The sequence below is a fragment of the Bradyrhizobium sp. in8p8 genome, assembly GCF_000426845.1.
GTDB lineage: Bacteria > Pseudomonadota > Alphaproteobacteria > Rhizobiales > Xanthobacteraceae > Bradyrhizobium > Bradyrhizobium japonicum_C.
Genome location: NZ_AUGD01000022.1, coordinates 1 through 54,435, shown reverse-complemented (window position 1 = coordinate 54,435; position 54,435 = coordinate 1). Strand labels below are relative to the sequence as shown.

Genomic DNA, 54,435 nt, shown 5'->3' with positions numbered 1-54,435 from the left:
AATTTCGTCTGAAAGCCGACGATGTTGTAGAGCGTGCCGAGCTTGTTGTCCTGGCGTAGCTGAACGACCGCGTAAGGCTTGGTGGTCGGATCATTGGGATTGGTGAGGCCGACGGGCTTCATCGGACCGTGGCGCAGCGTCTCGGGGCCGCGCTCCGCCATCACTTCGATCGGCAGGCAGCCGTCGAAATAGGGCGTGTTGGTCTCCCATTCTTTGAACTCGGTCTTCTCACCCGCGATCAGCGCCGCAATGAAGCCGTCATACTGCTCCTTGGTCATGGGGCAGTTGATGTAGTCGGCGCCGGTGCCGCCGGGGCCGACCTTGTCGTAGCGCGACTGGAACCATGCCACCGACATATCAATCGACTCGCGGTAAACGATCGGTGCAATCGCGTCGAAGAAGGCGAGCGCGCTCTCGTCCGTCAGTTCACGGATCGCGTCGGCAAGCGGTGCAGAGGTGAGGGGCCCGGTCGCCACGATGACGTTGCTCCAGTCTGCCGGCGGCAGGCCCGCGATCTCGCCCCGGGCAATCTCGATCAGGGGATGATCGTTCAGAGCCTTGGTCACGGCCGCCGAGAAGCCGTCGCGGTCAACGGCCAACGCGCCGCCAGCAGGCACCTGGTTCGCGTCGGCCGCTCGCATGATCAGCGAATCGAGCCGGCGCATCTCCGCGTGCAGGAGGCCGACGGCGTTGTTGGCAGCGTCGTCCGAACGGAATGAATTGGAGCAGACGAGCTCGGCAAGCCCATCGGTGCGGTGCGCCTCGGTCATGCGAGTCGGCCGCATCTCGTGCAGCACGACGGGCACGCCAGATTTGGCCACCTGCCAAGCAGCTTCGGAACCGGCGAGGCCGGCACCGATGACGTGTACGATGTTGGATTGGGGTCCTGTCATGGGGCGGACAGGTAGCGCTTTTCGACGGGGAGTGGAATCGCCGAGATCGAGTTTTCTGCCACCAGATGCGACAACGCCCGCACGAGGCGGGCGCTATCGGTTCGTCCAGTGAAGGTGGCTGAATGGCATCAGCCCTGATACTGACCGGCGGCAACGCGCGGGATGTCCGAGCGATCAAGGCCGATATCGGCCAGCTCGCGATCGCTGAGCTGTGACAGCTCGGCAACATTGCGCTGATAGTCCCGGAAAGCCTGGATCATGCGGATGAGCGAGAGCAGCATTGGTAGTCTCCTGTAGTTCGATTCAGCTCTTGCCGGAGCCTCATCGTTGAAGTGAATATAGATGGGAGTGGTGCACTGCGAAAGTTCCGATGTTGCGATGCAGCTAGGCGAAGAACGCATAGCGCGAGTAACGGACGATTAACCGGAGGGCACTCCCACCCAAAGCTTGCCTCAAAGAGCGTCAGCTTAGTGATAAATATCCGTAACATCACGGATTTACGTCGGACAATTGATCTTGATCATCGCAGAAATGATCTGCTTGTAGACGGCCTGTCGGGGCGGCTGATCAGCTCCTAGACTCAATTCTTGCCTGCGTGATTCGCATGAGAAAAATGAATTTCAATTCATTAATTGAGGGCGGCCAGTATTGAAGCTCCGATTCACACCCATGGCGCGGGCGCTGCCGAGCGAATGGTTTGCGGCGGGACGCTTGGAGGTAATACGGTGCGTCTCGCTCCTGTGGAGTTAGGGGGCGCGTGCAAGCTGGGCTGCGAAATAGGCGATGGTCCTGGAGTAGACCTCGCTCTTGTTCCACTGCTGCAGGACAGCAAAGTTCGGACTGCCCGGCTGCCAATCCTTTCCTCGCTGCCAACCATAGCCGGCGAGATAATTGGCGGTGGAGGCGAGCACGTCGGGCGCGTTGTGCAAGAGGTCGCGCTTGCCGTTGCCGTCGAAATCGACGGCGTATTTCATCCAGGATGACGGCATGAACTGGGTCTGGCCGAGTTCGCCGGCCCAGGCGCCCTTCATGTCGGCAGGCGCAAGATCGCCGCGCTGGACGATGCGCAGCGCATCCATCAACTCGGCGCGAAACATCTCGGAGCGCCGGCAGTCATAGGCAAGTGTTGCCAGCGAGCGGATCGTTGCGAACTTGCCGGTGTTGACGCCGAAATCGGTCTCGAGACCCCAGATCGCAACGAGGATCTCGCCGGGTACACCATAGGTCTGCTCAATGCGCGACAAAACGGAGCCGTACTGCTTCATCCTGTTCGAGCCGCGCTGCAGGCGTGGCGGCACCATGCGGCCTGAAAACTCGTCGAAGCTCTGGGCGAAGACCTTTTGTGATCGGTCACGGTTAAGCACGCTCTCATCGAGCGTCACGCCGGCCAGCCCGGCGTTGATCGCCTGTTGCGAAATGCCTTTCGCCGCGGCGTCGGTTCTGAAATCCGCAAGCCAAGCGTCGAAATTGCCCGAACCGCAGGCGACGGCGGCCAGAGCTGGCTGGGCGGACAGGATTGAGGCGGAGAGGGCGAGGGCAGCAAGAGCGAGACGAGAAATCGTCGAGGTCATTCGAGCAAATGGATTCCGTGAAGCGATCTGACCGGCGGGCGCAATCTCGGTCGGAACCGCGGCCAAAGCAAGGCGCGCGACAGGGGAAGATCCTGCCCAGGCCGGGGCCAGGGCAGGGTCGCATGTCACGATATCGTCAGACGTCGATCCGGTTGCGCCAAGGGAAGAGGTTGGCCGGGAAGTCGGCGGCCGGTTTGCGCGGACGATGCGGCGGGGGCGGCACCGGATTTGCGCCCGGCTCTGAGACGATCACCTTGCGGTAGAGATGCCAAGTGGCATGCCCGAGCAGAGGGACCACGACGGCGAGTCCCAGAAATGCCGGAATGGTGCCGAGCGCGAGCAGCACCGCCACGATCAAGCCCCACGCCGCCATCGGCACCGGGTTTCTTGCAACGACGCGCAGCGACGTGCTTATCGCCTCGAACGCGCCGGCATGACGATCGAGCATCAAGGGGAACGATACGACGCTTACGCACAGCGCAGCGAGCGCGAACAGGAAGCCGGTGCCGCAGCCGACCACGATCAGCCACCAGCCCTGCTCGGTCGTCAGGACGCGCGTCAGGAAATCCGAGATCCCGGCCGCGCCCTCGTAGCCGAACGCCGCGATGTAGATCGCCTGCGCGGTCGCGACCCAGGTCACGAACAGAGCGAGCAGCAACGTGCCGACGCCGAGCATCGCACCGAATGAAGGCGAGCGCAGCACATCCATGGCATCCCAGGCGCTGGCAGATTCGTAGCGCTCGCGCCGGCTGGATAGCTCGTAGAGTCCGAGCGCCGCGAACGGCCCAATCAGCGCGAATCCGGCCGCCAGAGGAAACAACAGCGGCAGCACCGAATAGCCCATCACAACGCGGGCAAGCACGAGGCCGAGCACTGGATAGATCACGCAGAGGATGATGGCGTGGCTCGGAACAGCCTTGAAGTCTTCCCAGCCTCGCCTGAGCGCGTCGTGGAGATCGGACAGCTGGATGGTTCGGATCACCGGTCCAGCCGCATCGGAGGGCTGGGCCATCGTGGGGACATTGCCCTGATAGAGTGTGGCCATGGTCGCTAGCTCCCTTCGCGGCCCGGTCCTGCGCCGGTAAACAACGCAAGCGACCGCTCTCTTGAATGATCGCGATCCCGACCAGGCGCGAATTCCGGATGGCATCGCGAGCTGAACCGCAAGCATACTCCCAACTCCGAGTCCTGTCCCTCACGCTTGGGTGAATTCGATGCCGCGGCGCAACTACGACGGCGTCATTCTGTCGTCATTTCGCCGCAGATAAGCTGATGCTGCTGATGTTCGCCGAACTTCGCGGGCGCAACGCAGTCACTTCGTGTATGAGTGCCACTCAAGGCCCTTCCAACGGATCCTTTTCGGGGAGCAGACATGAGCATTTTCGGGAAAATCATGGGCGCGATCTTCGGCGGCCCATCGGCCTCCGCCGCGCCCGCCGGTGGCGCCGCTTCGCCCAGCGCGCCCGCAGGGACGCCGGGCGCTTCGGCGCCCGCCGCCGCGCCCATGCCCGCGGTCGACGTGGCTGCAATCGTCGACAAGGCGGCAGCTGCACACAAGGGCGAGAAGCTGGAATGGCGCACCTCGATTGTCGACCTCATGAAGGCACTCGACATTGATTCCAGCCTCGCTGCGCGCAAGGATCTTGCCAAAGAGCTGGGCTACAGCGGCGACATGAACGACTCGGCCAGCATGAACGTCTGGCTGCACAAGCAGGTGATGTCCAAGCTCGCCGCCAACGGCGGCAAGCTGCCGCCCGAGATCAAGCACTGACCCATCGTCGCCGGAAGGGCCCGCGATCTCGCGGGCCCTTTTGCTTTCAGGCGACCAGATCCGCATCCTCCGGATGCCGATCGATATAGTCGACGACGAAGCTGCAGCCGGCGATCACTTTCCTGCCGTCGCGCCGGATCAGGTCCAGCGCCCCCTTGACCAATTCGGACCCGATACCGCGGCCGCGCAGCGCGCGCGGCGTTTCGGTGTGGGTGATGATCACGGCCGAGGGCGTCAGACGATAATTGGCGAAGGCCACGTCACCCCCGACATCCAGCTCGAAGCGGCTTCTGTCCTTGTTGTCCCGTACCGATGCGGTCATGCAAGATCCTTCCGAAATCCAGATTGACACCTGATCTAGGGGGCAAATTCCGCTCTTGCCAAGGTGAGACCAAGGAGATTGGCGCTGACGAGACATCCGCAAGTGCGCGCCGTTGCAACGCAGCGCAATATGCACTTCTCGCTCCGCGGCCCGATGAATTGACCGTAAATATTCCTCCATGTCGCTCTTGCAAGGCGAACTACGGTTCCCACGTCGTGGATTAGACATACGCCCGAATACGGCTGGCAGGGTCGTTACACATTCGGAGTGATCGCCGGCCGCAGACGTATGCCTCTTTTGCAGGAGGGTACGATGTCGGACTTTGGTTTCCTGAAGACTCATCGGACATGGGAAGACTGGTGCGGGATGCTGGTCGGCGCGCTGATCGTGGTTTCGCCGTGGTTTCCCGTGCAGGATCAGGCGGCGATCGCCGGAAATCAGACGGCGGTTCTGAATACGATCGCGGTCGGTCTGGTCGTGTTTGGCGTCAGCCAGCTCGAGTACGTCGCCTTGCAGCGATGGCAAGAGGTGGCGACAATTCTCGTCGGACTTTGGCTCATCGCCTCGCCCTACGTGATCGGCTATTCCGGTGACGGCTTTCTCCGCGTCTATCACACGGGCCTCGGTGCGGTGGTGGTGCTGCTCGGATTGCTCCAGCTGTGGCAGGACTGGGACCTGACTGACCAGGACATGCTCAAGCATGGACAATAGGCCGGCGCTCTCGCAGGCTCGCCGCCCACGGGCGGCAGGCCCGCTCGCTCGCGTTTAATCGGCCGCTTTGGCGAGCCTGGAATCCTCGGGCCGTGGCTGTGGGCGGAGGCAGCCCTGGCAGATGACCAAGGAGCGGTTGACCCTGGCGTCCTGCTCGGCCTCGATGCCGTCCTGCGCCTGCCACCATTCCTTCGAATAGGGCTGAACGCCGGCTTGCATCCTGTTGTGCGCGGAGCGCGCAGCGGTCCGCGTCGCTTGCGCGGCAGGGCGCGGCCGATTGGGATCTTGCCCGGCGCCATCCCAAGCATAGCGCGCAGGCTTGAAAGCGGGGTTCTTGACCAGAGGCGCCTGCGGAGTCGCGGCACATCCGGCGAGCGCCAGCGTGAACAGGAGAATGACGGGCGCTTTGATCATGAGATGCACTCTGTACGCGGGGGACCGATGAAGGGTGCGTCGATCATGCTTAAGATTTCCTGAACGATTGCGGTCGTAGTTGCGACCAACGCCAATGCGATATCTGATCCTCTTGCTCACCTTGGTCGTGACTTGCGCGCGCGGACGACGCAACGCCGTTCAATCCGGCCGACTATCCGCCTGGCGTGCAGAAGGCGGTCCGCTACGCCAACGAGGAATGCGACAGCCAGGAGGGCGGCGAAGTGACTTTCGCAGCGAACACCGTGCGCAAGATCGATCTGACCGGCGACGGCCGCGTGGACTACATCGTCGATTTCCAGGACACCAAGTGCGGCGATCGCGAGACGACCTATTGCGGAACTGGCGGCTGTGTCGTGAAGATCCTGGTGACACTGCCCGACGGCGGCGTACGCGAGGTGTTCGAAGGCCATGTGCTCCGCTACAAGATCATGGGCCCGCCGATGAAGCGCGGCGCTGGGCGCATCGTCCGGTTCGATCTGCACGGGAGCTTTTGCGGGGGCTACGGCGCGCAGGCCTGCCAGAAGACGAAGGCCATCACGGCGACGCCGTTTGCCTTCGAGCAGCCGTAGGAAGCCGGAGGGAGCCGGCCTTGCAGGGACGCCGGCGTTGGCGATAAATGGGCTGCAATGAGCGGGTGGCTCGCGTGTCGCCCCATCGTCGAAGAGGAAGCCCGATGCAGCCCTTGCGTATGTCCCGACGCGTCATGAATCTCGCCTACATGCTGACGCAGAACGCGCGGCGGCACGCATCGCGCCCCGGCTTCGTCTGGGGCGACAAGTCCTGGACCTGGCGCGAGATCGATGCACAGGTCTCGGCACTGGCAGCCGCGCTTGCGGCGCGCGGCATCGCCAAAGGCGATCGCATTCTCGTTCATTCCAAGAACGGCGAAGAGATGTTCGTTTCGATGTTCGCCGCGTTCCGGCTCGGCGCAGTCTGGGTGCCCACCAATTTCCGCCTGATGCCCGACGAGGTCAGTTATCTCGCGCAGGCCTCCGGCGCCAAAGCGTTCCTGTGCCATGTCGATTTTCCCGAGCACGCTGCGGTCGTGAAGGGCGGCGCATTGGAGTTCACCTGGAGCATCGACGGCAAGGCCGCGTTCGGCGAGCGATCGGTGGCTGACGCGATCGCCTCGCAGCAGGATGCTGCCGTGGAGAACGTCGCCGTCGAGCACGACGATCCCTGCTGGTTCTTCTTCACCTCGGGCACCACCGGCCGCTCAAAGGCGGCGGTGCTGACCCACGGCCAGATGGGATTCGTCGTCACCAATCATCTCGCCGATCTCACGCCGGGGGTGACGGAGCAGGATGCCTCCCTGGTGGTGGCGCCATTGTCGCACGGCGCCGGCGTCCATCAGCTGATGCAGACCGCGCGTGGCGCACGCACCGTGCTGCTGCCGACCGAGAAGTTCGACATCAACGAGGCGTTCCGCCTCATCGAGGAGCATCGCGTCAGCAATCTCTTCACCGTGCCGACCATCCTGAAGATGATGGTCGAGCATCCCGCCGCCGACAAACACGACCATTCCTCGCTGCGTCACGTCATCTATGCGGGCGCTCCGATGTATCGCGAGGACCAGAAGGTGGCGCTGAAGAAGCTTGGCAACGTGATCGTGCAGTATTTTGGGCTGGGCGAGGTCACCGGCAACATCACCGTGCTGCCGGCGGCGCTGCACGATCCCGAGGACGGCCCGCACGCCAAGATCGGAACCTGCGGCTTCGAGCGCACCGGCATGCAGGTCTCCATCCAGGACGACGAGGGCCGGGAGCTCCAAGCAAACCAGAGCGGCGAGATCTGCGTCATCGGGCCAGCGGTCTTCGCGGGCTACTACGACAACCCCGAGGCCAATGCGAAGGCGTTTCGCAACGGCTGGTTCCGTACCGGCGATCTCGGCCACATGGACGAGGAGGGCTTCGTCTACATTACCGGGCGCGCTTCCGACATGTATATCTCGGGCGGCTCTAACATCTATCCGCGCGAGATCGAGGAGAAGATCCTGACGCATCCCGCGGTCGGCGAGGTCGCCGTACTCGGCGTGCCCGATGCGACCTGGGGCGAGGTCGGAGTCGCCGTTTGCGTTGCGCGCGAAGGCGCGAAGCCAGTGAGCGAAGCGGAGATGGCGGCGTTCCTGTCGCCGAAGGTGCCGCGCTACAAGATGCCGAAGCGATTCTTCTTCTGGGAGGCGCTGCCGAAATCCGGTTACGGCAAAGTACCCAAGCGCATGGTGCGTGACGAACTCGAAGCGCGCGGGCTGCTCGATCTCAATGAAAAGCAGGCGGGCTGAGCGAAGGGAATGCGGAGCATCAAGCAGCCCGGCTTGCCGTCCCCCGAACGCGTTCAATGGGTGGAGGCGAGGGGACGCGCGTTCACGTTCGCGCTTCAAACCGGCCTGCCGCTGCTCGAGGCTGCGCTGCGCGGCTTCGCCGCCGAGGGTTTTGCGGGCGGCGTGCTGAACTTTCGCCGCGGCGCGCTCGGACCGTTCGCCTATGTCATGCCGGCGCTGTCGAAGACCGGCGAAAACGCGGCATTCTACAGCGACACGTTCCGGCCAAAGGGCGTGACGCGCGTGCGGCTCGGCAGCATGACGCTCGGCATGCGCGACGGCGCGCCGTTCTTTCATTGCCATGCGCTGTGGACGGAGGCGGACGGTAAGACAAGCGGCGGTCACATGATGCCGGATGAGACCGTCGTCGCCGAACCGTTCGAGGTCGAGGCTTTCGGCATCGATGGCGCGATGTTCACGGCCGAACCCGATCCCGAAACCAATTTCAAGCTGTTCGGGCCGGTGTCGGCCGAGAGCACCGGCGCTCCGACGACGAGCCGTGCGTTTGCCATGCGGCTGCGTCCGAACCAGGACTTTGCCGGCTGCTTGGAAGATTTTTGCCGGGCGCGCGGAATTGCACGCGCCAGGATCCGCGGCGGTGTCGGCTCGACCATCGGCGCTCGCTTCACTCATGGTGGAGTAATTGAGCCGTTTGCGACCGAGCTTGCGGTCAAGGCCGGCACGATAGCGCCGGGCAGCGCCGGCGCGCTTGAGGCCATCCTCGATGCCGCCCTGATCGACTATACCGGCGGCATCGCCGAGGGCTGCCTGATCCGCGGGGACAATCCGGTGCTGATGACGATGGAACTGGTCTTGGAGGTGGTGGATTAGGTCACAGCCTGGGCTTGCCGTTCTCCGCGGAAACCACTTCCTCAGGATCGTTGTTCCTGATATGTTCCTGTGACCGGACGAGGCAAAGGGAGGGCTGGAGATGCGAGGGCGACAGCGGGACATCAGGCTGCCGGCTCCTTATCTTCGGCGCGTCTGGCTCGACCGCACGCTGGTCCCCGACTGGGAAACGTATCCGTACTGCCTTCCGATCTTCCGCCAAGAATTCGATCTGAGCTTCGACACCGCGATCACCATCATCGTCGGCGAGAACGGCACCGGCAAATCGACCATCCTGGAGGGCATTGCAGCGCTCGCCGGTTATGACGACGCCGGCGGGGGCAAAGGCTATCGCGCGGTCGATCATTCCAATGCGCGCGAGATCATGGGCGGGGAGTTGTCGGCCGCGCTTCGCGCCGGGTGGGTGCCGAAGATCACCAACGGCTGGTTCTTCCGCGCCGAGACTTTCTTCTCCGTTGCGCGATATCTCGACGAAGTCTCCGACATGCCGCCCGATTTTCTGTCCTACTCCCATGGCGAAGGCTTTCTGCGCTTCTTCCAGGAGCGATGTCAGAAGCAGGGCATCTTCATCTTCGACGAGCCGGAATCGGCGCTGTCGCCCGCGCGCCAGATGGAGTTCTTGAAGCTGCTGCACCGCATGGACACCTCCAGGAATTGTCAGGTCATCATGGCGACCCATTCCCCGATGCTGATGGCCTATCCCAACGCGCGGCTTCTGCAGTTGACAAAGCATGGACTTGAACCCGTGACGGTGGAGGAGACGGATCACTACCGCCTGATGCGGGAGTTCTGCGCAGATCCCCGTGGGTTCGTAGAAGCGACGCTGGCCGAGTGATGGCGCAGTCGGCGGCAGCTCTCTCCGTCGTCATTGCGAGCGGAGCGAAGCAATCCGGGTTCTTTCCGCGGCGACGACGGCTAGGGCCTCGCCACAACCGTGCCACGAACAAGTCTCCCCAGAGTCCAAAAATGCGCTACGATGATCTCAGCGCGCCCCAAGTCGCGCAGATCGAAGGATGAGGAAACGACATGAGGATGAGAAGCGGAGCGGCGGTCGCCGGGGTGGCGGCGCTGGTGGTTGCGGGGATGACTCTGACGGCTGCCTTTGAACCGGTTCGGGCCCACGGGCCGACACGGCAGAAGGTACGGGAAGCCATCGAGATCAATGCTCCGCAGGAGAAGGTCTGGGCCGCGATCCGCAATTTTCAGGACATGAGCTGGCTTCCACCCGTCACCAAGACCACGGGCGAAAAGGGCAACGAGATCGGCGCGACACGGACGCTGACCCTTGCGGGCGGCGCGACGGTCGAGGAGGAGCTCTATAAATACGAGCCCGACATGTTGAGCTATTCGTATCGGATCACCAAGGTGGACGTGAAGGTGTTGCCCGTCACCAATTATTCCTCGACGTTGACGGTGTCGCCTGCATCCGATGGCAAGGCGAAGGTGGAATGGGCCGGCGCGTTCTACCGCGGCTATCCCAACAACGATCCGCCGCCGGAGCTGAACGACGAGGCTGCCAAGGCTGCAGTGAGCGGGCTGTACAAGGCCGGGCTCGAGGCCCTCAAGAAGAAGATCGAGAGCGGTAGCTGATCGTGCGCGCGCTGGCTCTGGCGGCGCTAGCCGCCGGCCTTGGCGGCCTTGCGCTCGGTACTGCAGTCGCCGAAGAGGCGTTCGTCACCAACCAACTGAGCGATGATCTGATGGTGGTGGATCTCGCGACGTCGCGTAGCGTTGCGACGATCCCGATCGGCGGCAAGCCGGCGGGCGTCGCCGTCAGCACAGACGGGCGTTTTGCCTATGTGACGAGTCCCGACGCCAAGGAGGTGACGGTGGTGGACGCGGCCGCGCGGCAAGTCACGGGGCGGATCGAGGTCGGCGGCGGACCGCTCGGCATTGCCGTCGCACCCGATGGCCGTACCGCCTATGTCGCCGACTGGTATGCCGCTGCGGTGCGGGTGATCGATACGGCCTCGCGCAGCGTCACGGCCAGCATCGCAGTCGGCGCCTCGCCATCGGGCCTCGCGGTGACGCCGGATGGCGAGCTGCTGCTCTCGGCCGACCGTGACGACGACAGTGTCTCGGTGGTGGACACCGCGACGCGCCAGCGCAAGGCCATAATCAAGGTCGGTACGCGCCCGTTCGGCATCATCATCGACGCCGATGGCAGGCGCGCCTATACCGCCAATGTCGGCTCCGACGATGTCTCGGTCATCGATATAGCGGAGGCCCGCGAAATCGGCCGTGTACCGGCAGGGATGCGCCCCTATGCGGTGGCGCTGACGCAGGGCCGCGGCTTCGTCACCGACCAATATGGCGGCACCGTCACCGTGTTCGACTTGGCGAGCTTGAAGCCGATCAAGCGCATCAGTGTCGGCGATTATCCCGAAGGCATCGCGGCAACCGCGGACGGCAAGCGCATCATCGTCGCCTGCTGGGAGAGCAACACGCTCAGCATCATCGATGCGGCCGAACTGAAAGTCGTGGGTGAGATCAAGACCGGCGACGGCCCGCGCGCGTTCGGGGTGTTTTTGCGCAGGACCGAGTAGTTCGTCAAAACCCCGCGGTGACTTTCCCAAAGGGGCCCAAATCGGCCGATGCAGGGCCTCAAGCTGGATAGGGCTGGGGTTGATGGAGCGATGAAGGAGCGGCCGCGCGCAAGCGTGGGGCGTTTTCGAACGGTGCGGCTGCCGGGTCTCAACCCAGAACCATTCCGCCAAAGCTCAATTGACGTTCTGCGCCTCTGACACGGCGTCCTCTGGCGCACCCCGATCGGTCCAGTCCGGCGGCAAGCCGATCCGTTCTCCGACGAGGCCGGCCAATCCCGGCGCTCGGCCGAATGTCTCGCAGATCGCTTCCTTGGGCGCGCCACCGAGCGAGGCGCTCAATCTGTCGGCGGACGGTGGCGCTGGGACCTTCCCGAACGGACTCTCCGCGGTCACCAAAAACCTCCCGAAATCGCTTCCGAAAGCGTCGGCAAGATCATAGGCGTCGCCATCGCTCGATACACGCGGAGAGCTGGTGAAGGAATTCGCCCCGCGCGCCCAGATCATGGCCGCCTGTTGGTTGCCGCTGCGATCGCGGGCCTCGGCCTCGACGGACAGGCTCCCAAGTCCAATTGGAAGCCGCGGCACCGGAATGGGCACGCCGGGAGCAACGATGGACGGCACAACGCTCGCGACCTTGGAGACGCCCGCTGCCGTCGCATCGGTCGGCGCAATGTGTGTGATGATCGCGCGAACATTCAAGTCCGCAGCCTCCGTGGTGGCCACGATCCGGAAGCGCTCGCTCAGCGCAAGACACATCGATCTGTTGACCGCATTCTTGATCAGCGTGCGCTGCTGCTGCGAGAACGGCCGGCTCACCGCGGCTGCCGTGAAGGCGGTCGGCTCGATGCGAGCCGTCTTCGCTGCGAGAACATCGGCCTTGCTGATCCGGAGCTGCGACTTCGTCAGCAGACCATCGGACGGCGTAAGATTGTCGTATGAGGCGAGCGACCCGGCGCGTTCGAGCGGGGCGGCCGCGCAACCGGCCGCCATCAAGCTCAAGACTGCTACCGCGGGCCATCTCATGGCGAGGAAACGAGATCGGTCGCTCCCTGGGCCATGCGCCGGGAATGCGCGGCGGGCAGGGGAGAAGGTGCGGCCCCCGGCGCCGACGCCAGCAACGGCTGCCAAGTGACATTCCAGCGCGCCAGCGTTGCCCCGTTGCCTTCGAAAACCAGGTCGAGAAAGGCCAGAGTGAGCTCGGCGGTCGCGAGCTTGACTTTGGGGTTGAGAGCGGGACCACCCGTGAAGGCGCGATCGGTGAAGACGCTGTGCGAACCACCTTCGAACACGGCGAGCAGCTTTCGCGGTGTGGCGATGGCATTGAAGACCTTCAACCGGTCGGCAGCGGGCGAGTAGTATCCGGGAATCTGAATGACGTCGTTCGTCGCCGTCACGTGAAGGGTTGGAACGGTGATCCTGCTCAGCACCGAGGCAAGATCGGACTCGCCATAGAATGGAGGGGCCGAGATGACGATGGCGGCTCCAAAGCGCGGGTCCCGGGCCTCCACCCATCTCCCTTCGCGCATCACGCGGGCGCCAACGGCAACAAGAGCAGTGTTCGCTCCATATGAATGCCCCGCCGCTACGACGCGCTGGCGATCGACGTGGGCGCCATAGGGACTCGACAGCATGCGATCCAGGGCGAAGCGCAGGTCCAAGGCTCGCGCCAGCGCCTCGCTCTCATGGGCGGCTCGCTGCAAGCGGTCCACGACGGCGAGGGGATTGCCCGCCCAGAGCGACGAATCGCTGCCCGCATGCTGGACATGCAAGCTGGCAATGCCGCGGGCCGACCAATATCGCCCCAGATAGCTGTAGCCGCGGCGAGAGCCACCGAGGCCGTGGGAGAACACGATGAGCGGCACACGCGATCCCGGCGCGGCATCCGTCGGCCAGTGCAGGCGCGCCGGAACGGGCCGCGAACGCGCGGGATCGGCCCAGTCGAAATCGATGAAAGCGGGCGGAGCGGACTGCGCTTGCGCTGAATGTGCGGTGAGCGCCGCTGTAACCGCGGCTGCGAGCAGCATGGTGCCGAGGCGCCGTCGCGTCATATTTTCAGGAGCGATTGCTTCGCCGGCGCTGCGCGCAGATCGAACATGCCGAGAGGGAGTGTCGCCGCCCGACCGGTTCACCATGAATGCACCTTGCTCAAAGTCTCACCGAGTGTAAGTTTCAATTGCACTTAGTGTAATTTTGCAAACTGGTCGATTTCATGGCAGAAACGGGCGATGAAAAATTCGCCCCGAAAGGAGGAAGGCCTGCGCGAACGGAAGCGGCGCGAAACGCAGCATCGTATCGCCGAGCAAGGCCTGAAATTGTTCCTGACCAAGGGCTACGACGCCACCACGCTGGACGCGATCGCGGAGGCGGCGGGGATCTCGCGGCGGACGTTCTTCTACTACTTCAAGTCCAAAGAAGAGATCCTCCTGGCCTGGCAGGACGGCGGGTTCAGCGAGACGCTGCGTGCCGCCGTGCTGGAGCAAACGACCAGGCAGTCGCCTCTCGATGCCGTGAAGAGCGCCTTGCTGGACCTGACGGCCCGCTTTCAGGTCGACTACAAGCAGACCAAGGTGATCGAACGCCTGATGTCTGCGAACGAGGCGCTTCGCATCCGGCAGCAGGCGAAATACGTCGAGAAGGAAGAAGCCGTATTCGAGGCGCTGCGCCAGATGTGGGCGCAGCCCCATCGCCAGGCTGCGCTGCGCGTGGTCGCTATGATGTCGGTTGGAGCGCTGCGCCTGGCGATCGACAATTGGAATCGCGACCAGGGCAAGCGACCTCTGGCCACCCACGTGAAGGAGGCTTTTGCGTGCCTGGACAAGGAAATCGGAGGAGGGGCGTCGCGCAAGGCTGCCGGTCGATCCGGCGAGTGAGCTAGTGCCGGGCCGGGTGGCGGGATCCCACCTTGGTCCATGCGGGGCCTCGTGCTCGAACCGGAAGCCGCCTTACGCCGACAGATGCTCTCCAGGATTGATTCTCCATCGAGAGATGCACGGCAGGAAGCGGAAACATTTGCAATGGACAATAAATGGGTCGAACTCGCGGTGGCGTGGCTGCCGTTCGTGCTTCTGATCGGGTTCTGGTTCTGGTTCTCGCGACGAAACGGCATGCAGGCGCGCGGATCGTCCGGTGCGACCTTGATCGAGCTTTACGAGCAGCAGGTGGCCGAGACCCGGCGGATGAACGGCTTGCTGGAGCGGATCGTGGTCTCGATGGAGAAGCACGATCCGCCCCGCGGCAGCTAAGCCTGCATGGGATTTCTGGCACCGATCAGGGCCGGCGCGATGTCACTGATCTGCTCGAACACATGGTCGGGCCGAAGCGCTTGCAGCGCCGCGGGTGCCGCATAACCCCAGCACACTGCACCGCAAGCGATCCCGACGGCCCGCGCGGCGTCGATGTCACGAACCTCGTCGCCGATCGAAATCACCCGGGCAGGCGCGACGCCGGCGCGGCGGATGACCCTGCGGAATTTCGCGGGCTTGCCGAACAACGAAGCCGCGCAGTCGAAATGTGAAAACAGCGCCGCGGCGTCTCCGAGCTTCTCGCGCGCGTTGGCTTCGCTGTCGGAGGTCACGAGCGCCATCTGCACGCCGTTGTCGGCGAGCATCCGCAGCATCGCCTCGACGCCCGCAAACAGCGAAATCTCGCCAGCTGCCTCCGCCTTCAGCCGCCGCGCATGCCGCGCAATCGCCGGCAGCTTCCACAAGGGCACCTCGAGCCGGGAAAGGATTTCGCGGCTCGAGGCATGCCGCAGCTCCTCGATGTCCTCTTGCGCGACGCGGCGAAAATTGAAGTGATCGGCGACGTCGTTGATGGTGCGCAGGAACCACGGGAAGCTGTCGGCGAGGGTGCCGTCGAGGTCGAAGATGGCGAGGGAGTAGGGCGGGTTGGCCTTGTTCATTCCGTCCTATGCGCGCCGATGGCTCGCCCCATTTCGCTACCTACTCCGCCGCCTCGCTCGCCGCGCGCCGCCGCTTCGGCTTTCGCGCCTTCTCCAGCACAGGGGCCAGGAATTTGCCCGTATAGCTGCGCGGCGCCTTCGCGATGTCCTCGGGCGGGCCCCACGCCACGATCTCGCCGCCGCCGTCGCCGCCTTCGGGGCCGAGGTCGATGACCCAGTCGGCGGTCTTGATGACTTCGAGATTGTGCTCGATGACGACGACGGTGTTGCCTTGCGCCACCAACTCGTGCAGCACCTCCAGGAGCTTCTTGACGTCGTGGAAGTGCAGGCCGGTGGTGGGCTCGTCCAGGATGTAGAGAGTGCGGCCGGTGGCGCGCTTGGACAGCTCCTTGGCGAGCTTGACGCGCTGGGCTTCGCCGCCCGAGAGCGTCGTCGCCTGCTGGCCGACATGGATGTAGTCGAGGCCGACACGGTGCAGCGTGTTGAAGGTCTCGCGCACGCGCGGCACCGCCTTGAAGAACTCGGCGGCTTCCTCGACCGTCATGTCGAGCACGTCGGCGATGCTCTTGCCCTTGAATAGCACCTCCAGCGTCTCGCGGTTGTAGCGCTTGCCCTTGCAGACGTCGCAGGTGACGTAGACGTCGGGCAGGAAGTGCATCTCGATCTTGATGACGCCGTCGCCCTGGCACGCCTCGCAGCGGCCGCCCTTGACGTTGAAGGAGAAGCGACCCGGCTCGTAGCCGCGCGCTTTCGCCTCCGGCAGGCCGGCGAACCATTCGCGGATCGGCGTGAACGCGCCGGTATAGGTCGCCGGATTCGAGCGCGGGGTGCGGCCGATCGGCGACTGGTCGATGTCGATGATCTTGTCGATGTGCTCGAGGCCTTCGATGCGATCGTGCGGCGCGGCGCCTTCGCTGGCGTTGTTGAGCTTGCGGGCGATGGCGCGATAGAGCGTGTCGATCAGCAGCGTCGACTTGCCGCCGCCGGAGACGCCGGTGACGCAGGTGAACAGGCCGAGCGGGATCTCGGCGGTGACGTTCTTGAGGTTATTGCCACGCGCGTTCACCACCTTGATGGTGCGGCGATGGTTCGGCGGGCGCCGCTCCGGCACCTCGACCTCGAGTTCGCCGGTGAGATACTTGCCAGTCAGCGATTTCGGGTTGCGCATGATCTCGGCGGGCGTGCCTTCGGCGACGATGTTGCCGCCATGCATGCCGGCGCCGGGGCCGATGTCGAGCACGTAGTCGGCGAGGCGGATGGCGTCCTCGTCATGCTCGACCACGACCACGGTGTTGCCGAGGTCGCGCAGCCGCTTCAGCGTATCGAGCAGGCGCGCGTTGTCGCGCTGATGCAGGCCGATCGAAGGCTCGTCCAGGACGTAGAGCACGCCCGTCAGACCCGAGCCGATCTGCGAGGCCAGGCGGATGCGCTGGCTCTCGCCGCCCGACAGCGTGCCGGAGGAGCGGGACAGCGTGAGATAGTTGAGGCCGACGTCGAGCAGGAAGGTGAGGCGCTCGCGGATCTCTTTCAGAATGCGGCCGGCGATCTCGTTCTGCTGCTTGTTCAGCGTATCAGGCACGCCTTCGAACCACTCGCCGGCCTTCTTGACCGACAGCTCCGAGATTTCGCCGATATGCTTGCCCCCGATCTTGACGCAAAGTGCCTCCGGCTTGAGCCGGAAGCCCTTGCAGCCTTCGCAGGGTACGTCGTGGAAATATTTCGCCAGCTCCTCGCGGGCCCACTCGCTCTCGGTCTCGCGATAGCGGCGGTTGATGTTGGTGATGACACCCTCGAACGGCTTCTTGGTGTCGTAGGAGCGAACGCCGTCTTCGTAGGAGAACTTTATCTCGTCCTCGCCGGAGCCGTAGAGAAGTGCGTCTCTCGTCTTCTTCGGCAGATCCTTCCACTTGGTGTCGAGCGTGAACTTGTAATGCTTGCCGAGCGCGGTCAGCGTCTGCACGTAATAGGGTGATGACGATTTGGCCCAGGGCGCGATCGCGCCCTTGCGCAGCGTCAGATCCTTCTCGGGAATGACGAGGTCCTCGTCGACATGCTGCTCGACACCGAGGCCGCCACAGGCCGGACAGGCGCCATAGGGATTGTTGAACGAGAACAGGCGCGGCTCGATCTCGGGGATGGTGAAGCCCGAGACCGGGCAAGCGAATTTCTCCGAGAACAGGATGCGCTCGGGGCCGCTCTTGTCGTGGATCTTCGCCGTCTTCTTTTTCTCTTCCGCGGGCGCGGTCGCGGGTGCATCGGCGAACTCGATGACGGCTAGGCCTTCGGCGAGCTTCAGCGCGGTCTCAAAGCTTTCCGCGAGGCGCTGACCGATATCTGCGCGCACGACGATGCGGTCCACCACGACGTCGATGTCGTGCGGGAATTTCTTGTCGAGCGCCGGCGCCTCGCTAAGCTCATGGAAGGTGCCGTCGATCTTGACGCGCTGAAACCCCTTCTTGAGCCATTCGGCGAGTTCCTTGCGGTACTCGCCCTTGCGGCCGCGCACGACCGGAGCGAGCAGATAGAGGCGGGTGCCTTCCGGCAGCGCCAGTACGCGGTCGACCATCTGCGAGACAGTCTGGCTCTCGATCGGCAGGCCCGTGGCCGGCGAATAGGGTATGCCGACGCGCGCCCAGAGCAGGCGCATGTAATCGTAGATCTCGGTGACGGTACCGACGGTGGAGCGTGGGTTCTTCGAGGTGGTCTTCTGTTCGATCGAGATCGCCGGCGACAGGCCGTCGATCTGGTCGACGTCCGGCTTCTGCATCATCTCCAGGAACTGGCGGGCATAGGCCGACAGCGATTCGACGTAACGGCGCTGGCCCTCGGCGTAGATGGTGTCGAAGGCGAGGGAGGATTTACCGGAGCCCGACAGGCCCGTGAACACCACGAGCTTGTCGCGGGGAATCTCTACGTCGATATTCTTGAGGTTGTGCTCGCGCGCGCCGCGGATCGTAATTGCGCGCAGGCTGGAGCCCGCGTTCTGTTGTTGGCGCTTCGCCTTGATCACTTCGTCCATCCCGCTGGTCCTCAAGGAAGCCCAAAGACGCGCAATCGCGCCAAGGGAAAGGCGCGCTTCGCCCGGAACCGGATCGGCGCCGATGGGTATGTCAGCGAACGTAGGAAGAACGACAGAGGATTTCCAGTGCGACTTGCGAATCGTCAACGGATTGTTGGCGCGCTGGCGGCATCTGGCAGCAGGGACTTTCGGAGCTCTAACGGGCAAAACAAAAAAGGCCGGCGCAAGGCCGGCCTTTCGTGACGATGTGACGTCGGTCGTGATCAGTACTTCGCGACGACCGGGCCGCCGAAGTGATAGTTCACGCCGACCTGCACGGTGTGAAGGTTGAGCGTGCCGCTGGGAACGGGACCCGAGAAGTAGGTCTCGCCGCCGAGGCTGCGATAGAGGTACTCGCCCTTGACCGACCACTGCGGAGCAAAGAACGCCTCGACACCCGCGCCAACGGTCCAGCCGGAGTGAAACTTGCTGTCGGAAATCGAGGCAGCGCCCAGGGTGGCGGTGACCTTGTTGTCGATCCAGGCGTAACCGCCGGTGCCGTACAGCAGCACGTTGTTGACGGCCCAGCCGATGCGACCGCGCACGGTGCCCATCGCGTCGGTCCTCGAGGACACCGAAGCGGGGACGCCGCCGACGCCGGCGACGAAAACGGTGCCAGCCGCCGAGGCGCTGACGTCTGCCCAGGCGCCATCGGCCTCGAGGCCGAACACGACGTTGCCGGCCTGCCAGTTGTAGCCAGCGGTGCCGCCGACGAAGCCGCCCTGCATCTTCGGGTCGCCCGAAGAGGCTTCCCAGGCGCCGCCGCCGACGATACCGAGATAGAAGCCCGTCCAGTTGTAGACGGCAGCGGCCGGAACCATCGGAGCCTTGGTATAGGGGCGAGCCGCGAGATCAGCAGCCGAAGCAGGAGCTGCCAGGGCGAACAAGCAGGCCGAAGCCAACAAAACCTTTTTCATTTTCAACTTAATCCCAGTACCAGTTTCTGTTGTTGCCTTCCGTGACCGGAAGGGAGCGGACTCAACGGCCCAACTGGCGCTGCATTACACCATCAAAGCTGCAAGTTGTGTCTCCGAAAAGCCACAACGTCACAAAAGGTGATGGTTACTGACCCATTACCCCGAGCGAGCTGCATCCAAACGACAAAGGCCGGCGCGAGGCCGGCCTTCGATCGTCACGCGCGATTCGCGCTATCAGTACCTCGGAGCGGGCGCGCCCCAGTTGAAGTGATAGTTCACGCCAGCCTTGACCGTGTGAACGGTGTCGGTCCACTCGGAGCGGTTCGCGGCAACAGCCGGAGCGGTGTACTGCAGCGTGCTTGTGCCGAAATCGATGTAGTTGTACTCGACCTTGGCGGACCAGTTCGGGGCGAACATGTATTCCGCGCCGGCGCCGACGGTCCAGCCCCAACGCCAGTCATTCCGCACGACACTGCCGACGAGAGGAACATCATAGCGATGCTGCAGGTCGCCAACGGCGGCACCGCCACTGACAAAGAACAGAGCGGGACCGGTCGAATAGCCGAGACGGCCCTTGATATCGCCGAAGCTGCGGATCTTCGTGAAGTAGGTGTCGCCTAGGCCGGCATTGATTTCCGCCGAACGGCCGCTGATATCAGACCAGTGATAGTCGCCCTCGATGCCGAAAACGACCGGGCCCGACTGCCAATTATAGCCGAACACGCCACCGACGAAACCGCCGCTGATGTCGTAGTTCTGAGTTCCTGCGAAGCCCGGGCCGTTCGGAAGGAGGAAGAACGTCTCGTCGCTGTCGCCCCAGCCGCCACCGCCCTGAATACCAGCATAGAAACCGGTCCAGGTGTAGATCGGCGCGGGCGCAGCCACCGGCGCTTTCGTGTACGGACGAGCGGCGAGATCCGCCGCGTTTGCCGGAGCAGAGAGGCCCAGCGCAGCGGCCCCAAATGCAATTACTAAGGTCTTTCTCATTTCCTAAAGCCCTCCAAAGTTGTCCGCTTCTTGCGAGATCCCCGAAGCGGTTAAGCGCGATGCCCATAACGTCCAAGTCCGAGTCAACCGTAGCGCGATTTGGTGATCGAGTCCGTCTCCGAAATGCAACAGTCCCTCACGATCGTGAGCCAGCTAAGTAGATGATGTTCATTAAGTTTCGTGCTGTCACGGGAACCGCAAAAAGTTCCATCGGGTTCCCCGCCCGCCTCAAATTTTTCGGCAGAGTTCCATTCCAGGTTGTTCCATCGATTTTCTGGAACAAATCTAGAACAGGCGAGGAATTGGTGCTATATGTGGGGATAACCTGCGGTGCGACGGGCCGATCCGGGGCCGCGAGCGTATAGGGTCGCCTCAACGAGGCGCAGAGGAACGCGGGCAGCGGGACTCGCCCTATTGAAATTCAGTGGCATTCGGAGTGGAGAGCGGCGATGGCGGGAAGCGTCAACAAGGTCATTCTGGTTGGAAATCTCGGCAAGGATCCTGAAATCCGCCGGACCCAGGACGGGCGGCCGATCGCAAATCTGAGCATCGCCACCTCGGAGACGTGGCGTGACAAGAACACCGGCGAGCGCAAGGAGAAGACCGAGTGGCATCGCGTCGTGATCTTCAATGAAGGGCTTTGCAAGGTCGCCGAGCAGTATCTGAAGAAGGGCGCGAAGGTCTACATCGAGGGCGCGCTGCAGACCCGCAAGTGGACCGACCAGAGTGGCGTGGAGAAGTATTCTACCGAAGTCGTGCTCCAGGGCTTCAACTCGACCCTGACAATGCTCGACGGCCGCGGCGGAGGAGGGGGCGGCAGCTTCGGCGATGAGCCCGGCGGCGATTTCGGCTCCTCCGGTCCCGTCAGCAGTGCGCCGCGCCGGCCGGTTGCAGCCGGCGGCGGTCGCAACAGCGACATGGACGATGATATCCCGTTCTGAGAACGCGGACCGCACAGCCAAGGCGCACCGTCTGGTCGGCTGCTTAGCGTGTCGTGGCAGCAATTCGTGTTGATCGGCGGCGGGCTCGGGTTTTCCGGGCCCGCTTCATGTTTGAAGCGAGCTTGAGTTGCGTCCGGCAAGCAGGCTGACGGTTCGTCGCGCCATTGAGCAGGGGAGGCGATTCCGGGCCTCTCGGGAGCGGGGTTCGTAAGGGCCTAAGTTGTTGGAAAAATAGGCGGAAAAATCGCTTGCAGGGACATGCGCGAGGGTGGTTATCACAGGCCCGATGCGCTATATGATTCCCAGATAAACCTCACCGGATTTCCCCTTGGCTGACGACGACGACAAGCCCGGCGACCAGCCGGCGCAACCCTCGGATATTCGCCCCGTCTCCATCTTCGAGGAGATGAAGAAGTCCTATCTCGACTACGCCATGAGCGTGATCGTGGCGCGGGCGCTGCCCGATGCGCGCGACGGTCTGAAGCCGGTGCACCGCCGCATCCTGTACTCGATGAACGAGCAGGGGCACACACCCGACAAGAAGTACGTCAAGTCCGCCCGCGTGGTCGGCGACGTCATCGGTAAGTACCACCCGCACGGCGACCAGTCGATCTACGACGCCATGGTCCGCATGGCGCAGGACTTCTCGATGCGGGTGCCGCTGATCGACGGCCAGGGCAATTTCGGCTCGGTCGACGGCGATCCGGCGGCCGCCTATCGTTACACCGAAGCACGCCTGACGAAGGCGGCGCTGGCTCTGCTGGCCGACATCGACAAGGATACCGTCGACTTCCAGCCGAACTACGACAACAACGAGACCGAGCCGTCGGTCTTGCCGGCCAAGTTCCCGAACCTTCTGGTAAACGGCGCGGGCGGCATCGCGGTCGGCATGGCGACCAATATCCCGCCGCACAACCTCGGCGAGGTCATCGACGCCTGCGTCGCTCTGATCGACAACCCTACGCTCACCATTGACGAACTCATCAACATCGTGCCGGGACCTGACTTCCCGACCGGCGGCGTCATTCTCGGCCGCGCGGGCATCCGCGCCGCCTATCACCTCGGTCGCGGCTCGGTCGTCATGCGCGGCAAGGTCGCGATCGAGACCATCCGCAAGGAGCGCGAGGCGCTCATCATCACCGAGATTCCGTACCAGGTGAACAAGGCGACGATGGTCGAGCGCATCGCCGAGCTGGTGAAAGAAAAGAAGATCGAGGGCATCGGCGACCTGCGCGATGAATCCGACCGCGACGGCTACCGCGTCGTCGTCGAGTTGAAGCGCGACGCCGTGCCGGATGTGGTGCTGAACCAGCTGTACCGATTCACGCCGCTGCAGACGAGCTTCGGCGTCAACATGGTGGCGCTCGACAGCGGCCGTCCGCGGATCATGCATCTGAAGGACCTGCTGACGATCTTCGTAGACTTCCGTGAGCGAGTCGTCACGCGGCGCACCAAGTACCTGCTCGCCAAGGCGCGCGATCGGGCGCATATCCTGGTCGGTCTCGCGATCGCGGTCGCCAATATCGACGAGATGATCCGCGTCATCCGGAGCTCGCCCGACCCGACCGCCGCCCGCGACACTCTGATGTCGCGCGACTGGCCGGCCCGAGACGTCGAGGACATGCTGACGCTGATCGACGATCCGCGCCACCGCATCAGCGCGGACGGCACGATCCGCCTGTCGATGGAGCAGGCGAGGGCCATTCTCGACCTGCGCCTGCAGCGTCTCACCGCGCTCGGCCGTGATGAAATCCGGGAGGAGCTCGACAAGCTCGCCGGAGAGATCGCCGATTATCTCGACATCCTTCGGTCGCGCGAACGCGTGCTGGGCATCATCAAGACCGAGCTCGCCGAGGTGAAGGCGGAGTTCGCCACGCCGCGCCGCACCGTGATCATGGAGCAGGAAGGCGAGGTCGAGGACGAGGACCTGATCCAGCGCGAGGACATGGTCGTCACCGTGTCGCACGCCGGCTACGTCAAGCGCGTGCCGCTGTCGGCCTACCGGGCACAGCGTCGCGGCGGCAAGGGCCGCTCCGGCATGCAGACCCGCGACGAGGATTTCGTGTCGCGCCTGTTCGTGGCCTCCACGCATACGCCGGTGCTGTTCTTCTCCTCACGTGGGCAGGTCTACAAGGAAAAGGTCTGGCGCCTGCCGATGGCGGCACCGAACGCGCGCGGCAAGGCGCTGATCAACATCCTCCCGCTCGAGCAGGGCGAACGGATCACCACCATCATGCCCTTGCCCGAGGACGAATCGACCTGGGCTCAGCTCGACGTGATGTTCGCCACGACAGGCGGCAACGTCAGGCGCAACAAGCTGTCCGATTTCGTCGACGTCCGCCGCTCCGGCATCATCGCGATGAAGCTCGACGACAACGAGGCGATCGTCGACGTGCAGATCTGTACCGAGCGCGACGACGTGCTGCTGACGGCGGCCGGCGGCCAGTGCATCCGCTTCCCCGTTACCGACGTGCGCGTGTTCACCGGGCGCACCTCGATGGGCGTGCGCGGCATCGCGCTCGGCGAGGGCGACAAGGTGATTTCGCTGGCGATCCTCCGTCATGTCGAGACCACGTCGGATGAGCGCTCGGCGTACCTGAAGATGCGACGTGCGGTGGCGGGCGAGGCTGCGGTGGAAGAGGCTCCGGCCGATGCCGAGGCCGAGGAGACCTCAGGCAGCTTCCAGCTGTCGCAGGAGCGTTATGCCGAGATGTCGGCGCAGGAGCAGGTCGTGCTGACGGTTTCCGTCAACGGCTATGGCAAGCGGACCTCGTCCTACGAGTACCGCACCACGGGCCGCGGCGGCAAAGGCATCGTTGCCATGAGCGTCAACAATCGCAACGGCAACCTGGTTGCGTCCTTCCCCGTGGAAGAGGCCGATCAGATCATGCTAGTTACGGACAAGGGGCAACTGATCCGCTGCCCGGTCGAAGGCATCCGCATCGCCGGCCGCTCGACCCAAGGTGTCATCGTGTTTGACACCGCCGAGGACGAGCACGTGGTGTCGGTTGAGCACATCACCGAAGAGGCGGAGAGCAACGGCGCGAACGGGGAGTAGCGTTCGCCCGCAGCTCGGATTGCGCTCCGCTCAAGCCGGGCTAAGCACCGCTCAGCGGATGCGGCGTGGTCAGACCCGGCTACGGGGTGCGATCCGCGGTGACGAGACGGGCTTCGCGGATGTTGGCCTTGGTGCCGGCGCGACGCAGGCACGAGGCCTCGAAGTTCGGCCATGCCTGATGCGAGCAGTCCCTGCCAATGGCGCGGACATCGAGCCGGTCGCCCTTGGCCAGCGGCTGCGGCACGCTGGCTTCGACCTTCGGGGCAAAGCCGGGCAGGAGGGTGAGAGCCGCGGCGACACACGCAGACAGAGCGATCGCTGAAAGAGTCTTGAGCATTGACGGTCCCCTGTGATGCGGCCGCTCACGCCCGGTGTGCGGCCCGTCATTCGTTGGCTGGATTAGTAACCATGGCCAGTTTCCGGACGTCTTCGCCGATGCGGGAAATGGTTTCGTTTCTGCGCCGTTTTGTTTCGTGGCTACCCCGAGGACGAAACAATCCGGCCGATCCGACCAGGGTTTGCCGACTATCCGACAGGGAACCCGGCCGGCTTGCCGGGGCGGCCCGGGCGCGGTAGGACGGATGCCATGTCGCGCATCGCCTTTTACCCAGGTTCCTTCGACCCCATCACCAACGGCCATCTGGACGTGGTCCGTCACAGTGTGCCGCTGTGCGACAAGCTCGTTGTCGCGATCGGGGTCCACCCCGGCAAGAAGCCGCTGTTCTCGACCGAGGAGCGGCTGAAGATGCTTCATGACGTCTGTGGGCCAGTGGCGGCCCAGGCCGGCTGCGTGCTCGAAGCCGTCACATTTGACGATCTGTCGGTCACCGCGGCGCGCAAGCATGGCGCAACCATCATGATCCGTGGCCTGCGCGACGGCACCGACCTGGATTACGAGATGCAGCTCGCCGGCATGAACGAGGCGATGGCGCCCGAGGTGCACACTGTCTTCCTGCCCGCTTCTCCCGCGGTTCGCCCGATCACCGCCACTTTGGTGCGCCAGATCGCTGGTATGGGCGGAGACGTCTCGGCCTTCGTCCCGCCGCTGGTTGCTGCACAGCTCAAGGCCAAATTCGCCTGATGTGGCGCTATTCCTGTTGTCTCTGATCCGGAGTTATCATGATCCGAATTCTCGCAGTCCTTGCCGCGCTTGTATTCGCGGTGCCGGCGGTGGCGCAGCAATTGCCGGCAAGTCTCGACAAGGCCAATGCCATCGTCATCGACAGCACCAAGGGCCGCATCGTCATCAAGCTCAGGACCGACATCGCCCCTCAGCACGCCGAACGCATCAAGCAGCTCGCGCGCGAGGGCTTCTACAACAACGTTCCGTTTCACCGCGTCATGGACGGCTTCATGGCGCAGACGGGTGATGGTCAGAACGGCAACGGCACCGGCGGCTCGAAATACCCGAACCTGAAGCAGGAATTCTCCAAGGTTCATTTCGCCCGCGGCATCGTCGGAATGGCGCGGCGCGGGGATAGCGTCGACAGCGCCAATTCGCAGTTCTTCATCATGTTCGCCGACGGCGGCAGCCTCGATGGCCAGTACACGGTCATCGGTGAGGTCGTGCAGGGCATGGACGTCGTTGACAAGCTGAAGAAGGCACCTCCCGGCTCACCCGGCGGCAGCGTCACCGATCCAGACAAGATGGTGAAGGTGCAGGTCGCATCCGACATCAAGTAGGCGCAGGCCGTGGCGCGCCGCCGCGGCAGGCTCATGCTGGTTGCCGCGATGCTGCTGCTTGGCATCCCCCGTCCGGCCGCCGGGGACGCGCAGGTCAACACCATCCAGGACATCTTCCGGCATCTGCGCACCTGCTGGAGACCGCCGTCGCCCGCCAGGGCGCGCCCACTCGACATCACCGTCGTCGTGAGCTTTAACCGCTCCGGAAACATTCTGGGCCATCCGAGGATTACCTATGAATCTGCGGAGGCTTCCGACAATGACCGGCTGCAATACCGGATCGCGGTGATGGAGGCGTTGCAACGCTGCACGCCGGTGCCATTTACCGATGCAATGGCCGGCGCCGCAGCGGGGCGTCCATTCGCCATCCAGTTCCGCAGCCGCAAGACGTCGCCCGACAAGACTTCACCCCAAACGCAAGAGAGACGAGCATGAGCGTCACCGAAAACACCCTGATCCTCGAGACCACGCAGGGCCCCGTCACGATCGAGATGCGGCCTGATCTGGCCCCCGGCCATGTCGCGCGCATCAAGGAGCTGGTCCGCGAGGGCTTTTACGACGGCATCGTCTTCCATCGCGTGATCGAGGGCTTCATGGCGCAGACGGGCTGTCCGCACGGTACCGGCACCGGCGGCTCCGGCAAGAAGCTCAAGGCTGAGTTCAACAAGGAGCCGCATGTGCGCGGTACCGCCTCGATGGCCCGCGCTGCAAACCCGGATTCCGCCGACAGCCAGTTCTTCATCTGCTTCGACGACGCCCGCTTCCTCGACAACCAGTACACGGTCTGGGGCAAGGTCACCGAGGGCATGGAGAACGTCGACAAGATCAAGCGCGGCGAGCCGGTGATGAATCCGGACAAGATCGTCAAGGCGCGGATGGCCGCGGACAAGGAATAGTCATCCGTCATTCCGGGGCGATGCGCAGCATCGAACCCGGAATCTCGCGCCACAATCTCGGGATTGCCGGATCGCCGCGCCTGGGGCGCCGGCGGTCCGGATGACTGTGGTATTGAGACATGCGCACCGATCTCTTCGATTTCGATCTGCCCGCCGAGCGCATCGCGTTGCGCCCGGCGAGCCCGCGCGATTCCGCACGGATGCTGGTCGTGGAGAACGGCGCGTTGCACGACCAGGCGATCGCCGACCTGCCGCAATGGCTGAAGCCGGGCGACCAGCTCGTCGTCAACGACACCAAGGTGATCGCGGCGCAGCTCAAGGGCCGCCGTATCGGCCGCGAGACCGAGCCCAAGATCGAGGCGACGCTGATCAAGCGCCTCGACGGCTCGCGCTGGCAGGCCCTGGTCAAGCCGGCGAAGAAGCTCACAGCCGGCGATCGCATCCGCTTCGGCAACGAGGGCAAGGTCTGCCTGCTGGGCCATCTCGACGCCGAGGTTGAAGCCAAGGGCAGCGAAGGCGAGGTGACGCTGTCCTTCTCGTTCCACGGGCCGGCGCTGGATCAAGCCGTCGCCGATCTCGGCAGCCCGCCGCTGCCGCCCTACATCGCCTCCAAGCGCACACCCGACGATCAGGATCTCGCCGACTACCAGACCATGTTCGCGGCCAACGAAGGCGCGGTGGCCGCGCCGACCGCGGGGCTGCATTTCACGCCGGCATTGGAGGAGGCGTTGTGCGCGCGCGGCGTCGGCATCAATCGCGTCACGCTGCATGTCGGGGCAGGGACGTTCCTGCCGGTCAAGGTGGACGACACCGAAGGGCATAAGATGCACGCCGAGTGGGGCACGATCTCGGCCGAAACGGCGGAGCGGCTCAACGCCGCGAAAAAGAATGGCAACCGCATCATCGCCGTCGGCACCACGTCATTGCGGCTGCTCGAGAGCGCAGCGCGCGAGGACGGAACGATCCAGCCATTCGCGGCGGAGACCTCGATCTTCATCACCCCCGGCTATCGCTTCCGTGCGGTCGACGTCCTCATGACGAATTTCCATCTGCCGAAGTCGACGCTGTTCATGCTGGTGTCGGCATTCTCAGGGCTGGCGACGATGAAGGGCGCGTATGCGCACGCCATCACGACCGGGTATCGGTTTTATTCGTATGGGGATGCGTGCTTGTTGTTTCGGGCAGCGCCGTAGGGTGGGGTTGGCCGTAGGGCGTAACCCACCCCTGTCAGTCTTCGCGGAAGCAGAAGAGGTGGTGCGCCAGCGGACTACGCTTCGCGTAGCCGCGGCCATTCACCCACCCGCCTTCCGTTATGCCATCACCCGCTGCGGCAGCAGCTCCGCGATCTGCACCGCGTTCAGCGCCGCGCCCTTGAGCAGCTGGTCCGCCGCCACGAACATCGAAATCGAGTGCCCCGAGGGATCGCTGAGATCCTTGCGGATGCGGCCGACCAGGACGTCGTCTTGGCCCGAGGCGTCGATCGGCATCGGGAAGTAGTTCTTGGCGCGGTCGTCGACCACCTTCACGCCGGGCGCCCGGGCCATCATGGTGCGGACCTGGTCCTCGCTGATCGGCTTCTCGCATTCGAAGGTGATGGCTTCGCAATGGGCGCGCAGTACGGGCACGCGCACGCAGGTGACGCCGATCGCGATCTTGTCGTCCTCGAAGATCTTGCGGGTTTCCTTGATGACCTTGGTCTCTTCGTCGTTGTAGCCGGTCTCGGGATCGACGGCCGTGTTGTGGCTGAAGAGGTTGAAGGCGTAGGGGTGCGGCATCACCTTGGGCGTATAGACCTGCCCGTTGAGATTGGCCCGGGTGGATTCGACCAGCTCGTCCATCGCGGCGGCCCCGGCGCCGCTCGCGGCCTGGTAGGTCGAGATGATCACGCGCTTGATGCGGTTCTTCTGGTGGATCGGCCACAGCGGCACCAGTGCGGTGATCGCGGCGCAGTTCGGGTTGGCGATGATGCCCTTGTGGTCGCGGATGCGGCGCGCGTTGATCTCGGGGATCACCAGCGGCACGTTCGGATCCATGCGGAATGCGGAGGAGTTATCGACGACGACGGCGCCAGCCTTGACCGCTACGGGCGCGAACTTCCTGGAGATGCTGCCGCCGGCCGAGAACAGGGCGACGTCGACGCCCTCGAACGAGCGCTCGGTCAATTCCTCGATGACGATCTCCTGCCCGCGGAACGATACCGCCTTGCCGGTGGAGCGTGCGCTGGCGAGCGCCTTGAGCTTGCCGACGCGGAAGCCGCGCTTGTCCATGGTGGCGATGAATTCGGCGCCCACTGCACCAGTGACGCCGACAATCGCGACGACGGGATCGTTACTCACTTTGTCCTCCATTGCTTTGAAATCAAGACAACAAAAAAGCCCCGGACCATCGAGGGCGGGGCTTCGGCAGAGCTGATGCGTTCTAGTCGACGACTACGCGCGCACGCCTCCCCGGGCCCCTGAGGCCGTGGTGGTTTTGGTCGTGCGTTTGGTAGTCGTGAACATGGCGCAGACTTATGCGGGAGAGTCTTGCGGGCGTCAATGGCCATTCGGCCCCATCGATGTCCCCGGGCGGACAGCCGCTGCTATCTGGCCCGTGCGCCAGGCGGCTCCAGAATGACCTCCTTGAGGTCGTCGCCGCTGATCACGACGATCGCAAAACTGAGCCGGCCGCGCTCGCGCACCAGCCCACCGCTGATCGCCTTGCCGGAGGCCGCGCGCTCGGCGACACGGACGGCATCGGCGAGGCGGTGCCTGATCGCGCCCAGCGCTGCGAGGTTGCTACGGTCCTCGCGGTCGAGCTCCGTGAGGGGGAGGGCGGCTTCCCCGCCGACCAGCTCGCCGGTCGACGCACTGATGGTGTGGCGCCAGATGCGGTCGTTGTGCACGGTCTTCACCCGATACACCGGCACGCCGGCGGCACCGTCGAAACTCACATCCGCTGTCGTGGCGCCGGCGTGCCGGCCTTCGGCAATCGCCATGGCCTGGCTGATCGAGATCGGTACACTGCGGAAGCGCTCGATCTCGCGGCTGATGGCCAGACGGTCGGCATCCGCGTTGCCAACCGTCTCGCCGTGCAGGGCGATTGGGGTGCCTCCGGCGGAGACGATCGCCTGCGCCGGCGCTGCGACGAGCAGCGCTGCGAGGGCGGTGGCGGAAAGCGTCCAGGGGTGTGCTGTCGTCATACTCGAAACCCTCGGCCAGCGAGTGTGCCGGATGATCGTAAAGAATTCGCGGCCGGCCTCGGGCAAAGGCCGGCCGCGGAGCGCCGCGGCGGGCCTTACCTGCCGTGGCGACCGAAAGCGATACGGACCTCTTTGGGGCTGTGAAAAAGCGATCCGCACCAACTTGTAACTAAACAATACCGTATCGTTTTATTTCGGTCAACGGTGGCGCGACCGTTCCCCATGGAAACCTCAAGAGCTCACGAGATCGTCAGCGCGAGGAACGGCGCCTCGTTGGGACCCGCGTCGAGTCCTGGACCCGGTCGGCAGGTCCCAGCGCGCCGGCCAGGAACAGCTTGATCGCCGCGCGCATGCGCTTTTCGGCTGTCTTCAGCTCCAGCGCCGTTCCGAACGTCGCCATGCGGTGAGTGTGACCGACGACGACGTCGAGAAATACCTCCGCGGCGATGGTGGTATCTTCGACGTCGAGCGCACCTTGAGCCACCAGATGATCGAAGAAACGCGCCGTGGTCGCGACCGCCTTGAGCCAGCCTTCCTCCTTGCCGAGCTTGGCGACATCGGGGAAGTTTATGGCTTGCGCCGTCATCATGCGGCTGAAGGCGACGGCATCGGGACCACAGGTGAAGGTCAGCATCTCGCGGCCGATCTCGACCAGCCGCTGCTCGACCGAGATGTCCGAGGCGCTGCTGAGCTGCGTCTCTGCTGCGGCCGAGAGCGGTGCGAGCCAGCGCGCGATCTCGCGTCTCAATACTGCCGCGAACAGCCCGCGCTTGTCGCCATAGCGCGAATAGACCGTGGGCTTGCTCACCCGAGCGGCTTCCGCAACGGCGTCAAGCGAAGTTGCATCGAAGCCGCGATCCAGGAACAGGCGGGTGGCGACCTCGATCAGCCGCTGGTCTCGCTCGATCGCAGCTGACTTCGTCGGCCGGCCGCCGCGGGATTTCGGCATCTCGCGCCGTGGTGCTGCCGGTTTCGTCCTGGTCGCAGTCAATCCCATGCCCAATGATTCCTGCGCATTGCTCTCGTCAATCGCTCTATATCGTGCAGGGGCGGGTGCGTCATCGCCAATTTGGCCGAATTGGCCGCATCGTCAACGGTCTCCGTTGGACCGCGTTCCGTCACGAAGGATCAAGGAAGCGTCGAGGTCCAGGCTTGGCCGGATGCAGCCCTCTCGTATCCGTATTGATACAGCGCCCGCATATAGGCGGTATCAAATCCCTCCGAGGGCGGGGCGGGGTAGTCGCGCGCGATGTAGGAGAGATGAAAGCCCAATCGGTTGCGCTTGGCGAAATCGTAGGTCGAGAAGATGATCGAACGCGTCTGCGATTGCGTGATCGCCGAGAGGCTGCGCGAGGCAACGTCGATGGTGCCGTTGGCGACGAGTTCGAAGTTGCGTTCGATCTTCTTGTTGACAAGGATGTAAATGTCCATCCTCGCATTGCCGGGCAGGCGGCCGCTCTGGAACAGCAGGGCTTCCGGCAACGTCAGCACCGGCGCCGTCACGCCGCCGTCGACATGCATCTCCTGAAACTTGCGGCCTTGTCCTTCGGCATCGATCATGATGGGCGGAAACACCAGGGGAATGCTGGCCGAGGCCGCCATCACGTCTCGGAACAGCTTCAGCGCCTCCGGGCTTCCGACCGTCGCGATCTTGCCCATATCCCAGATCGCGGTGCGCTGGGTGTCCAGGTCGGTCGTCACCACCAGGAGCTTGCGCCCCTTGGCGTGCTCGCGCGCGACCTGCGCCATGATCTCCGGACCGACGTAGGCTGCGACCAACTCGCGCAGCCGCGTGTTGCCGAACAGGCCGGACCCGAACAGCACGCGCATGATGCTGGGATCGTCCAACAGGCTTTCCGCGATCCCGCTGGTGTAGACCTCCTTCAGCGTGTCGTCGTATTGCGGACCGAGAAATGCAAACGGAGCGATCAAGCCTCCGGTGCTGACTCCCGAGACGACCGAGAAGGTGGGGCGGGTTCCGGCCGCGGTCCAGCCTTTGAGCACGCCGACGCCGTAGGCGCCGTCGGCACCGCCACCGGAGAGTGCCAGATAGGACTTGGGCGCGGTGCGGGTGTCTTTCTCGAAGCTGAATTTCGTGACGGGATCGTCCGCGTAGCGCCGGAGACCATCGATATCGAGCACGCGCGACGTGCTGGCTTCAGCGGCCGTGTAGGGCGTGCGAGGCAGAGAGGTGCAGGCGCCGAGCCCCAGGCTGCAAGTCAGCACCAGCAGGCCGACGCCTCTATGTCTGATCCGGTCACGCGAGGAGACCGGTTCGTCGTTCGAAGATGAAGGGTGGGACATTGTCGTTGGCTGGCGACCACGCATCTACCGCCGTCAGCAAATCGCCGCGGCATATCGACCAGCCCCCGGGGAAAAACTATACTGTATCGTTTTGTTTTACAAGGGCGACGGGGCACTGATCTTGCGCTGATGGCTGTCCCGGTCTGAAGCACAAGGGGGGCCCGAGCATGGCTTTCGCGGTTGATCGGCTTCCTCCGACACGCAATAAGCACCGCCATGAATCCCGACAATGACCTTCCCAATCACTTTGAGTTGCTCGCCACCGATGGCGCCGCGCGCACCGGGCGCCTGACCACGCCTCATGGCATGGTACGGACGCCTGCCTTCATGCCGGTCGGCACCGCCGGCGCCATGAAAGGCATGCACTGGCGCGAGGTCCGCGATGCCGGCGCCGATATCGTGCTCGGCAACACGTACCACTTGATGCTGCGTCCGAGCGCCGAGCGGATCGCCGCGCTCGGCGGCCTGCAGCGATTCACCGGCTGGAACGGGCCGATGCTGACGGATTCAGGTGGCTTCCAGGTGATGTCGCTCGCGGATCTGCGCAAGGTCAGCGAGCACGCCGTCACTTTCCGCTCGCACATCGACGGCGCCAAGGTGGAGCTCTCGCCGGAGCGCTCGATCGAGGTGCAGCGTTTGCTCGGCTCCGATATCGCCATGCAGATGGACGAATGCGTGCGGCTGCCGGCCGAGCCGGCCGACATCGAGCGGGCGATGCAATTGTCGCTGCGCTGGGCCGAGCGCAGCAAGCGCGCCTTCGAGAGCGCTCCCGACGGCTACATGCTGTTTGGCATCGTGCAGGGCGGCGATGTGCCTCAGCTCCGTCATGCAAGTGCCGAGGGCCTCGTTGCGATCGGCTTCCACGGCTATGCAATCGGCGGCCTTGCGGTCGGCGAGCCGCAGGCGGTTATGCTGGCAATGATCGACGAGACCGCGCCGCTGCTGCCAGCAGAGCGCCCGCGCTATCTGATGGGTGTCGGCACGCCCGACGATATCCTCGAAGCCGTGAAGCGCGGCATCGACATGTTCGATTGCGTGATGCCGACGCGCAATGGCCGGCACGGCGTCGCCTTCACGCGCTTCGGCCAGGTGAATTTGCGCAACGCGCGCCACGCCGACGATCCACGTCCGCTGGACGAGGCGAGCTCGTGGCCTGCGGCACGCAACTACGCGCGGGCCTATCTGCATCATCTCGTCAAGGCAGGTGAGACGCTGGGGGCGATGCTGCTGTCCGAGATCAACATCGCTTACTACCAGTTCCTGATGCAGGGCATCAGGGACGCGATTGCGCAGCGAAAGTTCGATGAATTCTATCAGCGTACGCGCGAGGACTGGGCGAGGGGCGACATCGCCCCGCGCTAGCTCAGTTGCAGATGAAGCTTTGCTTCAGAGCGTGCTTGGTCACGAAGCCATAACCACAATTGTCGCAGGTCCAGAGATAGCTGATCACGTGGTCAGAGACGTAGGCTGATGCTTCGGCGGCGACCATGGTGTCGGCGCAGACGGGACAGGTCGGCAGCTCGCTGCAACGCGGATCGCGGTTCAGTGCGACGGTCGACATCACTTCAGCAATTGCTGACATCGTGGTGACCTCCCTACTTTAAGACATAAGTCTAACATAAGCAGAAGCGGTTGACGAGGTCGCAACACAAATGCGGTGGTTTTCTGATCTTTGTTGCTCACGCGATTTTGCGATGCAGCGTACTTAACATGTGCCGGATTGTCGCTTGCTTGTCGCCGTAAGCTGTCTGTAACTGCGCAAATGGTCGCGACAGAAATTCAGATCGTCGCCATAGGGAGTTCATTATGGACACATCGTCCACCACGGGTGCAACGCACCAACCCGGCCGCGGCCGGATCTATGACTCGGTCGTCGAGGCCTTCGGCAATACGCCCACCGTGCGTTTGCGCCGGCTGCCCGGCATGCGCGGCGTCAACGCGACCATTTTGGCAAAACTCGAATATTTCAATCCTGCCGCAAGCGTGAAGGACCGCATCGGCGCGGCCATGATCATCGCGATGGAGAAGGCGGGCATCGTCAAGCCCGACACTGTGCTGATCGAGCCGACCTCGGGCAATACCGGCATTGCGCTCGCATTCGTGGCGGCCTCCCGCGGCTACAGGCTCAAGCTGGTGATGCCGGAGTCGATGTCGATCGAGCGACGCAAGATGCTGGCTTTTCTTGGCGCCGAACTGGTGCTGACGCCGGCGGCGCAAGGCATGAAGGGTGCGATCGCCGCCGCCGAGGAGCTGGTGAAGACGACGCCGAACGCCGTGATGCCGCAGCAGTTCAAGAACCTCGCCAATCCCGATGTGCACCGGCGTACCACGGCGGAGGAGATCTGGAACGACACCGGCGGCAACATCGACTTCTTCGTGGCCGGCGTTGGCACCGGCGGTACCATCACCGGCGTCGGTCAGGTGCTGAAGCCGCGCAAGCCGGGCTTGCGTGTGGTCGCGGTCGAGCCGGAGGAGAGCCCGGTCCTGTCGGGTGGACAGCATACCCCCCACAAGATCCAGGGCATCGGCGCCGGCTTCGTCCCTGACATCCTTGATCGCGCGGTGATCGACGAGATCGTGAAGATCAACTCCACGACGGCGATCGAAACCTCGCGCGCGCTGGCGCGTCAGGAGGGCATTCCCGGCGGCATATCTTCGGGCGCGGCGATCGCGGCGGCCCTGGAGATCGGCAAGCGACCGGAGGCTACGGGAAAGACCATCCTGGCGATCGTGCCGTCCTTCTCCGAGCGCTATCTGTCGACGGCTCTGTTTGAAGGAGTTTAGCAGATGGCAGATCAACCGAGGCGACCGCGTACGCTTGGCGATGCCAGGAGCGAAGCGGAGGCCGCGTTCAAGAAGGTGACCGCAAAGGTGGCCGCCGCGCCACCCAGGCAAATCGCCGTTCCCGGGATCAAGGAGCAGGTCACGCTGCGCATCGATCAGGACGTGCTGGAGTTCTTCCAAGAGGGCGGGCCGGGCTGGCAGGACCGCATCAACGAGGCGCTGCGAAAGGCGGCGGGGAAGTAGGCAGCGTCGTGATTGCGCGCGCAGCGAAACAATCCAGATGTCTCCACGGGACAGCCTGGATTTGCTTCATCGCAAGGGCTCCTTGCGATGACGGAGCATGCGGCGACATCGTCTTACAAAGAAAAAGCCCGGCATGAGCCGGGCTTTGTTTTGAGAGTGGCTGGCGCCTCAGCGGCGGAACATGCCGCCCATCATGCCGCCGACGACACCGCCAACGAAGGCCGCGCCGGCTGCATCGCCGGGATTGCTGCGGTGAGGAGCCGGTGCCGGCGCGCTGCTCGGAGGCGGCGCGCTGGCGCGCCGGGCAGGCTTCTGACTGGTGTCGCTCGCCGTCGCGGGCGCAGCCACGATCTCCGAAAGCAGGGCCTTGTGCTGGTGCTTGTTGAGGTAGCCGGACGATGGATAGCCACGCGCGGCCTGCCAGCGCCTGAGTACCGCGCGGGTCTCTTCGCTGAACACACCGGTCTGCTTGGTATCGAAGCCGAGGCTGGTGAGCCGGCGCTGCACGTCGCGTCGCTGGGTCTTGTTGAGTCCGATCTGGTCCTCGGTGAGCTGGGTGGCCTCGTCCGTGAAGGTTGCGGGATCGACGCCCGCGTTGAGAGTGCGGGTCGCGGTCGAGGTGCCGCTCTTGATTGCTGCGAGGCGTGCCAGCGCCAGCGCCTTGAACTGGCCATTCGGATAGGCCGAGAGATAGGCGTTGAGCTCCTCCGGCTTGTTGGACTCCTTCACCGAGCGCCAGTATTCGAGCTCCACGCCATCCGAGCTGCTGCTGGCCGCCGGCACGATGCCGGAAGCGGTCGGCGCTGCGTTGGCGACCTGGGTCGTCGGAGCCTGATTGAGATAAACGGAGCCGGTCAGATTGGTGTGGCCCCAGGGCAACTGGCTCTTGCGGGTCTCTTCATTGACTTGGGCGCGCACCGAGGTCATCGCCTGCTGGATCTCGACGCCGGGCTTGGTGATGTTGTCGATCAGCGCGCGGGTGAACGGGCTGTTGTTGCCCTCCTGGCCGTCGAGCGCGGTCTGGCCGGGACCGGTGGCGAACGCGATCAGCGTGCCTTCACCGGACTTCATCTCGGCGAGACCGCTCTGCACGTTGACGCTGCGGGTGGCGGCATTCGATTTGATCTTGGCGGCGAAGGGATTGTCGCGGCAGGCGTCGAGGAAGACCAGCTTGACCTTGGCATCGCCCATGGTTTGCTCGAGCGTCAGGTCGATGTTGATGGCAGCTCCCAGCTTGACGTCCATCTCCGATTTGATGTCGGCATCGACGGGCAGCAGGTAGTTGGTACCGCTGACGGCGATGCCGTGGCCGGCATAGTAGAACAGCGCGATGTCGGAGCCCTGCGCCTTGCGGCCGAAGTCGAGCAGCTTTTCGGTCATTTGGTCGCGGCTGAGATTGGAGCCTTCGATCACCTCGAAGCCGACATTGCGCAGCGTGGCCGCCATCGCTTTGGCGTCGATCGGCGGGTTCGGCAGTTGCGCGACGTTCTTGTAGGAGCCGTTGCCGACGACGAAGGCGACACGGCGGTCGGCCTTGGCAGCACTGATCGACAGTGCCATGCACATCAGCGAAGCGAGGAGGGTGAGATAGCGCATTCTGAAATCCCCAGAATCGAATTGCAGGCAGCAACAGACTGGCAACGAACCTACACGAAGTGCCCGACTTCGCGCCACCAAAACGGCCGCCCGTTGGGTTCAACCCGCTGCTGTGTGGCCAATGTGCACGATGGAGTGCCTCTCCAACGTGATCCAAATCACACGGTCACTTAGTTTTGTCGCTCGGGGGCGGCGCGAGGTTCACTGCGCGCGAGCGGGGACCGGCGAAGTGGGCTTCAAATTCAGGAGATTGCCACCGAGGATCAGCGCCGCCCCCAGCACGGTCCAGGCATCGAGCCGCTCGGAATACAGCAGCCAGCCGGCAGCCGCGGTCAATGGAACCCGCAGGAAGTCCATGGGGACGACGATCGTTGCGTCGGCATAGCGCATGGCGCTGGCGAGACAATAGTGTGAAAATGTACCGCAGACGGCAATCACGCCGAGCCAGGCCCAGACGTAGGTCGATGGCCAGGTCCAGACGAACAGCGTCGGAACGAAGCCTGCGGCGGACTGCACCACCAGCATCCAGAAGAGGATCGAGAGCGCACTTTCAGTGCGGGTCAGCGATTTGACGAGGGCCATGGAGATGCCAAAACCCATGGCTGCTCCAAGCGCGATGAGCTGACCCGGATTGACCTCGCCAGTGGCGGGCCGGACGATGACGATCACCCCAACCAGTCCGAGCACGATGGCGGCGATCTTCCAGGGCGTCATGCGCTCGGATAGGAAGCTTGCGGCAAGGATGGCCGTCCAGATCGGCATTGTGAACTCGATCGCGACCACCTGACCGATCGGGATCAGCGTCAGCGCAAAGAACCAGCCGAGCTGGGCAAAATAGTGCACCAGATTGCGCCCGATGTGTTGCGGCAGGCGCGATGTCTTGACCGTCTTCAAGCCGCCCGCGCGGTAGATGATGGGGGCGAGTAGCACGAAGCCGATCAGCGACCTCACCTCCATGATCTGAAAAACATTCAGCTCGCGCGTGGTCTCGCGCCCGGCAACCGCCATGACCAGCATCAGCGAGAGCCAGCCGGCCATCCACAGTGCAGCCATCGTTTTGGACGGTGTCGTGCTCATGAGGGGTCGGATGCCGGAGGATGGAAAGCCGAAAAGGACGGCCGGTATCGGCGACATTGCCGATGTTTGCAACGGTCAAATCTGCGGATGCAGCGATGCAGGGCTCGTGCTAGGCATCTACTGGATAACGAGAATATCGGGAGACCTTCGCTCATGCATATCTTGCAGCCGGCCGAATGGAAAAAACCGCGTGGCTTTTCCCATGGCATTGTGGTCGACGGACCCGGGCGCTGGGTGGTTCTGGCCGGCCAAACCGGCGGCGACGAGTCCGGCAATTACGCGCCCGACATGGCCGCGCAGGTCGCGACTGCGCTGAAGCGGATCATCAACCTACTCGACGAGGCCGGGGCCGGCCCTGAGCACATCGTTCGCCTGACCTGGTACCTGACGAGCCGCAGCGAGTACGAGGCGGCCGGTGCTGGCATTGGTGCCGCCTGGAAGGAAACGCTCGGACGTAATTTTCCACCGTCGACGCTGCTCTACATCCCTGGGCTCGTGGACGAGCGGGCCAAGGTTGAAATCGAGGTCACGGCGTTCGTGCCGGACGCATAAAAAAGACCCGGCGAAGCCGCCGGGTCGGTTTTCAAACGCGCGGCTCGCCTCAGCGCGACATCGAGATGTTGGCGCCGCGGAATTGACTGTCAGCGTGTATATTGACGGTCTGCTTGTTGCCGCTCGTCTTCAGCGCGATGTTGGCGTTGAAACCGGCGGCAGACGCGACCAACTCGAAGTTTCCGCCGCTGCCACGACCCTGGAGAGTGCCAGAGATGTTGCGGCTGGCCTCGCTCCAGCTGCCCGAAATGGCACGGCCAGCAGACTGAACGTTGGCGGCGAAGGCCAACTTATAGGCGTCGCTGGCGCACGTCAGGGTCAGTTCCATGGTGGGACCGATGGGTGCGTATTTGGCCCGGCAACGAATGCGTTCCGTCGACCCGTCCTCCAGGCTGACCGTGCCGGCGCCACTCCAGCTTCCCGCCATCGGCGCGAATGGACCGGATTGCGCCTTGCTCTCGGAGCTGACGGCTGTGGCCGCAAGCAAAACGGCAGCCGCGATCAGCAGCCGCCGGTTCCGAGCGGGAGCCTCCGCTGTTCTATAGGCGCGATGCTTCCCAGCGCCCGCTGCACGGTATGCCTGCTGATGCTCCATTCCACTTCCCCGATCCGGCGTTGCCGTTGAGTTGACCGTTGGCATATGCACCATTGATCGAAACCTTCACAAGTCCCCCACTGCCGATGGTGCCGGAAACGTTAGCGCCAGGCGCGGTGATTTTGCCGCCAGCTACTGTCAGCATGGAGCTGGCGGTCGGCTCGCACGAGCCGGTCTTGGTCACGATGGTGACCTGCCAATTGCCATCATAGGGGCTCTGGGCAAGAGCGGGGGCGGCGAGGGTGCCGGCGAAAACTGAGGCGGCGCAGAACGCCGCGATGCGACCAAAACGCATGAATCGTCCTTGAATGTCTCTGAGATGCTGACGGTTTATTCGGACGAAATGTGACGGAAATTTGATGCGACGCCAAACCGAAAATTATTCGTTTCGGGACAATGGTTTATTTGCGTTTTCGGCTCCAATTTCCAAAGTGAAATCAAGGCCCCTTCACGTTAAAGGTAAACATCAAGGAGCCTCAGGAGAGGCTCGGTGCGGATGTCGCGAACTGCTCGTCCTGGACTTTGGCTGGCAGCGCCTTGTGGACCTTGGCGTAGTCGATCACATCGGCCAGCAGCTTGAGCCCGAGCGGCGCCAGCGCGCGCTCCCAGAGTTCGCGTGCGGTCTCGCCCTTTTTGACGAAGCACCAGTCCTGGGCGGCGATCGCGCCGGCGTCCATGCGGTCGGCGAGATGGTATATCGTGCCGCCGGCGATCGGATCGCCCTCCTTGATGGTCCATTCAACGGCGGCCTTGCCGCGATGGCGTGGCAGCAGCGAGGGGTGATAGCCGATCCCGCCGAGCTTGGCCGCGGCCAGCGCGTCCTTGCCGATCCGGGCGTGGCTATGTGCGGTGACGATCAGATCGGTGTCCGGGGCAATCTCGGAGGCCACCACCAGCTTCGGATTGGCTTGCACCACGACGTCGATCCCGGCAGCTTTGGCGGTCGCGGCGAGGCGATCCTCGGCATCGGCAACCACGACCCGGATGACCGAGACGCCGTGCTCCCGGAGCATGTTCAGGGTGGTCACGCCGAAATGGCGGGAGCCGACGAGGGTAATTCGCATGGGTATCCGATCCGTCTCGCAACTGCGTCATCCCCCGATAACACGTCCGCACGCCCTGTCACCACCCGTGGAGCGTTTGCGCAGGTTATCAACAATGCGCCGGGTCGCCGGCTGCGCACATCGGACGAGGAGCCGCCGGCGCTCCATCGCGCCTGTTACTGCTACGGCGCCGATCGCGGCTTGTCGCGTGTCTTCGCATCACCGTCTGGCGTTGCCGCGCCGCCACGGCCCGCGGGCAAGCGGCCGCTGAGCGGTTCCTGTGTTTGGTTCTTGACAGAGCGGTCTCCGATCGGCTGATAACGTGCGCCGAGCGGGGCTGGCGACACTTCGACCGCATCCGTTTTCGAACCCGGCTTGGCCGCTCGCATGATCGCCGGCGGCCTTTTCATGCCGCGCATCACGAAGTCATCCAATGGTAACGCGATCTCAACCAGCTTGGTGTATCGACGAATCCGTCGCGGATTTGTATTGCGTACCGCGACATCGAAATGGCCGGCGGGGCGGGCGCGCCATCGAGCCTTTTCGCCGGGACAGATTTAATGCCGAGCGCAATCGAGCAGATCGTCGACGCGTATGTGCGTCTGAAGAACCGCGGCGGCCTCGATGAGCTGATGATGCACAGGCAGCGACTCGCGGTCGATCTCAAGAGCAGGTCTGGTTATGACTTCAGCCTGCCGATCGGTCAGATCGACGAGGAGATCGCTATCATCGAGGCGGGGCTCAGGCGTCTGAAAGCAGAAAATTCTACGGCGGTCTAGCACGGTCGCGAGCCGCCTCGTGCGCGGAATTCGAGGCCCACGCTTCGTCGGAGTCCAAGTCGCGTTCATGCACGGTTCAGGCCGACCCTGTCTTAATTGCGAAGTCCATGCCGCTGCCTCTATCGCTCAGTCGCGCCGGCCGCCGTCAATGACTGTGAAAAGCGGCCGCGCCGGCGTCGGCTCGACCAGCAGCTCGTCCACCAGTGCGGTTGCCGCATCAACGTATTTGCGTGTCGGCTTGTCGAGAGGACGCTTGGCCTCGTCGTCGAGCGCCACTTTTGCGGCCTCGACCAGCTTGCGCATGCGCGCCGCATGGTCGTCGCCCGCCGTCAACGTCGCGCGCGCCAGCGAGCGCAGCACGAACAGCTCGCCCTCGAGGCGGAGCAGACGGTCATTGAGCCTGGTCAGGACGGCGTTGAGGTCGGCCATGCGGTTCGTCGCGGAGGATCTTCCTGATCTAGCGGCGATCGGTGAACGGAATCCAAATAGCGCCGGTGCAATTCGGCCGATCCCGCGACGCCGCGGGCAGTTACCACTCCACGTCCGCCCAACGCCTCCCGAACACAGGCGGCCTCGTTTTCACTGCTTGCCAGCCAAAGAAATGATGCTTGCCGGACCAAGCGTGCACAACGCTGTTACAGATGCCGCATTTGAAACTGCCGGTGTGAGCTTCGCTGTGCTCCTCTCTTGTCGCGGTGTAGTTCATGCCGCAACCCGCGCAGGTGAACTCTTCGATCTTCCAGATGCTGTTGGCCATTGCACCGACTGCGTTTCTGATCTCGATGCACCGTAGGCAGCAGCGTTTGCAGCGGCGTAAACCGGCGCGGGGGAATCCGGTTAACGGGCGTTAGCCAAGGCGAGTGGAAGACCGGGCATTTCGGAATGCGGAGTGGCCCGACATGGTCCTGGTCCTGGACGTCAGTTCCAGTCATCTTGACGGCGGTTGCGTTGCTGGCAATAACGGCCAGGCTGCGCCGGAAGTCGCGTTCATGCCGCAAGGAAAGCTGTGCCCGTGAAAAGTCTCCGTCAGCTCCTGACGGGAGAGGACGTCATCCAGCTCGTGATCCGGCTCGGCCTGCTTGCCTTGCTGATCATCTGGACTTTCCTGATTATCCGCCCGTTCGTGCCGATCCTGGCCTGGAGCGGCGTGCTCGCGGTCGCGTTCTATCCGGCGTTCAGCTGGGTTGCCAAGATCCTCGGCGGCCGGCCCAAGACCGCGGCAGCGATCCTGACCCTGATTACGCTCGGCATCGTCATCGGTCCAGCGACCTGGCTCGGCATCAGCGCGGTGGACGGCGTGCGAGAGCTGGCGCACCAGCTCGGCACCGGCGACCTCGCGCTTCAGTCGGCGCCGGAACAGCTCAAGTCGTGGCCGCTCGTCGGCCCCTGGCTCTACGAACTCTGGGACCAAGCCTACAACAACGTTCGGGCGGTGGTGCGCGAGGTGGCGCCGTATCTTCAGCCGCTGGCTGGCCCGCTGCTCTCGCTCGCAGGCGATGCCGGCGTCGGAACGCTCCAGTTTCTCGTCTCCGTGTTCGTAGCCGGCTTTCTCTTTCCGCATGGGCCGAGGCTGGTCGCGGCCGGCCGCGGCTTTCTGTTTCGTATCGTGCCCGAGCAGACCGAGCATTTCCTGGGGCTGGCGGGCGCGACCATCCGCGCCGTGGCGCAGGGCGTGATCGGCGTCGCGATCGTGCAGGCGCTGCTCGCCGGCATCGGCTTCAAGCTCGCCGAGGTGCCTAGCGCAGGGCTTCTAGCGTTCATCGTGCTGCTGCTCTCGATCGTACAGATCGGGGCCTTTCTCGTCCTGCTGCCGGTCATCATCTGGATATGGACCGCCAAGGACGTCACTACGGCGCTGCTCCTTACCGTGTTTCTCGTCCTTGTCGGCTTCATCGACACCATGTTGAAGCCGCTTGTCATGGGACGCGGCCTGACCACCCCGACCATCGTGATCTTCGTCGGCGTGATCGGCGGCACGTTGGCCCACGGCATCGTCGGACTGTTCATCGGACCGATCATCCTGTCGGTGGCCTGGGAGATGATGATGGCCTGGATCAGGACGGAGGACCGGGCGGAGGCGGGGGAGCGCTGATCGCGCCTCGACGGCTTGTCTGCCGATCTTGCCGGGCTGGACCGATGGCTCGCCGTCTGCGATCGAAGCGTGCCGCGAACTTGTCTATTCGACTAGACAAGTTACGATTGAGCCGATTCTCTTTCGATGACGGCAGCAATGGCGAAGTCTTCCAAGCTGGTTGCCGCCAAGCGCGGCAAGGTATTGTTGGTCAGACGGCGGTCGGACGGCCTTTGGATGTTTCCGGGCGGCCGCAAGCGTGCGCGCGAGTCGGACAAGGACTGCCTGCGGCGGGAGATCAAGGAGGAACTGCCCAAGCTGAAGCTCGGCAGGATCAGCCTCTGGAAGGAAGTGAAGGCGAGGAACAAGGTCTCTGGTCGCAAGATGAGCGACGCGATCTTCATTGCCAAGGCCGCCAAGGGCAGGCTGTTGATCGGCGACAAGAAGGAGCTCGACCGCGCCGCCTGGCAGAAGCCCCGTGGCATCCGCCTGACGCCGACATCGCGCTACATCCGCGACCGGCTGTTTCCGAGGAAGCAGCGGCGAAGCTGAGCTAGTCCTCCCGCTCCGCCGATCGCGTCCGCCCGGCGAATCTCCTCGATTGCGGCGCTTGCCGTTCGGGTGCAGCGAGCCTTGCGGCCTCGAGCTCGCGCATCTCCTTGCGGACCTGGCGCGCGGAGCGCATCGCGCGCTTGATGAAAGCGTGCTGGGAGTCTTCGGCGAAGAACAGCACCACCTCGCAGCTCGGACATTGCCTGGAATAGCCGTCCTGCAACCGCCCGGCGCGGTCGCGAAACACGTTCTTGCACCGCGTGCACTGAATCTGGACCGAACTCATGCGCGGACGACAATGACTTTTTAAATGGATCGTCAGCTGATCCCAAATATCTGAAGAAAGCTTGAATGCGTTCGTTGCTGGAGTTTGCAGAGCGCACGCGGCCGAGCGTCCTCGGCGGGCGCGCCTGTTTGCGGAAGAGCCCGTTGGAACACCCGACCGCTATTGCTTGGCCGCCATCGTCTCCAGGCAACGGTTGAGAAAAGCGGTGCGATCCCTCGGCAGCACCTTCTCGAGATCTGCCTTGAGCGCGCATTCACGCTGGCGCAATTGCTCGGCCCGGCGCTTCTCCGCTGCCTCGCGGTATTCGGGGGCAACCTTGTTGGGATCGACCAGCGTCTGGGCGTGGGCAGGGGCCATCGCGAGCAGCGCGATGATGCTGATGAAAATGAACGACTTCAAATTTTCCTCCATCAAAGCGACCATCCTAGCGCGCGGCGTATGCGCGCTCAAATGGGGATGAGGTACCCTGTTCCGGCAGGAGGTGTGTGAGCCAGTTCACAAGCGCGCAGCGAGATCGCTGCTATCGAGATGACATTGCTTGACCAGTTCATTTCGAACGAAACGCCCCAGCGTGGCTCCAAGCGCTGGGGTTTTTTCATGGCCATATGCAAGGCGTCGCCCATCGCCGCGCCGCATGCATCGCGAGATGCAGAGATTGCCCGCGTCGGTTCCGTCTTCGAGGCTGAACAACGGCCAGCTTGTAAGGGATCGCGGCGCCGCCTTGAACGTTGCCAACGAGGGGTGCGTTCGCAGGGCAAATCCCATATGCATGGCGGCGAGTTGCCGATTCGACAGAGAGGGCGGCTCGCATTCTGTTGGCGACGGGTTAAGATTAGAGACGGGTTCAAGTGAGGCTTTCCAAGAAGGCGCGGGTGGCCAAGAAGGCGCCGAAGAAGAGCAAAGGATCGCAGCGCGCCACGATCTCGTCTTCGTCGCCGCTCGGCATGATGGCTCTCCATCTGCTTGCACAATGGAAGCAGTCCGGACGCAGTGGCATCGTGTTTCTCGCCGAGAGCGAGAACCGGGCGGAGCGGCTTGGCAGCGTCATTCACGCGCTCGACCCGTCGTGCGAGGTGCTGGTGTTTCCGCGATTGAACACGTTGCCGTTCGATCAGCTGGAGCCGTCCCACGAGCTGGCAGGGCGCAGAGCCTCCGTGCTGAGGCGCCTCGCGAAATCCAAGAAGCCGCTGTTTCTCGTTTCGACGGCCGAAGCCGTGATGGAGCGCCTGCCGCCGCCGGCGAGCCTGGCGCGCCTGAGCCTCAGCTTGAAGGTGGGCGGTGCGTTCTCGGAGGAGGACCTAGAGGCGCGCCTGCAATCCCTCGGATACGATCTGGACGATGAGCCGGACTATCCGGGCGGGGCGCTGTTCCATGGCCAGACCTTCGAGATATTTCCCGCCGGTGCGCTGGGGCCGTTCCGGATCGAGCATTCGGATCGTGCGATCGAGCGGATCGTGGCATTCGACCCGAAGGAGCACAGGATCATCTTCGAGACCAAGGAGCTGCTCGTCGATCCCATGTCGGAGCGGCTTGGCCTCTCCGGCAAAGGCAGCAAACGCGCCAGCCTGTTCGACTATTGCGGTGGCGCCAAATGGATCGGCGATGCAGGCGTCCCCTCGCATGCAGACAGATGGCTGGATACGATCGAGGAGGCCGCGCCCCGCGCGGAGCGCGAGCGCGAATATCTCGGACGGCGCGACTGGAAGCAGCTCTCCAAGGGCATGAAGGTGCTGCCGCGGACGGCGTCGTTTCAGGCCGTCCCGGAGTTCTCCAAGCTGACATCGTCGAGGAAGGCGCTGCGTGGCTTCGTCGAGGAGAGACGCCGGGCCGGATCGCGATTGATCCTGGCCGCCGCGCACGAGGACGATCTGCGCGTGATGGAGCGGATGGGCGGCGTCAAGGCGGAGCGCTGCGATGATTGGGAGGAGGCGGCGTGCGGGCGGGGCGGGGCGGCTGCGCTGCTGGCCGATCTCGATGCCGGCTTCGTCGCGCCGGGGAAGAAGCCTCTGGTCGTGGTGACGGCGTCCGACGTGCTCGGCAGCCGCGCCCATCATCCGCAACCCATGGCGCGCGCCTGGAGCGCGGCCTTCGATCATGCCGACGTACCCGAGCAGGGCACCGTGGTCGTCCACCTCCAGCGCGGCCTTGCCGTGCTCGACGGCCTGCAGACGGTCAACACCGGCGGCGGCGCGATGCGCGAGATGATCCGCCTGAAGTTCGCCGGCGACAACGCGGTTCTGGTGCCGCCGGCCGATCTCGCCTTGATGTGGCCCTATGCGGCGGAGCTCGGCAAGCTTTCGCTCGACAAGGCGGACGGCAGCACATGGTGGGCACGCCGCGGCGAGGCCGAGCGCGAGATCCAGGCTGCCGGCAAGGTGCTGGCCAAGCACATCAGCCAGCGCCGCCGGCGGCGCGGCGAAAAGCTGGTGCCGCCGGGATCGGCCTATGAGAAGTTCGTCGCGCGTTTTCCCTATTTCACCACGAGCGATCAGGCCAAGGCGATCGACGATGTGCTGGACGATCTTGCATCCGGTCATCCCATGGACCGGGTGGTCTGCGGCGACGTCGGGTTTGGCAAGACGGAGGTCGCGCTGCGCGCTGCGGCCGCCGCGGTGCTGTCGGGCAAGCAGGTGGCCATCGCGGTGCCGACCACGGTGCTCGCACGCCAGCACGTCGCAACGTTCCAGAAGCGCTTCGCGCCGTTCGGGATCGAGGTGGGCAACCTGTCGCGGGCGACATCCGGCGCGGAATTGCGCGAGACCCGGGAGGGACTTCGCAGCGGCCGGATCAAGGTCGTGATCGGCACGCAGGCGCTCACCGGCAAGGACGTAAGGTTCGACGATCTCGGCCTCGTCATCATCGACGAGGAGCAGCATTTCGGCGCGGCCGAGAAGGCAAAGCTCGCAGGCCTCGCCAAGAACGTCCATGTGCTGATGATGAGCGCCACGCCGATCCCGCGCACGCTGGCCGCGGGCCTTGCCGGCTTCCGCGACCTCAGCGTGATCGCCTCGCCGCCGGTGCACAGGCTTCCGGTGGCGACCAGGATCGCGCCGCTGTCGGATGCCGCCATCGCCTCCGCGTTGCTGCGCGAACAGCGGCGCCACGGCCAGAGCTTCCTGATCTGTCCGCGCATCCAGGACCTCGAACCGATGCTGGCGCGGGTGCAGGCGGTGGCGCCGGATCTGCGTATCGTCTGTCTGCATGGCAAGCTGCCGGCGGACGAGATCGACGACCGCATGATGAGCTTCGTCGAGGGTGGAGCAGACGTCCTGCTCGCGACCAACATCGTCGAGAGCGGCCTCGACATTCCCCGTGCCAACACCATCGTGGTGTGCTGGCCGGAGAAGTTCGGGCTTGCCCAGCTGCATCAGCTGCGCGGACGCGTCGGCCGCAGCGGCATCCGCGCCTTCGCCCATCTCTTGACCGAGACGGAGTCCGGACAATCCGAGAAGCGGCTCGCCGTGCTCGAAGAGTTCAGCCGGCCGGGCGCCGGCTTTGCCATCAGCGAGCGCGACCTCGACCTCAGAGGTGCCGGCGATCTGTTCTCCGAGCAGCAATCAGGCCACGTCCAGGTGTTCGGGCCCGTGCTCTACAGCCATCTCCTCAGGATGGCCTCGGAGAAGGCCGGCGAGGCGCAGGCCGCGCTGTGGGTGCCCGATCTCAACCTCCCGGTCGGAGACATGCTGCCCGAGAGTTACGTGCAGTCCGAGCCGGTGCGGCTCGAACTCTATGCGCGCGCCGCTAGGTGCAACGATGAGGACGACCTTGAAGACCTCGAGGAGGAAACCGCCCGCCGCTTCGGACCTTTGCCGAAGGTCGCCCGCGACTTCTTCGCCGCGGCGAAGCTCAGGATCGCGTGCAAGCGCAGGGGCATCATCCGTCTCGACGTCGGTCCTGAGGCGGCGGCCGCGACGTTCCTGCCGGGGCGCCTGCGCAAGTCGCGCGGCAAGTCGCTGCAGCGCGACGGCGACCGCGTGATCCATCACAGCCCGATGGGCGACGCGCCGTTTGAACGGGTCGAAGAGCTGTTCGAGCTGCTGGACGAAGGGTAGGGCGCGGCCTCGATCCTCGCGATGCAGTGGAACTCGCGAGTGGTCTGCGGGAACCCGGAGCACGTGTAAATTGCGCGGATCTCGAAGCGACTTGGTAACGCCTGCTGCGTAGCTTGCCGTTCGATCAACGGAAGCGAACGATGCAATCGTACATCTCAAAGGGGGCGAGCTTGTGCCTGGTGTCCCTGTTGCTGGCGCCTCTCGCCTCAACGGCAGCTGCGCAGGAGAGCCCGCCGGACTACGCGCGATACCGCGAAGGCCTGTTCCTGCGTTACCTCAATGCCGACGAGGGCGACCTGCGCGAGGTGCCGCGGATCGGACTGTCCTTCGGTGAGCGGCCGATCCGGGCGGTGCTGGATTCCGGCTCGACGGGCATCGTGGTTGCCGCGAGCTTCATTCCCAATTTCGACCGGCTCGCTTCGCTTGGCGAAGGCAAGCTCACCTATTCGAGTTCCGGCCGCGTCATGCTCGGACAATGGGTCGTCACGCCGGTCGCCCTGGTCGGCATCGATGGTGCGGCGGTGCAGACCGAGCCGATGCCGGTGCTCGCGGTGACGCGTGTCGATTGCCTGCAGCACGCCCGCGACTGCACGCCGTCGGATGCGCCGCACGGCATCGCCATGGTCGGCATCGGTTATGGACGCGAGGGCGACCTGCAGAGCCAGAGCACGCCGGAGAAGAACCCGCTGTTGCGCGTGACCGGCGGTCACGGCGAACGGCGCCGCGGCTACGTGCTGACGGCGCACGGCGTTCATGTCGGCCTCACCGGCGCGAATACACGAGGGCCGTTCTCGTTCACGAAGCTGTCGCGGCAGCCGGACCGGCCGGACTGGTCGGCGACGCCTGCCTGCATTTCGTTGAACGGCCGGACCCCGCCGGCCTGCGGCACCATGCTGGTCGACACCGGCGTGTCCGTCATGTTCATGACCGTTCCGGCCGAGCAGGCGGGCGGCGCGACCGCGTCGCTCAACACCGGCACCAGCGTGTCCATCCGCGTGGGAACGGCGGAGAAGTCCACCGAGCTTTACCGCTTCGCCGTCGACGGCGGCTCGGCGCTGGCGCCGGATCGCATTCACCTGCGGGTGTCGCCCGACCGGACCTTCGTCAACACCAGCTTCCATCTGCTGAACGGCTTCGACGTCCTCTACGACGCCGACGGCGGCTATGCGGGCTTCCGCCGGCGCGAGGCCGGCGCATCGCGATAAGCTTTCCCATTGGAGTACCCGAGATGAAGAGACCGAACGTCGTGGCGAGCGGAGCCGTGGTCCTGGCCGCATTGATCACGCTTTCCACCTGTCCAGCCCGTGCGGCGGGCCAGCTGGTCAATTCCTGGCGGACGCCGGACGGCTGGCTCACCGAGATGCGCGTGCATCCGAACGGCGCCAGGGTCTGCTCGACCGGGAAGGCGGTGCAGGCTCCCCGTCCGTTCGGGCTGAGCATCGTCCGGAGCGGAACGGAGAACGTGCTGCTGGTGGTGGATGAGGCACAGCCGCCGACCAGCGCGGGCGACATGTCGTTCGTTCAGGCCGGGAAGACCGTGGGCACGCTGCGCACGCAGGTTGCGGGACCCGCCTTCGCCTCGGCCGATCCCTTCAGCAGCCAGACGCCCGACCTCATCGCAAAGCTGACCACGGCCGCGCTGACCATCGATGTGGCCGGACGGCAATATCAGACGGACATGGCGGGCCTGCCCGACGCATTGGCCCAGCTCGCCAAGTGCGAGGCCGAGCCGAAATGAGCTAGGCGGGGAGTCCCTGCAAAGACGGGCGAAACGCAAAACCCGAAAACAACCCCATGCACAGTAGCCAGGTGCTTGCCGCAGGAGCGCTTCTGCGGCAGGTCTCGCCTCGGCCGAAAATTCCCCCTTTGACCCGTCAGGCAAAACAGTGGCATCCTGCCATCTTCGGAAAATCCGCTGCGACGAATGCCGCTGCCGCGGACCGAAGTGATCGCACGCGAGCGCGGTACGGAGGAACCCGTAGTCGGACGGATCGGCAAGCCCGTCCGCCGGCCGCGCCGCTAACGTGGAATTAATCCAGAAAGCCGACAATTTTAGGCAGTTGCGTATGGGTGCTGCGTAAGCGGAGCGTCGTGATGGCGTTCCAGGGGCGGCTTCCTGTTGCTCGCTCCATGGGGGTCAGTGCCAATGAGCGCCTCACTAGAAACGCCAAGCTTCGCCGAAGAGCTCGACGCCGTCGCGCTGGCAGCCGCCGCATCGGCTCACGAACCTGCAGTCACCGATAGTCCAGCACCGATCGAGCGGCCAAGCCGCAAGACGGTCCTGCTGCTGGCGGCGTGTGCCGTCGCCATCGCCATCAACGGCGCGGCGGCGGTCTATACGCTGCCCTCCGCCCTGCCTTCGTTCAGCATCGCAAGACTGGCTGAACTGCTTCCGCGCAAGGAAGCGCCGGCGCCCAAACCTGATCCCGTCGTCGCGACCTTGAAGGAGATCCAGTCCGCGCAGCAGCAGCACACCGCTTCGCTGCAGGAGAACAACCAGGCCCTGCAGCAGAACGCAGCGCTGCTGCAGCAGGACTCGCTGGTGCTGCTGTCGCTGCGGCAGAGCATCACCGAGGAACGGGTCGACGTGAGGAAGATATCGTCGCAGCTGTCCACGCTGATCGCGAAGGTCGACTCGCTTTCGCAGAATGTCTTGATGTCGGACGTCACGTCGTCCGTCCGGCGCGCCAATGCCCGCTACGGATTGTCCGCCGCGATGCGCAAGCGGATGGTGCGGCCGTCGAAGCCTTTGGGGCCGGTTTCGGTCGGAGGCGCGCCGCTGAGCGTACCGGCCGTGGTGGCGGTGCCGGAGAGCTGAAGGGCAGGACAAGCGGAGAGAGGCGCTAAGCCGCCTGCTCCTCGAACGAGGTGTGGACCCGGCCTGCGGGATCGACGACCTGAACGTCCCAGCACCCGTCCTCGACCAGCTCCCTGGCCTTCTTGAGCGCGGCGGGGAGCGAAGGCCGCTTGAGACTGACGACGCCTGCCGTGTCGAAACCCTTGATTTCAAACATGCCGCTCCTCCGGTTTTGGTGAAGCGTACACGTTTCTCGAGGGATGTCAGCGGGCTTTGTGAGCTTAGAGATTGGCGCAGCGTCGAGGGAGCGGCAATCGGCAGGGCTTCCGTCTGCGACCTCGATCCAGCGCGCGATTTCGCACGGCACGATGCGTAGTTCTTGCTGCCCGCGGGGAGATGCCACAGAAGCCGGTCGGCTCAAGGAAGCCGGGGAAGGCCAAAATGACAAAATGACAAGGCTCGCCGGTTCGCTGGCGGGCCTTTTCTTGAGCCCTATCCGTCTTGGTACGGAACGCCGTTGTCGTCGCAAATGCGAGCGAAGGCCGTTTTAGCCTTGTCATTGTCGAAACAGAAACGGGTGCCGATGGCGGCGCGATCGGTATACCAATTCACATCGTTTGCTTTTGCGATGCGCGCCGCTTCCCCGCGCAGCAGATCCAGCTGCCGGCCAGGGGGAGCGCGAACAATCAAGGAAGGTTCGGTTTTCATCCAGCGCTCCGTCTCAGGCAAAAGGCCGCAGCGAACGCTGCTGCGGCCTTCGGCCGGAGAAATATAAATTCGTGAAGTATGCTCCAGCCCCGGCGGCGCGAGACTAGAAAGAATTCGCGGTGTCGCAAATCATATCTGGGGCCGGCGTACGATAGCGGACCACCAAAGCGCAGCTGCTTCGATTGAAGCGGCCCCGGCTGAGGGCATTGGGGGGCTTCTAAAGGCCGGGGCCGCATGCCGGCTACGGGGACACCGGCGTGAAGATAATCGTATGCCGCTGCAGGCGTTCCTCATAATGACAGTGCGGTAGCGCACCCAATGACATTATCGCGATACCGCTGATGCTTTTGAAGCGTATATGAAGCAGAAGAAGTTTCCGCTTAGCGCAATTCCCAAAGACATCACTGACGTTCAAAGTCAGCTGCGCTTACGCAAGATGGTGTTCTCCAACAGCATAAAGTTTACGGCCCCGCCAGAAGCATTTAACGACATGGTGACGGTGGAGACGGTTGAGGGTAGAGCGAAAGACGGCACGCCACAGCAATGGACGCGAATTACGGTTCGCGATCACATTCGCGATCAATGATGACTGAGGAAGAGTTCCTAGCAAGATGGACAAGCGAACGCCCCATGTACGAAAAATGGGGCGAACACGTCGCTACGTGCATTTTGGATGATCTGGCTGCACGCGTTGCTCCCATCTCGACCGAACTGTTCGTGAAGCTTCCCATTAAGCCGCGCCTTAAGGCTGGCGGTTCGTTTATCACTAAGGCCTTTTACAATACCAAGCGCAAAATCCCGTATGCCAATCCTTATGAGGAAATTACGGACAAGGTAGGGCTCAGGCTGGTCGTGCTCCTACCGACGCAGATTTCAAAGGTAGAAGCTGCCCTCGAAAATTGTCCAGTGTGGGAATTTTCGAAAGATAGAGATTTCGAACAGGAGATCGCCGAAAAGCCTTACGTGTTTAACTATCAGTCCGTACACTACATCGTGCGAGCTAAAGCCGATGTAGATCTCAAAGGCACAATCGTACCAAAGGGCACACCCTGTGAGGTGCAGATTAGAACTTTGCTGCAGCATGCACACAGCGAACTAACACACGACACTATCTATAAACCCAGTGTCGAAAAGACTCCTGAAATGGAGAGGGCGGTCTCGAAGGCGATGGCCCTGATCGAGGCCACTAGCGACTACTTCGAGGACGTCGCGAGGCTAATTGAGCGCCTCGTAACGCCTAGCAGGCAGCTAAGCGAAGAACTCGCTTACATATATAAAGAGCGGACCGGAATATTTGCCGAACCTACTCGGGCCGAAGCTATGCTGCTTGAAGCATACGGGTCTGACGATCCTACGCTGCTGAAACATCTTAGGGATTTCTTGAACTTGAAGACCTTTGTGCCGGAGCGCGTCGCAGAACGTTCAAAAATTAAAATGCTCTTCCGGCAGCCGAGCATTTTGCTCGCGTACAAAGCTGTGTCTGAATCTCCAAGGCAGGCGGCCGGAAAGTGGCCGCTCACGCCCAACGAGATAGCTCCCATCTATGCCGATCTTGGAGTTGCAATGCCCCGTTAGTGGGCAAAGATGCTAGCCGTTTAGGATTTGCATGGATTGGAGGGTGTGAAGCCCCTCGGCAATTTCTGCGTTCTCCGAGTCTTGCTCTTTGATCCAGTCCATTACCTGAGCTAGTCCGGCTTGCTTCTTGGCCGATGGAACGTAATCGAAACCGAAAATGGATTTGAATGCATCAACAAACTTCGGATCGTCGCGGACGCCGTAAAACACCGGCCACTCCTGATAATCTTGAGCATCTACTTCGCCGCGGTCACCGATGCGGCCCATCAACTCTACGACATCGTCAACGCTTTCCTTCACGGCTGCGACGCAAACCTTGAACTCGTTTCCAGCCGCAGTCCAATCCTCGGCTGCGAGCACCTTAATCGCAGCAGCTTCGTTCTTTGCTAGTTTGTGCGCATTGGCTAGGTTCACGACGAACATGCGACGTCGCCTCTCACTTGAAACGTTACGGAGGTTCCTTGCAAATTCTAAAATTTTGATCGCGAGTTCATACTGCCCCCTCGCAATTAGTTCGTATCCAAGATCGCCGATAGCTCTATCCGCGCGCTCATTCTCATCAGGGGCGCTTTTCCGCCACACCACATGCAGAAGCATCGCCCCGAAATGAATGACGTGCTGCACGGAGGAATTATAATACCTTGATCCCGCATGGAGCTCGTCGCCAAGCGCCCGATCTTTTGCATCGGGAAATTTATTCCTGACGCTTGCCCTTAGGTAGGTGTCATTGACAATGCCGTTCGCATGCACGAACAGATTCCTACGCTCAAATAATTCTAGTAGGCGAGGCCAATCTTCGTACTTTGGTCTGAAGTCCTCCATGTCCGCTTTGGAGATAATCCAGCCTACTTGCTCGTCAAAGCTGTCGCGTTGAGTGCGATCTATCTCGTCATTGATCAGATGTTCTTTCAATTCCTCGATAGAGGAAAATCTAACGATCTCGTGGACGGGCAGGCTTTTCTCTCGACCAAAAATGCGCTCTGGGTTTCTCGCAGCGATTTCCTTCATGATCAGTCCGAGATGGTATTCCAGCGAAGCTACCAACCCCACAGTCAGCAAACGAGGTAGCGATCGGCTGGTCGTAGCTGCGGCTGACCTGCCCCTGAGTTTTCATCCAGAGGCAATTAGAGTCTCGGGGGTTTGTACGCCGATTGGCGCAGGTGGAGCAACGGGCGATCGGCGGAGCTGGTCGGGGTTGCGCAGCCGATCGCCCGTTGCGGTGAATGTGGCAGCATAGGCCGCCGGGGTGAGGTATTTCAGCGATGAGTGCGGGCGGTCGCCGTTGTAGTCGGCAACCCACGCCGCGATCTTTGCCCTGGCGTCGTCGAGGTCGAAGAACAGGGTCTCGTTGAGTAGTTCATCACGCATACGCCCGTTGAAG

Annotated in this window: 62 protein-coding genes (1 of these 62 only partly in view); 30 read left to right on the top strand and 32 right to left on the bottom strand. The window is 63.6% G+C overall.

Translation table 11 applies throughout. From position 1 onward, the window contains the following. The 4 genes from trmFO to K408_RS0132730 form a co-directional block, all read right to left on the bottom strand. Positions 1–893, bottom strand: the 5' portion of a protein-coding gene (trmFO, locus tag K408_RS0132745) for a methylenetetrahydrofolate--tRNA-(uracil(54)-C(5))-methyltransferase (FADH(2)-oxidizing) TrmFO (protein ID WP_024342705.1). Its footprint begins 535 nt before the window's first position; 893 of the gene's 1,428 nt are visible here — the first part of the coding sequence; the start codon lies at positions 891–893; the stop codon falls past the left edge of the window. A gap of 128 nt (positions 894–1,021) precedes the next feature. Beyond that, positions 1,022–1,174 (bottom strand): DUF1127 domain-containing protein, encoded by a 153-nt coding sequence (locus K408_RS41510; RefSeq protein WP_007590701.1) that lies wholly within the window; start codon positions 1,172–1,174, stop codon positions 1,022–1,024. Between the two features lie 465 nt (positions 1,175–1,639). Then, entirely contained in the window at positions 1,640–2,464 is an 825-nt protein-coding gene (locus K408_RS0132735; protein WP_024342706.1) for a lytic murein transglycosylase, read from the bottom strand. A 136-nt stretch (positions 2,465–2,600) separates the two neighbouring features. Then, the gene (locus K408_RS0132730) at positions 2,601–3,509 is read right to left on the bottom strand and encodes a DUF2189 domain-containing protein (RefSeq protein WP_024342707.1); all 909 of its coding nucleotides are present in this window, start codon (positions 3,507–3,509) and stop codon (positions 2,601–2,603) included. Between the two features lie 327 nt (positions 3,510–3,836). On the opposite strand from K408_RS0132730, the gene K408_RS0132725 reads away from it, so the two are divergent. Further along, positions 3,837–4,235, top strand: a complete 399-nt coding sequence (locus tag K408_RS0132725) for a DUF3597 domain-containing protein (RefSeq protein ID WP_024342708.1) — start codon at positions 3,837–3,839, stop codon at positions 4,233–4,235. Positions 4,236–4,281: 46 nt separating this feature from the next. Here K408_RS0132725 and K408_RS0132720 read toward each other — a convergent pair whose 3' ends face one another. After that, complete coding sequence (locus tag K408_RS0132720) at positions 4,282–4,557, bottom strand: GNAT family N-acetyltransferase (RefSeq protein WP_024342709.1); 276 nt, start codon at positions 4,555–4,557, stop codon at positions 4,282–4,284. 312 nt (positions 4,558–4,869) lie between these two features. Between K408_RS0132720 and K408_RS0132715 the strand changes: the two genes are divergently transcribed. Further along, entirely contained in the window at positions 4,870–5,268 is a 399-nt protein-coding gene (locus K408_RS0132715) for an SPW repeat domain-containing protein (RefSeq protein WP_024342710.1), read from the top strand. A 54-nt stretch (positions 5,269–5,322) separates the two neighbouring features. On the opposite strand, the gene K408_RS0132710 is transcribed toward K408_RS0132715, so the two are convergent. Beyond that, the gene (locus tag K408_RS0132710) at positions 5,323–5,682 is read right to left on the bottom strand and encodes a hypothetical protein (protein ID WP_024342711.1); all 360 of its coding nucleotides are present in this window, start codon (positions 5,680–5,682) and stop codon (positions 5,323–5,325) included. Between the two features lie 185 nt (positions 5,683–5,867). Between K408_RS0132710 and K408_RS39420 the strand changes: the two genes are divergently transcribed. The 6 genes from K408_RS39420 (at position 5,868) to K408_RS0132680 (ending at position 11,418) form a co-directional block, all read left to right on the top strand. Continuing rightward, on the top strand, positions 5,868–6,272 hold the full coding sequence (locus K408_RS39420; protein ID WP_230646803.1) for a hypothetical protein: 405 nt from the start codon (positions 5,868–5,870) through the stop codon (positions 6,270–6,272). 104 nt (positions 6,273–6,376) lie between these two features. Then, positions 6,377–7,984 carry an acyl-CoA synthetase gene (locus tag K408_RS0132700; protein WP_024342712.1) on the top strand — a complete coding sequence of 536 codons (1,608 nt, stop codon included), beginning with the start codon at positions 6,377–6,379 and terminating at the stop codon, positions 7,982–7,984. A gap of 9 nt (positions 7,985–7,993) precedes the next feature. Next, positions 7,994–8,854: a PCC domain-containing protein gene (locus K408_RS0132695; protein ID WP_024342713.1), complete on the top strand. Its 861-nt coding sequence runs from the start codon at positions 7,994–7,996 to the stop codon at positions 8,852–8,854. Between the two features lie 100 nt (positions 8,855–8,954). Then, positions 8,955–9,707 carry an AAA family ATPase gene (locus K408_RS0132690; RefSeq protein WP_024342714.1) on the top strand — a complete coding sequence of 251 codons (753 nt, stop codon included), beginning with the start codon at positions 8,955–8,957 and terminating at the stop codon, positions 9,705–9,707. Between the two features lie 191 nt (positions 9,708–9,898). Further along, entirely contained in the window at positions 9,899–10,462 is a 564-nt protein-coding gene (locus K408_RS0132685; RefSeq protein WP_024342715.1) for an SRPBCC family protein, read from the top strand. Positions 10,463–10,464: 2 nt separating this feature from the next. Next, complete coding sequence (locus tag K408_RS0132680) at positions 10,465–11,418, top strand: YVTN family beta-propeller repeat protein (protein WP_024342716.1); 954 nt, start codon at positions 10,465–10,467, stop codon at positions 11,416–11,418. A gap of 174 nt (positions 11,419–11,592) precedes the next feature. On the opposite strand, the gene K408_RS0132675 is transcribed toward K408_RS0132680, so the two are convergent. Both K408_RS0132675 and K408_RS39415 read right to left on the bottom strand, forming a co-directional pair. Continuing rightward, positions 11,593–12,408, bottom strand: a complete 816-nt coding sequence (locus tag K408_RS0132675) for a DUF3313 domain-containing protein (protein WP_245265957.1) — start codon at positions 12,406–12,408, stop codon at positions 11,593–11,595. A gap of 29 nt (positions 12,409–12,437) precedes the next feature. After that, a complete protein-coding gene (locus tag K408_RS39415; RefSeq protein ID WP_024342718.1) occupies positions 12,438–13,466 on the bottom strand; it encodes an alpha/beta hydrolase family protein in 1,029 nt (342 codons plus the stop codon). 177 nt (positions 13,467–13,643) lie between these two features. On the opposite strand from K408_RS39415, the gene K408_RS0132665 reads away from it, so the two are divergent. Together K408_RS0132665 and K408_RS0132660 are read left to right on the top strand one after the other, a co-directional pair. Next, positions 13,644–14,288, top strand: coding sequence for a TetR/AcrR family transcriptional regulator (locus K408_RS0132665; protein WP_024342719.1), 645 nt, complete (start codon positions 13,644–13,646; stop codon positions 14,286–14,288). A gap of 144 nt (positions 14,289–14,432) precedes the next feature. Continuing rightward, the gene (locus K408_RS0132660) at positions 14,433–14,660 is read left to right on the top strand and encodes a hypothetical protein (protein WP_024342720.1); all 228 of its coding nucleotides are present in this window, start codon (positions 14,433–14,435) and stop codon (positions 14,658–14,660) included. On the opposite strand, the gene K408_RS0132655 is transcribed toward K408_RS0132660, so the two are convergent. The 4 genes from K408_RS0132655 to K408_RS0132640 form a co-directional block, all read right to left on the bottom strand. Then, positions 14,657–15,319: an HAD-IA family hydrolase gene (locus K408_RS0132655; RefSeq protein WP_024342721.1), complete on the bottom strand. Its 663-nt coding sequence runs from the start codon at positions 15,317–15,319 to the stop codon at positions 14,657–14,659. The two genes, K408_RS0132660 and K408_RS0132655, sit on opposite strands and share 4 nt — an antisense overlap. Positions 15,320–15,359: 40 nt before the next feature. Beyond that, a complete protein-coding gene (gene uvrA, locus K408_RS0132650) occupies positions 15,360–18,338 on the bottom strand; it encodes an excinuclease ABC subunit UvrA (RefSeq protein ID WP_024342722.1) in 2,979 nt (992 codons plus the stop codon). Positions 18,339–18,601: 263 nt separating this feature from the next. Then, complete coding sequence (locus K408_RS0132645; protein WP_024342723.1) at positions 18,602–19,294, bottom strand: outer membrane protein; 693 nt, start codon at positions 19,292–19,294, stop codon at positions 18,602–18,604. Positions 19,295–19,528: 234 nt separating this feature from the next. After that, on the bottom strand, positions 19,529–20,281 hold the full coding sequence (locus K408_RS0132640) for an outer membrane protein (RefSeq protein WP_024342724.1): 753 nt from the start codon (positions 20,279–20,281) through the stop codon (positions 19,529–19,531). 449 nt (positions 20,282–20,730) lie between these two features. Between K408_RS0132640 and K408_RS0132635 the strand changes: the two genes are divergently transcribed. After that, positions 20,731–21,222, top strand: coding sequence for a single-stranded DNA-binding protein (locus tag K408_RS0132635; RefSeq protein WP_024342725.1), 492 nt, complete (start codon positions 20,731–20,733; stop codon positions 21,220–21,222). Positions 21,223–21,550: 328 nt separating this feature from the next. Next, positions 21,551–24,280, top strand: a complete 2,730-nt coding sequence (gene gyrA / locus K408_RS0132630) for a DNA gyrase subunit A (protein ID WP_024342726.1) — start codon at positions 21,551–21,553, stop codon at positions 24,278–24,280. 79 nt (positions 24,281–24,359) lie between these two features. On the opposite strand, the gene K408_RS0132625 is transcribed toward gyrA, so the two are convergent. Then, positions 24,360–24,617, bottom strand: a complete 258-nt coding sequence (locus K408_RS0132625) for a hypothetical protein (RefSeq protein ID WP_024342727.1) — start codon at positions 24,615–24,617, stop codon at positions 24,360–24,362. 249 nt (positions 24,618–24,866) lie between these two features. On the opposite strand from K408_RS0132625, the gene coaD reads away from it, so the two are divergent. From coaD to queA, 5 genes are all read left to right on the top strand, one after another. Then, positions 24,867–25,361, top strand: a complete 495-nt coding sequence (gene coaD / locus K408_RS0132620; protein WP_024342728.1) for a pantetheine-phosphate adenylyltransferase — start codon at positions 24,867–24,869, stop codon at positions 25,359–25,361. A gap of 38 nt (positions 25,362–25,399) precedes the next feature. Continuing rightward, positions 25,400–25,963 carry a peptidylprolyl isomerase gene (locus tag K408_RS0132615; RefSeq protein WP_024342729.1) on the top strand — a complete coding sequence of 188 codons (564 nt, stop codon included), beginning with the start codon at positions 25,400–25,402 and terminating at the stop codon, positions 25,961–25,963. 9 nt (positions 25,964–25,972) lie between these two features. Further along, positions 25,973–26,398 (top strand): UCP034077 family protein, encoded by a 426-nt coding sequence (locus K408_RS0132610; protein WP_024342730.1) that lies wholly within the window; start codon positions 25,973–25,975, stop codon positions 26,396–26,398. Further along, on the top strand, positions 26,395–26,859 hold the full coding sequence (locus K408_RS0132605) for a peptidylprolyl isomerase (RefSeq protein WP_024342731.1): 465 nt from the start codon (positions 26,395–26,397) through the stop codon (positions 26,857–26,859). The genes K408_RS0132610 and K408_RS0132605 overlap by 4 nt, the downstream gene beginning before the upstream one ends. 119 nt (positions 26,860–26,978) lie before the next feature. Further along, positions 26,979–28,052, top strand: coding sequence for a tRNA preQ1(34) S-adenosylmethionine ribosyltransferase-isomerase QueA (gene queA, locus K408_RS0132600; protein ID WP_024342732.1), 1,074 nt, complete (start codon positions 26,979–26,981; stop codon positions 28,050–28,052). A gap of 117 nt (positions 28,053–28,169) precedes the next feature. Here queA and K408_RS0132595 read toward each other — a convergent pair whose 3' ends face one another. From K408_RS0132595 to K408_RS0132580, 4 genes are all read right to left on the bottom strand, one after another. Continuing rightward, positions 28,170–29,207 carry an aspartate-semialdehyde dehydrogenase gene (locus tag K408_RS0132595; protein WP_024342733.1) on the bottom strand — a complete coding sequence of 346 codons (1,038 nt, stop codon included), beginning with the start codon at positions 29,205–29,207 and terminating at the stop codon, positions 28,170–28,172. A gap of 233 nt (positions 29,208–29,440) precedes the next feature. Next, the gene (locus K408_RS0132590) at positions 29,441–30,040 is read right to left on the bottom strand and encodes a PepSY domain-containing protein (RefSeq protein ID WP_024342734.1); all 600 of its coding nucleotides are present in this window, start codon (positions 30,038–30,040) and stop codon (positions 29,441–29,443) included. Between the two features lie 250 nt (positions 30,041–30,290). Next, on the bottom strand, positions 30,291–31,037 hold the full coding sequence (locus K408_RS0132585) for a TetR/AcrR family transcriptional regulator (RefSeq protein ID WP_024342735.1): 747 nt from the start codon (positions 31,035–31,037) through the stop codon (positions 30,291–30,293). Positions 31,038–31,168: 131 nt separating this feature from the next. Further along, the gene (locus tag K408_RS0132580; protein ID WP_035698757.1) at positions 31,169–32,344 is read right to left on the bottom strand and encodes a patatin-like phospholipase family protein; all 1,176 of its coding nucleotides are present in this window, start codon (positions 32,342–32,344) and stop codon (positions 31,169–31,171) included. A 216-nt stretch (positions 32,345–32,560) separates the two neighbouring features. On the opposite strand from K408_RS0132580, the gene tgt reads away from it, so the two are divergent. Beyond that, on the top strand, positions 32,561–33,706 hold the full coding sequence (gene tgt / locus K408_RS0132575) for a tRNA guanosine(34) transglycosylase Tgt (RefSeq protein WP_024342737.1): 1,146 nt from the start codon (positions 32,561–32,563) through the stop codon (positions 33,704–33,706). A gap of 1 nt (position 33,707) precedes the next feature. Here tgt and K408_RS0132570 read toward each other — a convergent pair whose 3' ends face one another. Then, positions 33,708–33,926: a hypothetical protein gene (locus K408_RS0132570; protein ID WP_024342738.1), complete on the bottom strand. Its 219-nt coding sequence runs from the start codon at positions 33,924–33,926 to the stop codon at positions 33,708–33,710. 224 nt (positions 33,927–34,150) lie between these two features. Between K408_RS0132570 and cysK the strand changes: the two genes are divergently transcribed. After that, complete coding sequence (gene cysK, locus K408_RS0132565) at positions 34,151–35,128, top strand: cysteine synthase A (protein WP_024342739.1); 978 nt, start codon at positions 34,151–34,153, stop codon at positions 35,126–35,128. Positions 35,129–35,131: 3 nt separating this feature from the next. After that, entirely contained in the window at positions 35,132–35,371 is a 240-nt protein-coding gene (locus K408_RS0132560; RefSeq protein ID WP_024342740.1) for a BrnA antitoxin family protein, read from the top strand. Between the two features lie 168 nt (positions 35,372–35,539). Here the strand turns inward: K408_RS0132560 and K408_RS0132555 are convergent, their stop codons facing one another. Beyond that, the gene (locus K408_RS0132555) at positions 35,540–36,967 is read right to left on the bottom strand and encodes a caspase family protein (protein WP_024342741.1); all 1,428 of its coding nucleotides are present in this window, start codon (positions 36,965–36,967) and stop codon (positions 35,540–35,542) included. 201 nt (positions 36,968–37,168) lie between these two features. Beyond that, positions 37,169–38,044 (bottom strand): DMT family transporter, encoded by an 876-nt coding sequence (locus tag K408_RS0132550; protein WP_024342742.1) that lies wholly within the window; start codon positions 38,042–38,044, stop codon positions 37,169–37,171. Between the two features lie 153 nt (positions 38,045–38,197). Here K408_RS0132550 and K408_RS0132545 point away from each other — a divergent pair, with 153 nt between their 5' ends. Beyond that, the gene (locus K408_RS0132545) at positions 38,198–38,596 is read left to right on the top strand and encodes a RidA family protein (protein ID WP_024342743.1); all 399 of its coding nucleotides are present in this window, start codon (positions 38,198–38,200) and stop codon (positions 38,594–38,596) included. A gap of 49 nt (positions 38,597–38,645) precedes the next feature. Here K408_RS0132545 and K408_RS0132540 read toward each other — a convergent pair whose 3' ends face one another. From K408_RS0132540 to K408_RS0132530, 4 genes are all read right to left on the bottom strand, one after another. Further along, positions 38,646–39,191: a hypothetical protein gene (locus K408_RS0132540; protein ID WP_024342744.1), complete on the bottom strand. Its 546-nt coding sequence runs from the start codon at positions 39,189–39,191 to the stop codon at positions 38,646–38,648. Continuing rightward, positions 39,136–39,486: a hypothetical protein gene (locus K408_RS41505; RefSeq protein WP_080654976.1), complete on the bottom strand. Its 351-nt coding sequence runs from the start codon at positions 39,484–39,486 to the stop codon at positions 39,136–39,138. Before K408_RS41505 ends, K408_RS0132540 begins: the two co-directional genes overlap by 56 nt. Positions 39,487–39,667: 181 nt before the next feature. After that, positions 39,668–40,255 carry a formyltransferase family protein gene (locus tag K408_RS0132535; protein WP_024342745.1) on the bottom strand — a complete coding sequence of 196 codons (588 nt, stop codon included), beginning with the start codon at positions 40,253–40,255 and terminating at the stop codon, positions 39,668–39,670. 161 nt (positions 40,256–40,416) lie between these two features. Continuing rightward, on the bottom strand, positions 40,417–40,668 hold the full coding sequence (locus tag K408_RS0132530) for a hypothetical protein (protein WP_024342746.1): 252 nt from the start codon (positions 40,666–40,668) through the stop codon (positions 40,417–40,419). 126 nt (positions 40,669–40,794) lie between these two features. Between K408_RS0132530 and K408_RS0132525 the strand changes: the two genes are divergently transcribed. Further along, positions 40,795–41,013 carry a hypothetical protein gene (locus K408_RS0132525; RefSeq protein ID WP_024342747.1) on the top strand — a complete coding sequence of 73 codons (219 nt, stop codon included), beginning with the start codon at positions 40,795–40,797 and terminating at the stop codon, positions 41,011–41,013. A gap of 126 nt (positions 41,014–41,139) precedes the next feature. On the opposite strand, the gene K408_RS0132520 is transcribed toward K408_RS0132525, so the two are convergent. Both K408_RS0132520 and K408_RS0132515 read right to left on the bottom strand, forming a co-directional pair. Continuing rightward, positions 41,140–41,442 carry a hypothetical protein gene (locus tag K408_RS0132520; protein ID WP_024342748.1) on the bottom strand — a complete coding sequence of 101 codons (303 nt, stop codon included), beginning with the start codon at positions 41,440–41,442 and terminating at the stop codon, positions 41,140–41,142. Between the two features lie 100 nt (positions 41,443–41,542). Beyond that, on the bottom strand, positions 41,543–41,770 hold the full coding sequence (locus tag K408_RS0132515) for a hypothetical protein (protein ID WP_024342749.1): 228 nt from the start codon (positions 41,768–41,770) through the stop codon (positions 41,543–41,545). Between the two features lie 249 nt (positions 41,771–42,019). Between K408_RS0132515 and K408_RS0132510 the strand changes: the two genes are divergently transcribed. Together K408_RS0132510 and K408_RS0132505 are read left to right on the top strand one after the other, a co-directional pair. Beyond that, positions 42,020–43,105 (top strand): AI-2E family transporter, encoded by a 1,086-nt coding sequence (locus K408_RS0132510; RefSeq protein ID WP_028146101.1) that lies wholly within the window; start codon positions 42,020–42,022, stop codon positions 43,103–43,105. A gap of 138 nt (positions 43,106–43,243) precedes the next feature. After that, positions 43,244–43,636, top strand: coding sequence for an NUDIX hydrolase (locus K408_RS0132505; protein WP_024342751.1), 393 nt, complete (start codon positions 43,244–43,246; stop codon positions 43,634–43,636). A 1-nt stretch (position 43,637) separates the two neighbouring features. Here the strand turns inward: K408_RS0132505 and K408_RS0132500 are convergent, their stop codons facing one another. Together K408_RS0132500 and K408_RS0132495 are read right to left on the bottom strand one after the other, a co-directional pair. Continuing rightward, positions 43,638–43,883: a hypothetical protein gene (locus tag K408_RS0132500; protein WP_433994160.1), complete on the bottom strand. Its 246-nt coding sequence runs from the start codon at positions 43,881–43,883 to the stop codon at positions 43,638–43,640. Positions 43,884–44,081: 198 nt separating this feature from the next. Continuing rightward, positions 44,082–44,321 (bottom strand): hypothetical protein, encoded by a 240-nt coding sequence (locus tag K408_RS0132495; protein ID WP_024342753.1) that lies wholly within the window; start codon positions 44,319–44,321, stop codon positions 44,082–44,084. Positions 44,322–44,866: 545 nt separating this feature from the next. Between K408_RS0132495 and K408_RS0132490 the strand changes: the two genes are divergently transcribed. The 4 genes from K408_RS0132490 (at position 44,867) to K408_RS0132470 (ending at position 50,792) form a co-directional block, all read left to right on the top strand. Next, positions 44,867–47,974 (top strand): DEAD/DEAH box helicase, encoded by a 3,108-nt coding sequence (locus tag K408_RS0132490; protein ID WP_024342754.1) that lies wholly within the window; start codon positions 44,867–44,869, stop codon positions 47,972–47,974. A 140-nt stretch (positions 47,975–48,114) separates the two neighbouring features. Further along, positions 48,115–49,179 carry a hypothetical protein gene (locus tag K408_RS42985; RefSeq protein ID WP_196232435.1) on the top strand — a complete coding sequence of 355 codons (1,065 nt, stop codon included), beginning with the start codon at positions 48,115–48,117 and terminating at the stop codon, positions 49,177–49,179. A 23-nt stretch (positions 49,180–49,202) separates the two neighbouring features. Continuing rightward, positions 49,203–49,712 carry a hypothetical protein gene (locus tag K408_RS0132480; RefSeq protein WP_024342756.1) on the top strand — a complete coding sequence of 170 codons (510 nt, stop codon included), beginning with the start codon at positions 49,203–49,205 and terminating at the stop codon, positions 49,710–49,712. Between the two features lie 408 nt (positions 49,713–50,120). Further along, a complete protein-coding gene (locus tag K408_RS0132470) occupies positions 50,121–50,792 on the top strand; it encodes a hypothetical protein (RefSeq protein WP_029674626.1) in 672 nt (223 codons plus the stop codon). A 25-nt stretch (positions 50,793–50,817) separates the two neighbouring features. On the opposite strand, the gene K408_RS42980 is transcribed toward K408_RS0132470, so the two are convergent. Together K408_RS42980 and K408_RS0132460 are read right to left on the bottom strand one after the other, a co-directional pair. After that, complete coding sequence (locus K408_RS42980) at positions 50,818–50,988, bottom strand: hypothetical protein (RefSeq protein WP_196232434.1); 171 nt, start codon at positions 50,986–50,988, stop codon at positions 50,818–50,820. A gap of 275 nt (positions 50,989–51,263) precedes the next feature. Beyond that, positions 51,264–51,479, bottom strand: coding sequence for a hypothetical protein (locus K408_RS0132460; RefSeq protein ID WP_024342758.1), 216 nt, complete (start codon positions 51,477–51,479; stop codon positions 51,264–51,266). A 358-nt stretch (positions 51,480–51,837) separates the two neighbouring features. Between K408_RS0132460 and K408_RS42390 the strand changes: the two genes are divergently transcribed. Together K408_RS42390 and K408_RS0132450 are read left to right on the top strand one after the other, a co-directional pair. Further along, a complete protein-coding gene (locus K408_RS42390; RefSeq protein ID WP_024342759.1) occupies positions 51,838–52,065 on the top strand; it encodes a hypothetical protein in 228 nt (75 codons plus the stop codon). Then, a complete protein-coding gene (locus K408_RS0132450; RefSeq protein WP_196232433.1) occupies positions 52,065–53,054 on the top strand; it encodes a GTP pyrophosphokinase in 990 nt (329 codons plus the stop codon). Before K408_RS42390 ends, K408_RS0132450 begins: the two co-directional genes overlap by 1 nt. A 12-nt stretch (positions 53,055–53,066) precedes the next feature. On the opposite strand, the gene K408_RS0132445 is transcribed toward K408_RS0132450, so the two are convergent. Further along, positions 53,067–54,062, bottom strand: coding sequence for a hypothetical protein (locus K408_RS0132445; protein WP_035698755.1), 996 nt, complete (start codon positions 54,060–54,062; stop codon positions 53,067–53,069). A gap of 102 nt (positions 54,063–54,164) precedes the next feature. Further along, on the bottom strand, positions 54,165–54,435 hold a 271-nt coding region (locus K408_RS0132440), incomplete at its 5' end, for an integrase core domain-containing protein (protein ID WP_155251400.1).

Coding starts and splice junctions, on each gene's coding strand:
- K408_RS0132580 (WP_035698757.1), bottom strand. CDS start 32,344: ATGTCCCACCCTTCATCTTCGAACGACGAACCGGTCTCCTCGCGTGAC.
- K408_RS41510 (WP_007590701.1), bottom strand. CDS start 1,174: ATGCTGCTCTCGCTCATCCGCATGATCCAGGCTTTCCGGGACTATCAG.
- K408_RS0132445 (WP_035698755.1), bottom strand. CDS start 54,062: ATGAAGGAAATCGCTGCGAGAAACCCAGAGCGCATTTTTGGTCGAGAG.
- K408_RS0132520 (WP_024342748.1), bottom strand. CDS start 41,442: ATGGCCGACCTCAACGCCGTCCTGACCAGGCTCAATGACCGTCTGCTC.
- K408_RS0132725 (WP_024342708.1), top strand. CDS start 3,837: ATGAGCATTTTCGGGAAAATCATGGGCGCGATCTTCGGCGGCCCATCG.
- K408_RS0132730 (WP_024342707.1), bottom strand. CDS start 3,509: ATGGCCACACTCTATCAGGGCAATGTCCCCACGATGGCCCAGCCCTCC.
- K408_RS0132690 (WP_024342714.1), top strand. CDS start 8,955: ATGCGAGGGCGACAGCGGGACATCAGGCTGCCGGCTCCTTATCTTCGG.
- K408_RS0132635 (WP_024342725.1), top strand. CDS start 20,731: ATGGCGGGAAGCGTCAACAAGGTCATTCTGGTTGGAAATCTCGGCAAG.
- K408_RS42390 (WP_024342759.1), top strand. CDS start 51,838: ATGAAGCAGAAGAAGTTTCCGCTTAGCGCAATTCCCAAAGACATCACT.
- K408_RS0132685 (WP_024342715.1), top strand. CDS start 9,899: ATGAGGATGAGAAGCGGAGCGGCGGTCGCCGGGGTGGCGGCGCTGGTG.
- K408_RS42985 (WP_196232435.1), top strand. CDS start 48,115: ATGCAATCGTACATCTCAAAGGGGGCGAGCTTGTGCCTGGTGTCCCTG.
- tgt (WP_024342737.1), top strand. CDS start 32,561: ATGAATCCCGACAATGACCTTCCCAATCACTTTGAGTTGCTCGCCACC.
- K408_RS0132605 (WP_024342731.1), top strand. CDS start 26,395: ATGAGCGTCACCGAAAACACCCTGATCCTCGAGACCACGCAGGGCCCC.
- K408_RS0132640 (WP_024342724.1), bottom strand. CDS start 20,281: ATGAGAAAGACCTTAGTAATTGCATTTGGGGCCGCTGCGCTGGGCCTC.
- uvrA (WP_024342722.1), bottom strand. CDS start 18,338: ATGGACGAAGTGATCAAGGCGAAGCGCCAACAACAGAACGCGGGCTCC.
- K408_RS0132570 (WP_024342738.1), bottom strand. CDS start 33,926: ATGTCAGCAATTGCTGAAGTGATGTCGACCGTCGCACTGAACCGCGAT.
- K408_RS41505 (WP_080654976.1), bottom strand. CDS start 39,486: ATGCGTTTTGGTCGCATCGCGGCGTTCTGCGCCGCCTCAGTTTTCGCC.
- K408_RS0132545 (WP_024342743.1), top strand. CDS start 38,198: ATGCATATCTTGCAGCCGGCCGAATGGAAAAAACCGCGTGGCTTTTCC.
- K408_RS0132655 (WP_024342721.1), bottom strand. CDS start 15,319: ATGAACAAGGCCAACCCGCCCTACTCCCTCGCCATCTTCGACCTCGAC.
- K408_RS0132505 (WP_024342751.1), top strand. CDS start 43,244: ATGGCGAAGTCTTCCAAGCTGGTTGCCGCCAAGCGCGGCAAGGTATTG.
- K408_RS0132490 (WP_024342754.1), top strand. CDS start 44,867: ATGATGGCTCTCCATCTGCTTGCACAATGGAAGCAGTCCGGACGCAGT.
- K408_RS0132535 (WP_024342745.1), bottom strand. CDS start 40,255: ATGCGAATTACCCTCGTCGGCTCCCGCCATTTCGGCGTGACCACCCTG.
- K408_RS0132720 (WP_024342709.1), bottom strand. CDS start 4,557: ATGACCGCATCGGTACGGGACAACAAGGACAGAAGCCGCTTCGAGCTG.
- K408_RS0132715 (WP_024342710.1), top strand. CDS start 4,870: ATGTCGGACTTTGGTTTCCTGAAGACTCATCGGACATGGGAAGACTGG.
- K408_RS0132540 (WP_024342744.1), bottom strand. CDS start 39,191: ATGGAGCATCAGCAGGCATACCGTGCAGCGGGCGCTGGGAAGCATCGC.
- K408_RS0132550 (WP_024342742.1), bottom strand. CDS start 38,044: ATGAGCACGACACCGTCCAAAACGATGGCTGCACTGTGGATGGCCGGC.
- cysK (WP_024342739.1), top strand. CDS start 34,151: ATGGACACATCGTCCACCACGGGTGCAACGCACCAACCCGGCCGCGGC.
- K408_RS0132470 (WP_029674626.1), top strand. CDS start 50,121: ATGAGCGCCTCACTAGAAACGCCAAGCTTCGCCGAAGAGCTCGACGCC.
- K408_RS42980 (WP_196232434.1), bottom strand. CDS start 50,988: ATGTTTGAAATCAAGGGTTTCGACACGGCAGGCGTCGTCAGTCTCAAG.
- K408_RS0132615 (WP_024342729.1), top strand. CDS start 25,400: ATGATCCGAATTCTCGCAGTCCTTGCCGCGCTTGTATTCGCGGTGCCG.
- K408_RS0132525 (WP_024342747.1), top strand. CDS start 40,795: ATGCCGAGCGCAATCGAGCAGATCGTCGACGCGTATGTGCGTCTGAAG.
- K408_RS0132480 (WP_024342756.1), top strand. CDS start 49,203: ATGAAGAGACCGAACGTCGTGGCGAGCGGAGCCGTGGTCCTGGCCGCA.
- K408_RS0132560 (WP_024342740.1), top strand. CDS start 35,132: ATGGCAGATCAACCGAGGCGACCGCGTACGCTTGGCGATGCCAGGAGC.
- K408_RS0132450 (WP_196232433.1), top strand. CDS start 52,065: ATGACTGAGGAAGAGTTCCTAGCAAGATGGACAAGCGAACGCCCCATG.
- K408_RS0132700 (WP_024342712.1), top strand. CDS start 6,377: ATGCAGCCCTTGCGTATGTCCCGACGCGTCATGAATCTCGCCTACATG.
- K408_RS0132585 (WP_024342735.1), bottom strand. CDS start 31,037: ATGGGATTGACTGCGACCAGGACGAAACCGGCAGCACCACGGCGCGAG.
- K408_RS0132645 (WP_024342723.1), bottom strand. CDS start 19,294: ATGAAAAAGGTTTTGTTGGCTTCGGCCTGCTTGTTCGCCCTGGCAGCT.
- K408_RS0132695 (WP_024342713.1), top strand. CDS start 7,994: ATGCGGAGCATCAAGCAGCCCGGCTTGCCGTCCCCCGAACGCGTTCAA.
- K408_RS0132460 (WP_024342758.1), bottom strand. CDS start 51,479: ATGAAAACCGAACCTTCCTTGATTGTTCGCGCTCCCCCTGGCCGGCAG.
- K408_RS0132660 (WP_024342720.1), top strand. CDS start 14,433: ATGGACAATAAATGGGTCGAACTCGCGGTGGCGTGGCTGCCGTTCGTG.
- K408_RS0132625 (WP_024342727.1), bottom strand. CDS start 24,617: ATGCTCAAGACTCTTTCAGCGATCGCTCTGTCTGCGTGTGTCGCCGCG.
- K408_RS0132595 (WP_024342733.1), bottom strand. CDS start 29,207: ATGGAGGACAAAGTGAGTAACGATCCCGTCGTCGCGATTGTCGGCGTC.
- K408_RS0132735 (WP_024342706.1), bottom strand. CDS start 2,464: ATGACCTCGACGATTTCTCGTCTCGCTCTTGCTGCCCTCGCCCTCTCC.
- K408_RS39415 (WP_024342718.1), bottom strand. CDS start 13,466: ATGACGCGACGGCGCCTCGGCACCATGCTGCTCGCAGCCGCGGTTACA.
- K408_RS0132710 (WP_024342711.1), bottom strand. CDS start 5,682: ATGATCAAAGCGCCCGTCATTCTCCTGTTCACGCTGGCGCTCGCCGGA.
- K408_RS0132590 (WP_024342734.1), bottom strand. CDS start 30,040: ATGACGACAGCACACCCCTGGACGCTTTCCGCCACCGCCCTCGCAGCG.
- K408_RS0132675 (WP_245265957.1), bottom strand. CDS start 12,408: ATGGCGGCCGGTTGCGCGGCCGCCCCGCTCGAACGCGCCGGGTCGCTC.
- coaD (WP_024342728.1), top strand. CDS start 24,867: ATGTCGCGCATCGCCTTTTACCCAGGTTCCTTCGACCCCATCACCAAC.
- K408_RS0132555 (WP_024342741.1), bottom strand. CDS start 36,967: ATGCGCTATCTCACCCTCCTCGCTTCGCTGATGTGCATGGCACTGTCG.
- K408_RS0132665 (WP_024342719.1), top strand. CDS start 13,644: ATGAAAAATTCGCCCCGAAAGGAGGAAGGCCTGCGCGAACGGAAGCGG.
- queA (WP_024342732.1), top strand. CDS start 26,979: ATGCGCACCGATCTCTTCGATTTCGATCTGCCCGCCGAGCGCATCGCG.
- K408_RS0132515 (WP_024342749.1), bottom strand. CDS start 41,770: ATGGCCAACAGCATCTGGAAGATCGAAGAGTTCACCTGCGCGGGTTGC.